Consider the following 57,671-nt stretch of genomic DNA (forward strand, 5'->3'; position numbering starts at 1 on the left):
TGCAGAAACGCAAAAACCCCACCTGTTTGGGGGTGGGGTTTTTGTTGCTGCATGAGGAGCCTGACGATTACCTACTTTCACACGGGAGATCCGCACTATCATCGGCGTGGAGTCGTTTCACGGTCCTGTTCGGGATGGGAAGGGGTGGTACCAACTCGCTGTGGTCATCAGGCATGACTTGTTGTCGTGCGCCGGGTGGGCACACAACCAATCCGGGAAGAAGCAGTAAATGTTGGGTGGCGATTGTCGCACACGCATAACTCGCCAGTGGTTCAAACACACTGGTTATAGGATCAAGCCTTACGGGCAATTAGTATCAGTTAGCTCAATGCATTACTGCACTTACACACCTGACCTATCAACGTCCTGGTCTAGAACGACCCTTCAAGGGGCTCGAAGCCCCGGGGATATCTCATCTTAAGGCGAGTTTCCCGCTTAGATGCTTTCAGCGGTTATCTCTTCCGAACATAGCTACCCGGCGATGCCACTGGCGTGACAACCGGTACACCAGAGGTTCGTCCACTCCGGTCCTCTCGTACTAGGAGCAGCCCCCTTCAAATATCCAACGCCCACGGCAGATAGGGACCAAACTGTCTCACGACGTTTTAAACCCAGCTCACGTACCTCTTTAAATGGCGAACAGCCATACCCTTGGGACCGGCTACAGCCCCAGGATGAGATGAGCCGACATCGAGGTGCCAAACACCGCCGTCGATATGAACTCTTGGGCGGTATCAGCCTGTTATCCCCAGAGTACCTTTTATCCGTTGAGCGATGGCCCTTCCATACAGAACCACCGGATCACTATGACCTGCTTTCGCACCTGCTCGACTTGTCGGTCTCGCAGTTAAGCACGCTTATGCCATTGCACTATCAGCACGATTTCCGACCGTACCTAGCGTACCTTCGTACTCCTCCGTTACACTTTGGGAGGAGACCGCCCCAGTCAAACTGCCTACCATGCACTGTCCCCGATCCAGATCATGGACCAAGGTTAGAACCTCAAACAAACCAGGGTGGTATTTCAAGGACGGCTCCACCGAAACTAGCGTTCCGGTTTCATAGCCTCCCACCTATCCTACACAGATCGGTTCAAAGTCCAATGCAAAGCTACAGTAAAGGTTCATGGGGTCTTTCCGTCTAGCCGCGGGGAGATTGCATCATCACAAACACTTCAACTTCGCTGAGTCTCGGGAGGAGACAGTGTGGCCATCGTTACGCCATTCGTGCAGGTCGGAACTTACCCGACAAGGAATTTCGCTACCTTAGGACCGTTATAGTTACGGCCGCCGTTTACCGGGACTTCAATCAAGAGCTTGCACCCCATCATTTAATCTTCCGGCACCGGGCAGGCGTCACACCCTATACGTCCACTTTCGTGTTTGCAGAGTGCTGTGTTTTTATTAAACAGTCGCAGCCACCAGTTTATTGCAACCTCTTCACCCTTCCAGCGCAGGCTGGTTAAGCTACAGAGGCGTACCTTATCCCGAAGTTACGGTACCAATTTGCCGAGTTCCTTCTCCCGAGTTCTCTCAAGCGCCTTAGAATACTCATCTCGCCCACCTGTGTCGGTTTGCGGTACGGTCACTATTAGACTGAAGCTTAGAGGCTTTTCTTGGAACCACTTCCAATTGCTTCGCTTCCGAGGAAGCTCGCGCCACACCCTTGAATTATGTGCCCGGATTTGCCTGAGCACCTTCTCCAATGCAGCGACCGGGACGTCCAACACCCGGACAACCTTCCGCGATCCGTCCCCCCATCGCATCTAACAATGGTGCAGGAATATTGACCTGCTTCCCATCAGCTACGCATTTCTGCCTCGCCTTAGGGGCCGACTCACCCTACGCCGATGAACGTTGCGTAGGAAACCTTGGGCTTACGGCGAGGGGGCTTTTCACCCCCTTTATCGCTACTCATGTCAGCATTCGCACTTCCGATACCTCCAGCACGCTTTTCAACGCACCTTCGCAGGCTTACGGAACGCTCTCCTACCATGCATATAAATATGCATCCGCAGCTTCGGTGACTGGCTTGAGCCCCGTTACATCTTCCGCGCAGGACGACTCGATCAGTGAGCTATTACGCTTTCTTTAAAGGGTGGCTGCTTCTAAGCCAACCTCCTGACTGTTTTTGCCTTCCCACTTCGTTTCCCACTTAGCCAATCTTTGGGACCTTAGCTGGCGGTCTGGGTTGTTTCCCTCTTGACACCGGACGTTAGCACCCGATGTCTGTCTCCCGTGATTGCACTCTTCGGTATTCGGAGTTTGCTATGGCGTAGTAATCCGCAATGGACCCCACAACCATGACAGTGCTCTACCCCCGAAGGTGATACACGAGGCACTACCTAAATAGTTTTCGGAGAGAACCAGCTATTTCCAAGTTTGTTTAGCCTTTCACCCCTATCCACAGCTCATCCCCTAACTTTTCAACGTTAGTGGGTTCGGTCCTCCAGTACGTGTTACCGCACCTTCAACCTGGCCATGGATAGATCACTTGGTTTCGGGTCTACGCCCAGCAACTGATCGCCCTATTCGGACTCGCTTTCGCTACGCCTGCCTTAATCAGTTAAGCTCGCTACTGAACGTAAGTCGCTGACCCATTATACAAAAGGTACGCCGTCACCCCTTGCGAGGCTCCGACTGTTTGTATGCATGCGGTTTCAGGATCTATTTCACTCCCCTCCCGGGGTTCTTTTCGCCTTTCCCTCACGGTACTGGTTCACTATCGGTCGATCACGAGTATTTAGCCTTGGAGGATGGTCCCCCCATCTTCAGACAGGATTTCACGTGTCCCGCCCTACTTGTCGTACCCCTAGTTCTTCCACGCTGTTTTCGCTTACAGGGCTATCACCTGCTATGGCCGCACTTTCCAGAGCGTTCAGCTAACAACACAGATAAAGAGTACAGGCTGATCCCATTTCGCTCGCCACTACTCTGGGAATCTCGGTTGATTTCTTTTCCTGCGGTTACTTAGATGTTTCAGTTCACCGCGTTCGCTTCACTAAGCCTATGGATTCAGCTTAGGATGACCCATTCGGGCCGGGTTTCCCCATTCGGATATCGGTGGATCAAAGCTCGTTTGCCAGCTCCCCACCGCTTTTCGCAGGCTACCGCGTCCTTCATCGCCTGTGATCGCCAAGGCATCCACCACATGCACTTGTTCGCTTGACCCTATAACGAGTGTGTCTGCCAGCATTGCTGCCTTTAAGCCCACCGTCATAGGTTGAGTATTCGCGTTGTGCCGTATTCCAAAGCAATCTTTCGATCACCTTTTCATACTTGATACAATCACAACCCTGATTACCCTACTCACACCCATCTCTAAGTGCTTTCGAATAATCTCTTTACTACTTCTTCCAGATTGTTAAAGAACGACAGCCGATAGCATGATCAAATTCGATCACCTACCCGCGCTGACTGGCTCAATCGCCAATGCGCAACGTTGAACCCCGCGTTCAGCGCTGTGCATTGAGGATTGGTGGAGGATGACGGGATCGAACCGACGACCCCCTGCTTGCAAAGCAGGTGCTCTCCCAGCTGAGCTAATCCCCCCGTGTGTGCCTGACTCAGTCTGCTCGCTTGGTCGTTTTAAGCACCGCTTGCCCGGGTGGTGGGTCTGGTTGGATTCGAACCAACGACCCCCGCCTTATCAAGACGGTGCTCTAACCGACTGAGCTACAGACCCTTAGCCTGTCTTTCTGACAGCCGATAAGCGTGAACACTTGAGTGGGCGAGCGTTTAAGCTCGAGAAAGGAGGTGATCCAGCCGCACCTTCCGATACGGCTACCTTGTTACGACTTCACCCCAGTCATGAATCCTACCGTGGTGACCGTCCTCCTTGCGGTTAGACTAGCCACTTCTGGTAAAACCCACTCCCATGGTGTGACGGGCGGTGTGTACAAGACCCGGGAACGTATTCACCGCGGCATGCTGATCCGCGATTACTAGCGATTCCAGCTTCACGCAGTCGAGTTGCAGACTGCGATCCGGACTACGATCGGTTTTCTGGGATTGGCTCCACCTCGCGGCTTGGCAACCCTCTGTTCCGACCATTGTATGACGTGTGAAGCCCTACCCATAAGGGCCATGAGGACTTGACGTCATCCCCACCTTCCTCCGGTTTGTCACCGGCAGTCTCCCTAGAGTGCTCTTGCGTAGCAACTAAGGACAAGGGTTGCGCTCGTTGCGGGACTTAACCCAACATCTCACGACACGAGCTGACGACAGCCATGCAGCACCTGTGCGACGATTCTCTTTCGAGCACCCCAGGCTCTCACCCGGGTTTCGTCCATGTCAAGGGTAGGTAAGGTTTTTCGCGTTGCATCGAATTAATCCACATCATCCACCGCTTGTGCGGGTCCCCGTCAATTCCTTTGAGTTTTAATCTTGCGACCGTACTCCCCAGGCGGTCAACTTCACGCGTTAGCTACGTTACTAAGGAAATGAATCCCCAACAACTAGTTGACATCGTTTAGGGCGTGGACTACCAGGGTATCTAATCCTGTTTGCTCCCCACGCTTTCGTGCATGAGCGTCAGTATTGGCCCAGGGGGCTGCCTTCGCCATCGGTATTCCTCCACATCTCTACGCATTTCACTGCTACACGTGGAATTCTACCCCCCTCTGCCATACTCTAGCCTGCCAGTCACCAATGCAGTTCCCAGGTTAAGCCCGGGGATTTCACATCGGTCTTAACAGACCGCCTGCGCACGCTTTACGCCCAGTAATTCCGATTAACGCTCGCACCCTACGTATTACCGCGGCTGCTGGCACGTAGTTAGCCGGTGCTTATTCTTCCGGTACCGTCATCCCCACCCGGTATTAACAGGTAGGTTTTCTTTCCGGACAAAAGTGCTTTACAACCCGAAGGCCTTCTTCACACACGCGGCATTGCTGGATCAGGGTTGCCCCCATTGTCCAAAATTCCCCACTGCTGCCTCCCGTAGGAGTCTGGGCCGTGTCTCAGTCCCAGTGTGGCTGGTCGTCCTCTCAGACCAGCTACAGATCGTCGCCTTGGTAGGCCTTTACCCCACCAACTAGCTAATCTGCCATCGGCCGCCCCTATAGCGCGAGGTCCCGAAGGATCCCCCGCTTTCTTCCGTAGATCGTATGCGGTATTAATCCGGCTTTCGCCGGGCTATCCCCCACTACAGGACACGTTCCGATGTATTACTCACCCGTTCGCCACTCGCCACCAGGGTTGCCCCCGTGCTGCCGTTCGACTTGCATGTGTAAGGCATGCCGCCAGCGTTCAATCTGAGCCAGGATCAAACTCTTCAGTTCAATGCCTGTTACTGTTTTCGGTTGTTTTACCAACCGGTCGCTCACTCAACGTACTGACGATGATCAATCCGTCTTTCGACAGATAAACCTTCCTCTAATACTGTGTGAGACTTGATAACTTTCGCTAAACGTCCCAACCCCAAAAGGTCAGAACCGCTCGCGCCATCAAGTGCCCACACTTATCGGCTGTTAGTTTTTAAAGAGCACATTCGCTAAGACTGCCTGCCAAGCGCACCAAGCATTTTACTCAGCACCGCCTCGTCTTGCGTCGCTGCATCTGCAGCAGAGAAACGAGATTATGTACGTCGTTTCAGTTACTGTCAACAAGAATTTGAAGCTTTCTTTTCTTGCCCACCGCGCTTCGGAGCGAATACCACCTTTGCCCGCCTCGCCTACTGAAACCACCTCCCGCTTCCTTCGCGTTCATCGAATCGCGAAGGAACGGAATTTTAGTGGGCGCCGGCGAGAACCGCAAGCCCTTTGCGTCGAAGAAACTTAACGGTGTTTGAAGACGGGCTTGCGCTTCTCGACGAACGCGGCCATGCCTTCCTTTTGATCTTCCGTCGCGAAGAGCGAATGGAACAGGCGACGTTCGAAATGAACGCCTTCCGCCAATGTTGTTTCGTAGGCGCGATTGACCGCCTCTTTCGCCATCATGACCGCTGGCAGCGAGAAAGAAGCGATGATCGTCGCGGCCTCGACGGCCTCATCGATCAGACGCTCCGCACCGACGACGCGCGACACCAAACCCGCCCGCTCCGCCTCGCTCGCGTCCATCATGCGCGCGGTCAGGCACATGTCCATCGCTTTTGACTTCGATACCGCGCGCGTCAGCCGCTGCGTGCCGCCCGCACCCGGGATGACGCCGAGCTTGATTTCGGGCTGGCCGAACTTCGCGGTATCCGCGGCGATGATGATGTCGCACATCATGGCGAGTTCGCAGCCGCCGCCCAGCGCGAAGCCGCCGACCGCCGCGATGATCGGCTTGCGAATCGAGCGGATGGTTTCCCAGTTGCGCGTGATGTAGTCGCCCTTGTAGGCGTCCATATAGGAATAGCCGGCCATCATTCCGATGTCCGCGCCCGCTGCGAACGCCTTCTCGCTGCCGGTCACGACGATCGCGCCGATATCCTCGTCGGCGTCGAATGCCTTCAACGCCGCGCCCAACTCATCCATCAGCGCGTCGTTCAGCGCGTTGAGCGCCTTCGGCCGATTGAGCGTGATCAGTCCAACCCGCCCGCGCGTCTCCACCAACAGATTCTCGTAAGCCATGCACTCCTCCTTTCGATCCTCAGGTAAGCCCTAATGAAATCACTTGCTTCGCGCTATCTCGATAATGCTAACATTACCAACCAACCGGTCGGTTAATTATTCGATCCGCCGCCATCCGCCGTTCTTACTGCTCGCGACCATGACACATCCGCTCTTTACGAAACATGAGGCGACGCTCGACCAAGCGCTTGCCGCCATCGAGACACGCGGCTATTGGAGCCCGTTCGCCGAAATGCCGAGCCCCAAAGTGTACGGGGAAACGGCAGCCGCAGATGGGGAAGCCGCGTTCAAGGCGCATCTCGGTAAGACGTTCGAACTCGACCAGCCCTCGACGGGAGAGACGGTCGGTGACGAACGATCGCCGTTCGGCATTGGGCTTGGCATCAAGTATCCCAAGTCTGATCCCGACGCGCTCATTCGGGCCGCTTCCGAAGCGCAATCTGCGTGGCGCGCCGCTGGACCGAAAGCGTGGGTCGGCGTGAGTCTCGAGATTCTTTCGCGACTGAACCGCGCGAGCTTCGAAATTGCGCAAAGCGTGATGCATACGACCGGTCAGGCATCCATGATGGCCTTTCAGGCAGGTGGCCCGCACGCGCAGGATCGCGGGCTCGAAGCCGTGGTCTATGCGTGGGACCAAATGCGCCGAATCCCTTCCGAAGCGCATTGGGAAAAGCCACAAGGCAAGAATCCGCCGCTCGCGATGCAAAAGCGCTTCACCATCGTTCCGCGCGGCACCGGCCTCGTGCTTGGCTGCTGCACGTTCCCGACGTGGAACGGTTACCCCGGCCTGTTCGCCGATCTCGCGACCGGCAACGCGGTCATCGTCAAACCGCATCCGGGTGCGATCTTGCCGCTCGCGATCACTGTTCGCACCGCGCGCGAAGTACTGCGGGATGCGGGCTTCGATCCGAATGTCGCCACGCTGCTCGCCACCGCTCCGAATGACGGCCCGCTCGTACAAGAACTCGCCGTGCGGCCCGAAATCAAGCTGATCGACTTCACGGGCAGCACGCAGAACGGCACCTGGCTCGAACGCAACGCGCATCAGGCGCAGGTCTATACGGAAAAAGCGGGCGTCAATCAGATCGTCATCGATTCCGTGGACGATCTGAAGGCAGCGGCACGGAACATTGCGTTTTCGCTCGCGCTCTATTCCGGCCAGATGTGCACGGCGCCTCAAAACATCTACGTGCCGCGTGAGGGTATCCGCACGGCCGACGGACACGTGAGCTTCGACGATGTCGCAAAGGCGCTCGCCGTTTCCGTCGAAAAACTGACCTCCGATCCGGCGCGCGCGGTCGAACTGACCGGCGCGATTCAAAACGATGGCGTCGTCAATCGTGTAGCCCAAGCACGCGAACTCGGCGCGGTTCTCCTTGATAGCCAGATGCTCGCGCACCCGGCATTTCCCGAAGCGCGAGTGCATACGCCGCTCGTGCTCAAACTCGACGCGCGCGCCGATGAAGCCAGCTTCACCAAGGAATGGTTCGGCCCGATCTCCTTCGTCGTCGCGACGGACTCGACCGCGCAGTCGCTGGAACTTGCCGGCTCGATCGCGCAAGAACACGGCGCGCTGACCTTCGCCGTGTACAGCACGGACGACGCAGTGATCGAAGCGGCCTATGACGCAGCCATTCGCGGCGGCGTCGCCCTGTCCATCAATCTGACGGGCGGCGTTTTCGTCAATCAGACCGCGGCGTACTCGGACTTCCATGGCACGGGCGCGAATCCCGCGGCCAACGCTGCGCTGTCCGACGCGGCTTACGTCGCCAATCGCTTTCGTGTCGTGCAAAGCAGAGTCCATGTTGCGCCGAAGGCCGCGACTGCGGAAGCTAGCCAAACGGCATAGGCAAAAGCGACGGTGCAAAAGGCCTATGCCATTCGGCCGAATGGCAAGGGCTCGGGCGCACGGCTAGTATCGATTCGAACGATTGGTGATTGAGGAGACGCCATGTCCGGGAAGTCCGTCCTGTTTCATATCGATGCAACGACGCGCGTCGCAACGGTGACGCTCAATCGTCCCGACAAGCTGAACAGCTTTACCCGCGAGATGCATATCGAGCTGAACGACGCGTTGAACGAAGTCGAAGCGAGCAACGCGCGCGCGGTCATCATCACCGGCGCGGGACGCGGCTTTTGCGCGGGTCAGGATCTGGCCGATCTCGACTTCACGCAAGGCGCCACGCCCGATCTCGGCGAGCTGATCAAAGCGCACTTCAACCCGCTCGTGCGACGTCTCCAGGCAATGCCATTGCCGATCATCGCCGCTGTCAACGGCACGGCCGCCGGCGCCGGCGCGAATCTGGCAATGGCGTGCGATCTGGTCATTGCCGCGCGCTCGGCCAGCTTTATTCAGGCGTTCGTGAAGATCGGTCTCGTGCCCGACTCAGGTGGAACGTGGCTTCTGCCACGACGTGTCGGCGAAGCGCGCGCGCTCGGGCTCGCGCTGACGGGTGAGAAGCTCGGCGCGGAAAAAGCGCAAGCGTGGGGCATCGTTTGGCGCGTGGTGGAAGACCCCGACTTGACCGACGCCGCGACGCAACTGGCCGCACAACTCGCGCAGCAGCCCACGAAGGCGATAGCGGCGATCAAGCAGGCGCTTCGCGCGAGCGCCAACAACACGTTCGATCAGCAACTCGACCTCGAACGCGATGTTCAACGCGAGTTGGGCGCGTCCCACGATTTCATGGAAGGCGTCGCCGCGTTCAAGGAAAAGCGCGCACCGCGCTTTGAAGGTCTGTGAGAGCCGCAAGGAGAAACCCGTGACGCCTCAACAACTGGCGGAAGCGACCGCCAAGGCAATGTATGAAGCAGACGCCTGCACGCGCTCGCTCGGCATTGAACTCGTCGAAATCAGGCCTGGCTATGCGCGGCTGCAGATGAACGTGCGCCCCGACTTCCTGAACGGCCACGCGATCTGTCATGGCGGCTTGATGTTCACGCTTGCCGATTCCGCATTCGCCTTTGCATGCAATTCGTACAACCTCAGCACGGTCGCGGCGGGCTGTTCGATCGAATTTCTGCGTCCGGTTCAAGGCGGCGATCGACTGACCGCCGAAGCGATCGAGCAGACTTTGAGCGGCCGCGCCGGCATCTACGATATTCGCCTGACCAACCGCGAAGGCGAAACGGTCGCGATGTTTCGCGGCAAGTCCGCGCAGATCCGCGGCACCGTCATACCAGTCTGACTGGACCGACCCGAGCAGGCGGACGCGCCAGACATGGCCCCGCTGCATGGCGAGCATGAAGGAGACAACGATGACCACGACGCTGCCGCTCGAGCCCATAGAAAAGGCGAGCCGCGACGAACTTCTGGCGCTGCAACTCGACCGTCTGAAATGGACGCTCAAGCACGCCTATGAGAACTCGCCGGTGTATCGGCGCAAGTTCGATGCAGCCCACGTGCATCCGGAGGACGTGCAGTCGCTCGCCGATCTCGCCCGCTTCCCGTTCACGACGAAAAAAGATCTACGTGACAGTTATCCGTTCGGCATGTTCGCCGTGCCGCAAGAGCGAATCTCGCGAATCCACGCTTCGTCCGGCACGACCGGGAAGCCGACTGTTGTGGGTTACACGGCGTCCGATATCGACATCTGGGCGAATCTCGTGGCGCGCTCGATCCGCGCAGCCGGCGCGCGACGCGGCGATAAGGTCCACGTGAGCTACGGTTACGGTCTCTTCACGGGCGGCCTCGGCGCGCATTACGGCGCCGAACGCGCGGGACTCACGGTAATTCCCTTCGGCGGCGGTCAGACCGAAAAGCAAGTGCAACTGATCCAGGACTTTCGTCCGGACATCATCATGGTGACGCCGAGCTACATGCTCTCCATCGCGGATGAACTCGAGCGGCAAGGCGTCGATCCGGCGAGTTGCTCGCTGCGTCTCGGCATCTTCGGGGCGGAACCGTGGACGAACGACATGCGTCACGCGATCGAGGCGCGCATGGGTATCGACGCGGTCGACATCTACGGGCTTTCGGAAGTGATGGGGCCAGGCGTGGCTTCGGAGTGCGCGGAAAGCAAGGACGGCCCGACGATCTGGGAAGACCATTTTTATCCCGAGATCATCGACCCGGAAACGGGCGAAGTGTTACCGGATGGCGAATTCGGCGAACTCGTCTTCACCTCGTTGACGAAAGAAGCGCTGCCGATCATCCGCTATCGCACGCGCGATCTCACACGGCTTTTGCCGGGCACCGCGCGCACGATGCGCCGCATGGAAAAGATCACCGGCCGCTCGGATGACATGATGATCGTGCGCGGCGTCAACGTGTTCCCCACGCAGATAGAAGAGTTGCTGCTCAAGCGCCCCGTGCTCGCGCCGCACTACCAGATCGTACTGACGAAGGAAGGTCCGCTCGACGTCCTGACGCTGAACGTCGAGCCTTGCCCCGAATCCGCGCCCGATACCGTCGCGCTCGACGGCGCCAGGGACGCGCTTACCTACGACATCAAGGCGCTGATCGGCGTCAGCGCTATCGTGAATGTGCTCGCGGTGAACGGCATCGAGCGTTCGGTGGGCAAGGCGCGACGCGTCGTCGACAAACGCGCCCGCTAGGAATTCGGCAGCAAGAGCCACATCCGGCCGCCCTGCTTCATGCGGCCGGCAAGATCGCCGGCGTCGTCGCCCAGGCCCCAGAAGTAGTCGGCGCGCACGCCGCCCTTGATTGCGCTGCCGGTGTCTTGAGCGAAGACGAGGCGGTTCATCGGCTGATTGCTGAGCGGGCGCGTGGTCTGGAGGAACACGGGCGTGCCGAGCGGGATCGCGGACGGATCGACGGCGATCGAACGTTCGGGCGTCAGCGGCACCCCCAAGGCGCCAACCGGGCCGTCGCCGAGACTCGCGGACACCACGTCGGCCGACGGCATCTCACGGAAAAACACGAAGCGCGGATTCACGTCGAGGAGCGCATCGACGCGCGCGGGGTTCGCCTTCGCCCACGCCTTGATGCCCTGCATGGTCGCCTGCACCGGCGTGATTTCGCCGCGATCGAGCAACTCCTTGCCGATCGACCGATACGGCTGGTTGTTCGTGCCGCCGAAGCCAACGCGCATCACGCTTCCGTCTTCCATGACGACGCGTCCCGAACCCTGAACCTGCAGGAAAAACGCTTCGATCGGGTCGTCGACCCAGACGAGTTCGTTGCCGGTCAACGCGCCCGAACGTTCGAGCTGCGCGCGCGCAGGCAACGCGGAGCCTTGCTTATAGCGATACGGCCATCGATAAAGCGCGTTCTGATAGATGCCATGCCGCGTACGCGCGCCGCGCAACAACGGCTCGTAGTAGCCGGTTACGAGACCGTCGAGCGTGCCGTCGGTATTCGCGAGCTGATAAGGCGTGAAGTAGCTCTCGAAGAAGCTGCGCGCCGCCGACATGTCCAGATCGTCGAGCTGCTGTGCCGCCGCGCATGCTCGCTGCCACGGCGCCTGACGCGCGAGACGGCTGCAATTCTGACGCAGCGCGGCCGTCGCGCCGATGAGTGAATCGTCCTGCCAGCCCGGCACTTGCTGCCAGCTCACCGGCGAAAGACGCGAAGCCGCGCGCTGTCCCGTGATGATCGGCGCGCCAGTCGGTGCATTCGCGCCTGACTTCGTATAAGAGCCGCCTCCGCACGAGGCGACGAGGACCGCGGTTGCAATCGATGCGGCCAGCGCCGCCACGCGCGCGGCTGACCGCGTGAAACGCATACAATGCTCGTTCTTGATGGGAACCGCCATGTCTGATCTGTTCGACGAATATCCAATGCTGGTTTTCGGGCTCGAGGCGCTGGTTGCGCTCGGCTTGCTGATTTTTATCGTCGTGTGGACGAATTCGGGCAAGAAGAAACACCAGAACCGCCAAAACGACGCTGCGAAGCGCCGCTGATTGCCACTAAAACTCCGCGTTCAATGCAGTGTGCGCGGCATGTGCAGCGCGAACTCCGCGACCGGCGCTTCGAAGCGCTCGCCATCTTCCGCCACGCAGAAATACGAACCGCGCATCGTGCCCACGGGCGTCGCGATGACGGCCCAGCTCGTATATTCGAAGCGCTCGCCCGGCGGCAAAAGCGGCTGATGCCCGACCACGCCGAGCCCTTTTACTTCCTGCACGTGATCGTCGCTATCGGTGATGATCCAGTGACGGGAGATCAGTTGAGCGGTGACCTGACCCGTGTTACGGATCGTCAACGTGTAGGCGAACGCGTATTGACGGTTGTCGGGATCTGACTGGTCCGGCAGGTAGCGCGTCTCGACCGCGACGCTGAATTCGTACTGGCTCATCGTTGTTCCAATTCTATTCGTCGCTGCGCCGCCATTTAGCGCGCAGGTGCCTCATTGTTTCATCGCTTTGCTTCCACTGGTCAAGCATTCTGCTTTATGCAATTCACACTCGCAATACGAATTGCGTGCTCGAGTCAAATCCAAAACTCGCGCCATTTCATTCCGAGTAGCACGTATTAGGCCGTTCAGCCGGGTAACGTGCTGAAAAAACGCGGGTTAGAATCGGTGTTCCAGACATCGAGCCTTAATCCGGCAATGCTTTCGCCGGACGCAGGCCAACTCACTCCACACGTCCATGAAGCAATTCCATATCGCTCCTAGCATCCTGTCCGCCGACTTCTCGCGCCTTGGCGAAGAAGTCCGTAACGTCGTCGCGGCCGGCGCCGACTGGGTTCACTTCGACGTGATGGACAACCATTATGTGCCGAACCTGACGATCGGCCCGGTGGTGTGCGAGGCGCTTCGCCCGCATGTGGACGTGCCCATCGACGTGCATTTGATGGTGCGCCCGGTCGACCGCATCGTGCCGGACTTTGCAAAAGCCGGAGCTAATCAGATCAGTTTCCATCCGGAAGGTTCGGATCATATCGACCGGACCTTGTCGCTCATTCGCGATCACGGCTGCAAGGCGGGCCTCGTGTTCAATCCGGCCACGCCGCTCATTTATCTGGATCACGTGATGGACAAGGTCGATCTCGTGCTCATCATGTCGGTGAACCCCGGCTTTGGCGGACAGTCGTTCATTCCTGAAGCGTTGAACAAGATTCGCGAAGCGCGCACGCGTATCGACGCTTACCGCGAGCGAACGGGCCGCGATATTCATCTCGAAGTGGATGGCGGCGTGAAGGTGGAGAACATCGGCGAGATCGCGGCTGCGGGCGCGGACAGCTTCGTCGCGGGCTCGGCCATCTTCGGCAAGCACGACTACAAGCAAGTAATCGACGCCATGCGCGCCGAACTTGCCAAAGTGGGGAACGCGCAGTGAGCGAACTCACCACCTTTTCGATACGACCCGCGCGACCGATCCGCGCGGCCATCATCGATCTCGACGGCACCATGGTCGATACCGCCGACGACTTCGTCGCCGCGATCAACGGCATGCTCGTGCGCATCGGTCTGGAACAGCAGCCGGTCGCGCGCGATGAAGTCGTGGGTTACGTCGGCAAGGGCTCGGAGAATCTGATCCGCAGCGTGCTCGCCGTGCGCCTGCCGCGCACCGAGGCCGCCGCGCAATTCGACGACGCCCTCGCTATCTATCAAAGCGAATACGCGAAGATCAACGGCCAGTACTCGGCGCTCTTTCCCGAAGTGAAGGAAGGCCTGGAAGCCATGCGCGAACTCGGCATCGCGCTCGCGTGCGTGACCAACAAGCCGCATCGGTTCGCCGTGGAGTTGCTGGCGCACTTCGGCATTGCCGAGTATTTCAAGGTCATTCTCGGCGGCGATTCGGTCGCGCAGAAGAAGCCCGATCCGCTTCCCATGCTCACCGCGTGCGAGCGGCTCGACGTGCTGCCGCGCGAAACCGTGGCGGTCGGCGACTCCGAAAACGACGCTCTCGCGGGCCGCGCCGCGGGCATGGCGACGCTCACCGTCCCCTACGGCTACAACCACGGGAAAGATGTGCAATCGGTGAAATCCGATGGTATAGTTTCCACGCTGCGCGCCGCCGCAATGGCCATTTCCACTACGCTGGCGCCGCCCAATACCACACTGACTGAATAGTCCATCTCATGTTTCTCAACAGAAAACGGAGTCTGAGCAGCATCGACCGGGGAGCCTGGCCCTGGCGTCGCTGGTCGCGCTAACCTCGCCTGAGGTACGCTGAAGCCATCATGTTCGAGCACGCTTCAGCATCCGTTTTTTGTTTCGCTGCGCATTCCCGCGCCGTTTCCTCTGACTTGTCGCACCGCTTGCTTCGGAACCATTCCGGCGCAACGCACGATAACCGCGTCGTTCTTCAAGACGTCTCTCCTTGCGAGAAACGCCCGCGAAAACGCGTGTCGTCGCGCACCGTTCGACAGCATGGAAAACTGGCCGATCGCAGTGCCCCGCTTGTCCCGATGCCGCGCTCAATCAAAAGAATGCGCGGCACGCAAAGGATCGCAACATGACCGAATTCGAATTTCAATCGCTGGCGAACGAAGGCTATAACCGCATTCCGCTCATCGCAGAAGCGCTCGCCGATCTCGAAACGCCCCTGTCGCTTTATCTCAAGCTCGCGCAGTCCGAGCGCAATGGCGCCAACTCGTTCCTGCTGGAATCCGTCGTGGGCGGCGAGCGCTTCGGGCGCTATTCGTTCATCGGCCTGCCGGCGCGCACGGTGGTGCGCGTACAGAACGGCGTGTCGCAAGTCGTGACCGACGGCAACGTCACCGAGACCGATGAAGGCGATCCGCTCGCGTTCATCGAACGCTTCCAGAAGCGTTTCAAGGTTGCCATGCGTCCTGGTTTGCCGCGCTTCTGTGGCGGCCTGGCAGGCTACTTCGGTTACGACGCGGTGCGCTATATCGAGAAAAAGCTCGCGCATACGGCGCCGCACGACGATCTCGGCCTGCCGGACATTCAGCTGCTGCTGACCGAGGAAGTCGCGGTCATCGACAACCTCGCGGGCAAGCTCTACCTGATCGTCTATGCCGATCCCACCAAGGCCGAGGCGTATGCCAAGGCGAAGCATCGGCTGCGCGAACTGCGGGCGCGTCTGCGTGCTACCGTCCAGCCGCCCGTGACGTCGGCGAGTGTGCGCACCGAAACGTTCCGCGAGTTCGCTAAAGAGGATTATCTGAACGCCGTGCGACGCGCGAAGGAATACATCGCGGCGGGCGAACTAATGCAGGTGCAAGTCGGCCAGCGGCTCGTCAAGCCGTTCCGCGACAACCCGCTCTCGCTGTATCGCGCGCTGCGTTCGCTCAATCCGTCGCCGTACATGTACTACTACAACTTTGGCGGCGACGTTCACGTGGTCGGCGCATCGCCGGAAATTCTCGTGCGTCAGGAACAGCGCGCGGGCGAGCGCATCGTGACCATACGTCCGCTTGCCGGCACGCGACCGCGCGGCAACACGCCCGAGCGCGACGCCGAACTCGCCACCGAACTGCTGAACGATCCGAAGGAAGTCGCCGAGCACGTGATGCTGATCGACCTCGCGCGCAACGACGTGGGCCGTATTGCGCAGACCGGCTCGGTTTCGGTGACGGACAAGATGATCATCGAAAAGTATTCGCACGTTCAGCACATCGTGAGTTCGGTCGAAGGCACGTTGAAGCCCGGCATGAGCAACTTCGACGTATTGCGCGCGACCTTTCCCGCCGGCACGCTTTCCGGCGCGCCGAAAGTGCGCGCGATGGAATTGATCGACGAACTCGAACCCGTGAAGCGCGGCTTGTATGGCGGCGCGGTCGGTTATTTGTCGTTCAGCGGCGAAATGGATCTGGCGATTGCCATTCGCACCGGCCTCATTCACAAGGGCAATCTCTATGTGCAGGCAGCGGCGGGTGTCGTTGCCGACTCGGTGCCCGAGTCCGAATGGCAAGAGACGGAGAACAAGGCGCGCGCCGTGTTGCGTGCCGCCGAGCAAGTGCAAGATGGCCTCGACAGCGACTTCTGAGGAGAAAAGACCATGCTGCTGATGATCGACAACTACGACTCGTTCACCTATAACCTGGTCCAGTACTTCGGCGAACTCGGCGAGGACGTGCAGACGTTTCGCAACGACGAAATCTCGCTCGATGAAATCGCCAAGCTCAATCCCGCACGCATCTGCCTGTCGCCGGGACCGAGCAATCCGCAGCACGCGGGCATCACGCTCGACGTACTGCGCGAGTTCTCCGGCAAGCTGCCCATTCTCGGCGTGTGCCTCGGCCATCAGGCCATTGGCGAAGCGTTCGGCGGACGCGTGGTGCGCGCGCAGACCATCATGCACGGCAAGGTGAGCGCGATCGAAACCGACTGTAAAGGCGTGTTCTCCGACCTGCCAAAACACTTCAACGTCACGCGCTATCACTCGCTGGCGATTGAACGCGAGTCTTTGCCCGACTGTCTCGAAGTGTCCGCATGGACGCCTGATGGTGAAATCATGGGCGTGCGCCACCGGAAACTCGAAGTGGAAGGTGTGCAGTTCCATCCGGAATCCATTCTTTCCGAGCATGGTCACGCGTTGCTCGAAAACTTCGTGAAAAACACGGCATCGGGAAAGCGAGCGTGACTGCCATGACGATCACCGCACAAGAAGCGCTGCAACGCACGATCGAGCATCGCGAAATCTTCCACGACGAAATGCTGCATCTCATGCGCACCATCATGCGCGGCGAGATGTCGCCTGTGATGGCCGCTGCGATCATCACCGGCTTGCGCGTGAAGAAGGAAACCATCGGCGAGATCGCGGCCGCCGCGACTGTCATGCGCGAGTTCGCCAATCACGTCGAGGTGGCGGACAACTCGCATTTTGTCGACATCGTCGGCACGGGCGGCGACGGCTCGCACACTTTCAACATTTCCACGGCATCGATGTTCGTTTCCGCCGCCGCCGGCGCGAAGGTCGCGAAGCACGGCAATCGCGGCGTGTCGAGCAAGTCGGGCAGCGCGGACGTGCTCGAAGCGCTCGGCGTGAATATCGATCTGACGCCGGAACAAGTCGCCGCCTCGATTGCCGAAACCGGCATGGGCTTCATGTTCGCGCCGAACCATCATCCGGCAATGAAGAACATCGCGCCCGTGCGCCGCGAACTCGGCGTGCGGACCATCTTCAATATTCTCGGGCCGCTGACCAACCCGGCGGGCGCGCCGAATCAGCTGCAGGGCGTGTTCCATGAAGACCTCGTCGGCATCCAGGTTCGTGTGATGCAGCGGCTCGGCGCAAACCACGTGCTTGTCGTGTACGGCAAGGACGGGATGGACGAAGTGTCGCTTGGCGCCGCGACCAAGGTCGGCGAATTGAAGAACGGCGAAGTGAACGAGTACGAGATTCATCCGGAAGACTTCGGTCTTCAAATGGTCTCGAACCGCTCGCTGAAAGTGCAGGACGCGCAGGAATCGAAAACCATGCTGCTCGGCACGCTGAACAACAAGGCGGGTGTAGCGCGCGAGATCGTCACGCTGAACGCGGGCGCGGCGCTCTACGCGGCCGACATCGTCGATTCGATCGCCGAGGGCATGGCCGCCGCGCGCGAAGCCATCGCCAGCGGCGCGGCGCGCGAAAAGGTCGAAGCTCTCGTGCGCTTCACGCAGCAATTCACCAAATAACGGACATCACCATGAGCGACATTCTGGATCGCATCATCGCGGTGAAGCGCGAGGAAATCCGCGCCGCCGAACAAAGCGCGCCGCTCGAAGAACTCAGGCTCGAAGCGAGCGCGCGCGACTTGCGCGATTTCGTCGGCGCGCTGCGTGCGAAGCATGCTGAAGGCCGGGCCGCGGTCATTGCGGAAGTAAAGAAGGCGAGCCCTTCCAAAGGCGTGCTGCGCGAGCACTTCGTGCCGGGCGAAATCGCACGCTCCTACGAGCAAGGCGGCGCCGCGTGCCTTTCCGTGCTCACCGACGTGCAGTTCTTCAAAGGCAGCGTCGCGTATCTCGAAGAAGCGCGCGCCGCGTGCAGCCTGCCGGTGCTGCGCAAAGACTTTATCGTCGACCCTTATCAGATCATGGAAGCGCGCGCGATGGGCGCCGACTGCATTCTGCTGATAGCCGCCGCGCTCGAACTTTCGCAGATGCAAGATCTCGAAGCCTATGCACATTCGCTCGGACTCGCGGTGCTGGTCGAAGTGCACGACGCCGACGAACTACGAGACGCGCTCACACTGAGAACGCCGCTCATCGGCATCAACAATCGCAATCTGCGCACGTTCCAGACGACTATCGATACGACCATCGGCATGCTGGAAGCGGTGCCGGACGACCGCATCGTGGTGACGGAATCGGGCATTCTCTCGCGCCACGACGTGGACCGGCTGCGAGCGATGCACGTGCACACGTTCCTCGTCGGCGAAGCGTTCATGCGCGCCGACGATCCGGGCACGGAACTCGCGCGAATGTTCTTCTGACTCTAAAGACGGGACCGAATTTTGGGCATCGAACAGGAAATCAAGCTCGCGCTGCCGCCTTCGCAGCACGACGACGTGGCGCGCTTTTTCGACGAGCGCACCGGTGCGGGCAAGCCGATGGAACTGGCGAACGTCTATTTCGACACGCCGGATTGCGCGCTTGCCAAGGCGAAGTCCGCATTGCGCCTGCGCCGCACGCCCGACCAGTGGCTGCAGACGTACAAGGTGCTGGGCGAATCGAAAGCCGGCTTGAGCCGTCGTCACGAATGGGAGATGCCGGTGGCGGGCGAATCGCTTGAAATCGATGCGCTCCTCGTTTCCTGCGAAGACGAAGCGGCCCGCAAGGCTTTGCAGGACGCCGCGCCGAATCTGATCGCCCTGTTTCGCACGGACTTCCGGCGCATCGTGTGGGACATCGAGCGTGAAGGCTCGCAGATCGAAGTCGCGCTCGACGCCGGCAAGATCACGGCGGACGTGGATGGCGAAAACCATCACGCGGAAATCAGCGAGCTGGAACTCGAAATCAAGTCCGGCGACACCAAAGCGCTCTCCACGCTCGCCGCCGAATTGCGCGGCGCGTTTCCCGAACTCGACCCGGAAGATTTGAGCAAGGCGGAGCGAGGTTATCGGCTGCGCGAGCGTCCGGAAAGCGCGGTAGACGACGCCGAAGCATGAGCCAGCAGCCTTCTCTTTTCGACGAGCCTCGCACGCACGCTGGCGGCTTCATCACGCTCGAAAGCCAGTTCGAAGCGCTGCCCGCTGAATGGCGGCGGCATCTGACAGCATTTATCGACAGTCCGCGCTATGCGTCGTTGTGCGCTTTCGTGGATGCCGAGCGCGCCGCCGGCAAGACCGTTTATCCCGCCGATGTTTTCCGCGCATTGCGCCTCACCAGTCCTGGCGAGGTCAAAGTGGTGATTCTCGGTCAGGACCCGTATCACGGTGAAGACAAAGGCGCGCCGCAAGCGCATGGGCTTGCGTTCTCCGTGCCCGCGCCCGTGCGCCCGCCGCCTTCGTTGCGCAACATCTTCAAGGAAATCGCCGCGAGTCTGGATATCGTCGCGCCTGCTCACGGCTGCCTCGATTCGTGGGCGAAACAAGGCGTGCTCTTGCTCAACACGTCGCTGACCGTCGAGCGCGATAAAGCGGGAAGCCATGCCAAGCGGGGCTGGGAACAGTGCACGGACACGCTGATCCACGAAATTGCCGAGCGCCACGATGGCGTCGTGTTCATGTTGTGGGGCGCGCACGCTCAGGCAAAACGCGCGCTGATCGACGGCACGGGAAAGGCGCATTGCGTGCTGGAAGCGCCGCATCCGTCGCCGTTGTCGGCGCATCGCGGGTTTCTGGGGTGCGGGCATTTCGTCGCCGCGAACGAATATCTGAAGCGGCATGGGCGCGAGCCGATCGACTGGCGCTTGCCCGCCGAGGCACAGTTGCTCGCCTGAGCATCCTCATCAATGCAACGCAATGCAATGCAATGCAAAGAGCCCGCCGCGGTCCGAAGACCGGGCGGGCTCTTTTACTTCGGCGTCGAGCTTAAGCCTTACAGCGCCGCGATCGAATCGCGTGCCGAAGCGAGCGCTGCGCTCGCGGCCTCCGGCCCCATCGCCAGGCCTTCGGCGTAGATGAAGTTCACGTCAGTCATGCCGAGGAAGCCGAGGAACGTCTTGAGATACGGCGTTTGCGAGTCGTTCGGCGTGCCTGCGTACTTGCCGCCACGCGCCGACACCACGAACACCTTCTTGCCCTTCACCAGGCCTTCGGGGCCGGTCGCGGTGTAGCGGAACGTGATTCCGGCCCGCGCGATCCAGTCGAAATAAGCCTTCAGTTGCGACGACACGCCGAAGTTATACAGCGGCGCCGCGATCACCACGATGTCGGCCGCTTGCAGTTCGTCGATCAGCGCTTCGCTCTTCGCGTTGATGGCGACTTGTTCCGGCGTGCGTTGTTCGGCGGGCGTGAAGAACGCGCCGAGCGTGGCATCGTCGAGGTGCGTGAGCTGGTCGGCGAGCAGATTGCGGACGACCACGTTCGCGCCCGGATTGCTTTGTTGCAGCTTCGCGGTGAGTTCGTCGGCGAGCAGCGTCGATTGAGCGCCTTGCGAGCGGGCTGCGGAGTTGATCTGGAGAATCGTCGTCATGATGGCTTCCTTGATGGAGGAGCGGGAGCCGTCGGCGCCCGCGTTGGAAGCATTCTTCGTTGTTCGGCGTTCCGGAAAAAGCCGTCCGGCCGTGAAGGATCGTTGCACCAGTAGGACAATCCCCGGTGGGCGCGGCCTTTCAGCCCTTCAGCCAGCGCTCGCGCCATTGTTTCGACGGTCCGCGCCCGTCGATAGCCGTCAGCACGTAACGCGACACTTCGGGGCCGTCGAGCTTCACTTCGGTACGACGCAGTTCGTCGCGGCGAAACGCGTGTACTTCGACCTTCGCACCCGGCAGATAACGCGACAACAGCGCCTCCAGATTCGATCCCGTCACACGCAGACCATCGATGGCCACGAGAACATCGCCCGCCGAAAGCCCCGCCTTCTGCGCGGCGCTGCCGTCGTGCACGACCGCCAGCGTGCACTCCGCGCTGCCCCGCACACGCACGCCGAGCGACGGTTTGCCGGCCGTGCCGCTCGTCGGCAGATCGGGCGCGAGTGCTATGCCGAACGGCTCGAGGAGCGCGTCGAGCGGCAAGTCGCGCGTGCCGCGCACGCCGTCGCGGAACAGCGAGCGCAGATCCGCGCCGGTGGCCTCGGCGAAGAGCGCTTCCACTTCGTCCTCGCGGATGCCCCGTGCCTTGCCGAGATAGAAGTCGCGTCCGTAGCGCTGCCACAAGAGACGCATGACATCGTCGAGCGACTTACGGTTGTCCGTCTGCGCGCGGATCGACAAATCGAACGCGAGCGCGACGAGCGAACCCTTCTGGTAGTAACTGACGATGGCGTTCGATGCGTTCTCGTCGGCGCGGTAGTACTTCACCCATGCGTCGAACGAACTCTGCGCCACCGATTGCTTGAGCCGCCCGCTTCCGCGCAACACGCCGCCGATGGTCTTGCCGAGCATCAAGAAGTAATCGCTCGCGGAAATAAGGCCGGTGCGCACGAGGATCAGGTCGTCGTAATACGACGTGAAACCTTCGAAGAGCCACAAAAGCGACGTGTAATTTTCCTGCGACAGATCGTACGGCGCGAACGCCGCCGGCTTGATGCGCTTTACGTTCCACGTATGGAAGTATTCGTGGCTGCAAAGGCCAAGATACGTGCGATAACCTTCGCTGACTTCGGGTCGGCCAAGCACCGGCAAGTCGCCGCGATTGCAGATCAGCGCCGTGGATGCGCGATGTTCCAGCCCGCCGTAACCATCGCTGACGGCGACCGTCATGAACACGTAGCGATCCACCGGCGCTTTCTTCGTGCGCGGTTCGAAGAGCGCGATCTGCGCTTCGCACACGCGTTTGAGGTCGGCCGCGAGCCGGTTCATGTCGAGCCCGATCACGCGTCCCGAGATCACGATGTCGTGCTTCACGCCATGCGCGGTGAAGCCGCCGAGCGCGAATTCGCCGATCGTCACCGGATGATCGACGAGTTCGTCGTAATTCGCGGCCTCGTACGCGCCGAAACCATGGCGCTTCGTGCCACGCGCTTCGGCAAGCGCCGTGGCGACGCGCCAGTTGCGCAGCGCTCCGCCCTGCGGCGCTTGAATATCGACGATACACGGCGCAGCCGACTGCCCCTCCACCGCGAGAAACACGCTCGTGCCGTTGAAGAAGCCGACGCTGTCATCCAGATGCGCGGCGCGTACCGACATGTCCCACGCGTACACCTCGTAACGCAGCGTGATGGGGCCATCCACCGGCGCGGCTTGCCACGCGTGCTTGTCAATTTTTTCGATACCGATCTTGCGCCCCGCCGCGTTGAACGCCTGCAAGGTGACGATATTGCGCGCGAATTCGCGAATCATGTAGCTGCCCGGAATCCACACCGGCAGCATGAAGCGTTGTCCCGCCGGGTCCGGCGCGGCGACCGTGAGCGTGACTTCGAAGATATGCGCAGCCGGATTCTTTGGAACGATGCTGTAGCGCACCGGTCGATCGAGCGTAGTCGTTGCCATGTCGTGTCCTTTGTTCTTGTTGTGGGCGCGCGGTCGGTGCGCCTTTGAAACCAAAAGAGGCGCCTCTCATGCGCCTCTCGTCGGGGGTTCGGGCCGCCTCAATGCGCGGTCGAAAGTTCCTTCTCCAGCCGGTCGGCGGGAACGGCGCCCGGCAGACGGCGGCCGTCCGCGAGGAACACGGTCGGCGTGCCGCTCACGTTCATCGTGTGACCGAGCTTCAGGTTCTTGTCGATGGCGGTGGTGTCGCACGAGGCGGCTGTGGTCGGCGCCTTGCGGTCCAGCATCCAGCCTTCCCAGCTCATCGCGCGATCTTTCGAGCACCAGATCGACTTCGATTTCGCGGTCGAATCCGGCGAAAGCACGGGATACAGGAACGTGTACACGGTGACGTTATCGATGGACTTCAAGGTCGATTCGAGTTGCTTGCAATACGGGCAATTCGGGTCCGAGAACACCGCGATCTTGCGGCTGCCGTTGCCCTTCACCACTTTCACCGCGTTCTCGAAAGGCAGCTTCGCGAAGTCGATCTTGTTGGTCTCGGAGAGCCGCGCTTCCGTGAGATTCTTGCTGCTGCGCGTATCGACGAGATCGCCGATCAGCACGTAGTTGCCGGTGGCGTCGGTATAGACGATCTGCGAGCCGAGGTTCACTTCATAGAGCCCTGGAATGGGCGTCTTGTCGACACTCTTGATGTTCGCGTCGCCCATGCGCGATTCGAGCGTGGACTTGATCTTGTCGGTGGTCTGGTCGGCCTGCGCCGTACAGCCGAGACCAAGTGTCACGGCGAGTGCCGCGGCCGCTGCGAGTGCCGTTCGAAGTGTGCGTTTCATGTTCTTTTCCTGTATGTGCCTGGCGTGTCTTTAACCGAGCGCGGCCGAAACCAGCCAGCGCTTGACGATTGGCTGCGCGCCCACGAGCGCCATGCCGGTATTGCGAACCGCGCGCGCAAGCGTGCCCGGCACCGAGAAAAGCCGTTGCAAGCCGTCTGTCGCCAACATGAGTTTTTGTATGTCTTCGCGGCGCGCGCGTTCGTAGCGGCGCAGCAAAATGGGATCGCCAAGATTGCGAAAACCTTCTTTATTGGCGATGACATCCGCGAGCGCGGCGACATCGCGCAAACCGAGGTTCATGCCTTGCCCGGCTAGCGGATGAATTAAATGCGCGGCGTCGCCGATAAGCGCGACACGTGGCGAGATCAGCTTGTCGACCGTTTGCAACGCGAGCGGGAAGCCTTGCGCGGGCGTCACGCATTCGAGCGTGCCGAGCATGTTTTGCGTGGCCTGTTCGACTTGTGCCGCGAGTTGCGCGGGATCGAGCGCGAGGAGTTCGTCGGCGTGTTCGGTGCGCGCGGACCAGACGAGTGAGACGTGATCGCCCGGCAGCGGCAGCAGCGCGATGATTTCCGAGTCGCGGAACCATTGGTAGGCGGTTTCGCCGTGTGGCCGCTCCGCCTTGAAATTCGCGACCACGCCCGTTTGCCGATAATCGCGCCGGTCGACCTTTGCGCCCATTTGCGCGCGCACCCAAGAATGCGCGCCATCCGCGCCGACGATCAGATCCGCTTCGAGCGTCTCGCCGCTTGCAAGCGTGACGTGCGCGGCATCGTCCTCGACCGTCATGCCCTGCGCGCGCGATTCGAACCACGACAGACTCGGCTGGAAGCGCAGCGCGGCGTCGAGCGACTGTTCGATCAGATTCGACTCGACGATCCACGCGAGCTGCGGCACCGAGGCCTGGAACGCGGAGAAATGCAGTTCCGCGTGTGTGTCGCCGAACACGCGCATGTCGAAGACGGGTCCGAGCCGCGTGCGATCGAGCGCTTGCCAGACGCGCAGCCGTTCGAGCAGCGTCTGCGAACTCGACGAGAGCGCGTAAATGCGAGAATCGAACGCGGCGCCCGCGGGCAAGGCGGCAGCTTGCGGCGCGAGCAACGCGGTGCGCAAGCCGGATTGCGCGAGCGCGAGCGCAGCGGTCTTGCCGACGAGCCCGCCGCCGACGACAACTGCATGAAAGGTCAGGGGATGCGAAGTCATCCGGCCATTATAGCCGTGAGGATTGCAGCGTATTTGGCGCCTGCGCGGCGCTGCGGCGGGCCGTCGCGGAAGGCGGCGCGAAACGCCGCTGCCCGGCGCGGCGGTACAATGGCGGTTTGCCTGGCCGCTCGACGCGGCCGTTGCGCTGGCGGGCGTTTTTGCCAATTCAGCCTTTGCCCGGCGCGCGACTTTTGACGAAACCCGCGCGGCCTGCGCCGTCTCACCAGTTCGAAGGATTCCATGAGCCTCCAATGCGGCATCGTCGGCTTGCCTAACGTCGGCAAGTCCACTCTATTCAATGCTTTGACCAAGGCGGGTATTGCCGCCGAGAACTATCCGTTCTGCACCATCGAGCCGAATGTCGGCGTGGTCGAAGTGCCGGACGCGCGCCTCACCGCGCTCGCCGAAATCGTGAAGCCCGAGCGTATCCTGCCGGCCGTCGTCGAGTTCGTGGATATCGCGGGTCTCGTCGCGGGCGCGTCGAAGGGCGAAGGTCTCGGCAATCAGTTCCTCGCGAACATCCGCGAGACGGATGCGATCACGCACGTCGTGCGCTGCTTCGACGACGAGAACGTGATCCACGTCGCGGGCAAGATCGATCCGCTGGACGATATCGGCGTCATTAACACGGAACTCGCGCTTGCGGATCTGTCGACGGTCGAAAAAGCGCTCACGCGTTATTCGAAGGCGGCGAAGTCGGGCAACGACAAGGAAGCGGGCAAGCTCGTCGCCGTGCTCGAAAAGGTGCGCGCGCAGCTCGACGAGGCCAAGCCGGTGCGTGCGCTTTCGTTGAACGAAGACGAGCAGGCGCTCATCAAGCCGTTTTGCCTCATCACGGCGAAGCCGACCATGTATGTGGCGAACGTGAAGGACGACGGCTTCGAGAACAACCCATATCTCGACGCCGTTCGCAAGCATGCGGACGCGGAGAACGCGCCGGTCGTCGCGGTGTGCGCGGCAATCGAAGCGGAAATCGCCGATCTGGACGACGCGGACAAGCAGGACTTCCTCGCCGACATGGGCATGGACGAGCCGGGTTTGAACCGCGTGATCCGGGCGGGTTTCAAGTTGCTTGGCTTGCAGACGTACTTCACGGCTGGCGTGAAGGAAGTGCGCGCGTGGACCATTCATATCGGCGATACGGCGCCTCAGGCCGCTGGCGCCATCCATACCGATTTCGAGCGCGGCTTCATTCGCGCGCAGACCATCGCGTTCGATGACTACGTCGCGTTCAAGGGCGAGCAAGGCGCGAAGGAAGCCGGGAAGATGCGGGCCGAAGGCAAGGAATACGTCGTGCACGACGGGGACGTGATGAACTTCTTGTTCAACGTTTGAGCGCCGTCAAGCGTCAAGAATCGTCAAATCGTCTTGCATGAAAAAGCGGAGTGCCCGATAAACGGGGCTCCGCTTTTTTCATGAGCGGTACCCGATAAAAATAAAGAGAGACAAAAAGAAGATGAAAGGACCCGCGTTTCTGCGTTCGCTCGCTCTCACGTGTTGCATTGCGTTGTCCGCGAGCGTCATCCCTTGCACACCGGCGTACGCGTACGCGAACAGCGCGAACGCGAACAGCTTCAACCCGCAACCTGACGAAAACGACCTCGACAGACATGGCCATTACGTCAACCGCGACGGCAACGTAATCCATGCGCCCTCTCGCTCGCGTTCGAGTGCGGTACCCGAAGGCGCGACCGCGCAGTGCCGCGACGGCTCGTACAGCTTCAGCCGCCACCACAGCGGAACGTGTTCGCGGCATGGCGGCGTGGCGCGCTGGCAATAGCCTGAGCACGCCCGAAGTACAATGACATTCGATCCCGCGTGGCACACGCGCCGGGAAGCGCGTCATATCGCGCCGACGATTCGCGTCGAATGCCGATAACGCGGCGTGCGCGTCCCGCACGCAGCCGCCCGCGCCCGGCGTTCGCACTCTTCACCACACCATTACAGACAACATCGACATGGCCCAATACGTCTTCACCATGAACCGCGTCGGCAAGATCGTCCCGCCGAAGCGTCAGATCCTGAAAGACATCTCACTCTCGTTCTTCCCCGGCGCGAAGATCGGTCTGCTCGGTCTCAACGGTTCAGGCAAGTCCACGCTCATCCGGATCATGGCGGGCGTCGATAAGGAAATCGAAGGCGACGCCACGCCGATGCCCAATCTGAACATCGGCTATTTGCCGCAGGAACCGCAACTCGATCCGCAACAAACCGTGCGTCAGGCAGTCGAAGAAGGTCTCGGCGATGTCTTCCAGGCAACCAAGAAGCTCGACGAAATCTACGCCGCTTACGCCGAGCCCGACGCCGACTTCGACAAGCTCGCCGCCGAGCAAGCGAAGTACGAAGCCATCCTCGCGACGAGCGACGGCGGCAGCCCCGAGCAGCAACTCGAAGTCGCCGCCGATGCGCTGCGCCTGCCCGCGTGGGACGCGACCATCGAACATCTTTCGGGCGGCGAAAAGCGCCGCGTCGCGCTGTGCAAGCTCCTGCTGCAAAAGCCCGACATGCTCCTGCTCGACGAACCGACCAACCACCTCGACGCCGAATCCGTCGAATGGCTCGAACAGTTCTTGACGCGCTATCCGGGCACCGTCGTCGCGGTCACGCACGATCGCTACTTCCTCGACAACGCCGCCGAATGGATTCTCGAACTCGACCGCGGTCACGGCATTCCATGGAAGGGCAACTACAGCAGCTGGCTCGACCAGAAGGAAGAGCGCCTGAAGCAGGAAGAATCGAGCGAATCCGCCCGCCAGAAAGCCATCAAGAAGGAACTGGAATGGGTGCGCCAAAATCCGAAGGGACGTCAGGCGAAGTCGAAGGCGCGCATCGCACGCTTCGAGGAACTCAACAGCCAGGAATATCAGAAGCGGAACGAAACGCAGGAAATCTTCATTCCCGTGGGCGATCGTCTCGGTAATGAAGTCATCGAGTTCAAAAACGTCAGCAAGGCGTATGGCGACCGGCTGCTGATCGACAACCTCAGCATGAAGATTCCGGCGGGCGCGATCGTCGGTATCATCGGGCCGAACGGCGCGGGCAAGTCCACGCTGTTCCGCATGCTGACCGGCAAGGAGCAGCCGGATTCCGGCGAGATCGTGCAAGGGCCGACGGTCAGGCTCGCCTATGTCGATCAAAGCCGCGACGCGCTTGGCGCCGACAAGACCGTGTTCGAGGAAATCTCCGGCGGCGCGGATGTGCTCACGGTTGGCAAGTACGAAACGCCGTCGCGCGCGTATATCGGCCGCTTCAACTTCAAGGGCAGCGATCAGCAGAAGCTCGTCGGCAATCTGTCGGGCGGCGAACGCGGACGTCTGCATCTGGCGAAAACGCTGATTGCGGGCGGCAACGTCTTGCTGCTCGACGAACCGTCCAACGACCTCGACGTCGAAACGCTCCGCGCGCTCGAAGACGCGTTACTCGAATTCGCCGGCTCGGTCATGGTGATCTCGCATGATCGCTGGTTCCTGGACCGTATCGCCACGCACATCATCGCGTTCGAAGGCGACTCGCACGTCGAGTTCTTCGACGGCAACTATCAGGAATACGAGGCCGACAAGCGCAAGCGGCTCGGCGAAGAAGCCGCGAGGCCGAAGCGTCTGCGCTACAAGCCGATCACGCGCTGATCCTTTGCGTGAACGGATGAGACGAGGAACGCGCGCGCCTATGCGCGCGCGCGCACCGACATCGGACACGAATGCGGCGACTGTCTGAGGCACGTCGCCGCCAGTCTTCACCGCATCTTTGCGACACGCTAGCGGCGCGACAGAGGCTGAAAAGTACGCGCTCACTTAAAAAAACGATGCACGCGAAACGGCTTACCACCGAGTGAGCCTCAGGCAGAACCAGTATTCGGGAGACATTGCAGATGGCGCGATCGAAAGCGCAACGGGGAGCGCTTTGGGCAGTCGGAATCGTCGTGGCGATCATCATCGTGGCGGTTGGCGGGTGGCTCTTCGTCGCGCATCAGATGAAGGAGCGCATTCTCGAAACGCTCGGGCCGAACGGCTCGGCCGAAGAGATCGATGTCGGCTTCGGCCACGTCACACTGTCGCGCGTGCGTCTGCGCGGCCCGCAGGACTGGCCCGCGAGCGACGCCATGCGCGCCGAGCGCATCGTGCTCGACATCGACATGCACGAAGCGCTGCGAAACCGCGTGCATCTGCATGGCGTGAGCGTGGACAACTACTATTTGTCGATCGTGCGTTCCGCCGATGGCCGCGTGCAGATTCTGCCCGGTCTCAAGGAAACCGCGCGCGTCGCCGACGCCAAGCCCGACGCGAAGGAAGACGCGCGCTCGCGGGAAGAGAAGCTCATCGATCGCGTGTCGTTCGAACGCGGCTCGATGGAGTTCTTCGATTCATCGGTGCAAAAGCCGCCGTATCGCGTGTTGATCAGCGATTCGCGTGCGACCATCGACCATCTGCATCTCCCCGCGCTCACCGACCGCACCAATCTGTCGATGTCCGGTTCGATCAAGGGTCCGTCGCACACGGGAACGGTTTCGTGGGGCGGCTGGATGGTCATCGCCAACAAGGATTCGCAGACGCGCGCCGTGCTGAGCGGCGTGGATATCGCGTCGCTCGACCCGTATCTGCTGAAAAAGGCCGGCGCGCGTGCGGCGGTGACGGGCGGGACCATCGACCTCACCGTGGACGCGAACATCCACGATTACCGCATTCACGCGCCCGGCACGCTTACGCTGAATCACTTGCAGATCAGCGACACCGGCAACGGACTCGACACCTTCCTCTCCATTCCGACGAAAGCCGCAGTCGCCGCGCTGAAAGACCGCAAGGATCAGATCAAGCTCGACTTCGTGCTCGACGGCGATCTGCGCGATCCGAAGTTTTCGCTGCAGGAAAGTCTGTCGAAGAAACTCGCCGCCGGTTTTGCGAAGGCGCTCGGTGTGAGCGTCGAAGGCGTGGCCAAAGGCACGGGCGATACCGTGCGCGGTATTGGCAACGCGCTCAAGAGTTTGCTCGGTCAGTAAGCGTCAGATAGGCACGGCGAGCGCGCGCAGCTTCGTTTCGGTTTCCATCGCGCCCGTGTAGTGGATGCCGTGCCAGCCGAGATCCGTCGCGGCCTGCGCGTTCTTCGCGTTGTCGTCGATGAAGACGAGTTCGTGCGGCTGAATGCCCGGCAGATGCTTTTCGATCTCCGCGCGCATCAGCGCGAAAATCTGCGGGTCGGGCTTGACGATTCCCACGCGCCCCGAAACGATGATCTCGCGAAACCGCCGCAACACGTCGAAGCGTTCCCACGCATACGGGAACGTCTCCGCCGACCAGTTCGTCAGGCCAAATAGCGGCACGCCTTCCGCGTCCAGCCGGTCGACGAGCGCCACGCCCTCTTCCAGCACGCCCGACACCATCTCGTGCCAGCGCGCATAGAACGCGCGAATCAGCGCTTCGTGATCGGGATAGCGCGCGATCAGTTCGGCGGTGCCTTCTTCTATGGTCTGCCCGCCGTCCTGCTGCACGACCCAATCCATCTTGCAGACGTTGTCGAGAAACCAGCGGCGCTCGGTTTCGTCCGGAATCAGTTGCCGGTACAAATACTCGCGGTCCCAGTCGATCAACACGCCGCCGAAGTCGAATACGACTGCCTTGATGGTCATGGTTTTGCTGCTCCTTCTTATTTTCGGATCAGATAGCCTGCGTGCGTTTTTCGAGCCACGCCAACGCCGTGCCCGACACGTGCGGCGACACGCGCCGGCGCACTTCCTCGTGATACGCGTTGAGCCACGCGCGCTCGTCCTCGCGCAGCAAGGCCAAGTCGATGCAGCGGGTATCGATCGGGCAGAGCGTGAGTGTTTCGAAGTCGAGGAAATCGCCGAATTCGGTCTTGCCCGCGCTTCGGTTCAGCACCAGATTCTCGATGCGAATGCCCCACTTGCCCGGCCGATAGATGCCCGGCTCGATGGACGTGATCATGCCCTCTTCCATCGCCGTCCAGCTTTCGGCGGGCGCGTAGTGCGAGATGACCTGCGGGCCTTCATGCACGTTCAGAAAGTAGCCGACGCCGTGCCCGGTCCCGTGCCCGTAGTCCGCGCCGGCTTCCCAGATCGGCGCGCGCGCGATGGAATCGAGCATTGGCGAACGGATGCCACGCGGAAAGCGTGCGCGCGACAGCGCCATCGTTCCTTTCAGCACGATGGTGAAATCGCGCTTGTGTTCAGCCGTGATCTCGCCGACGGGAACCACGCGTGTGATGTCCGTCGTGCCGCTCACATACTGTCCGCCCGAATCGATCAAGAGCAAGCCATTGCCTTCTATCACCGAATGCGACGCTTCGGTTGCGCGGTAGTGCGGCATCGCGCCGTTGGCATTGAAGCCCGCGATAGTGCCGAAGCTCAGCGTCACGAAGCCCGGACGCCGCGCGCGCGCCGCCGTGAGCTTTTCGTCGATGGTGAGTTCCGTAATGCGCTCGCGGCCCAGCGCATTTTCGAACCAGGCGAAGAATTCGGCGAGCGCCGCGCCGTCCTGTTCCATCGTCGCGCGGATATGCTCGGCTTCCGCCGCCGTCTTTTGCGACTTCGCGAAGGTGGACGGATTCACGCCTTCCACGATCGTCACCGCCGAGGGCACTTGCTCCAGCAAACCATGCGTGATGCGGCGCGGGTCGATCAGGAGCGTGGCGCCGGCGGGCAGCGCGGCGAGTGCGCGGGGCGCATCGGCGTAAGGCGCGACGCGCACGTTGTCGCGCGCGAGCGATTCCTCGAGCTCGGCCGACACCTTGCCATCAGCGATGAAGATCGTCGCGTCGTCACTGCCGATCAACGCATGCGCGACGAACACGGGGTTGTAGCTGACATCGCCGCCGCGCAGATTGAAGATCCACGCGAGATCGTCGAGCGTGGACACGAAGTGCCACTGCGCGTTTTTTGCGCGCAAGGCTTCGCGCACCTGCGCGAGTTTGTCCGCGCGGCTCACGCTGGCGTGCGGCGCGGCATGTTCGTAGATGGGCGCGTCAGGCAAACCAGGACGCGTCGGCCAGATGGAATCGAGCAGATCGACATCCGTGCGCAGTACGATGCCGCGTGCCTTCAGCGCATCCGCAAGCGAGCGCGCCGCCGCCACGCCGAGCACGGCGCCATCGACACCGACGACATCGCCCGAATCGACATGCGCCGCCAGCCATTCGACGTGCGGCGCGGTTTGCTGGCCGCCCATCATCTTCATGAGCACGATGCCGGTGCCCGCCAGTTGCGCCTCGGCTTGCGTCCAATAGCGGCTGTCCACCCAGACGCCCGCGAAATCCGCCGTCACCACGAGCGTGCCGACCGAACCGGTGAAGCCGGACAGCCATTGCCGCCCTTGCCAGCGCTCCGGCAGATATTCGGAAAGATGCGGGTCTGCCGACGGAATCAGCACGGCGGCAAGATTGTCGAGCGCCATCTGGCCGCGCAGCGATTCAATGCGCCGGGCGAACTCGGCTGCGTCGGGAATGGCGGAATGTGCGATGCGGTCGTTCATGAAGTCACCTGCATGGAATGCGTGAGGAAGCGCCGGCGAGCGCGGGTTTAGCGACGCGCGGCAAGGCCGACTGTCACCGTCACGACGACGAGCGCGAACACCGTGCACGCGAACCATTCGAGCGTATCGCCGTCGTGATACAGGTTGATGATATTGCCGAACATGCGCGCGACGATTATCGCCAATATGCCCGCGACGATGGCCGTCCAGATGCGCCCCGCCGCGCCTGTGCCCACGCGCCCCGCGCGCCGCAGCGGATGCAGCCACCAACCCGTCGCGCCGATTACCGCGCCCAAAAAGATCAAGCCCGTCCAGCCCATCAGCTACCGCGCCCCTTTGATTGCGTCTGAACCGGCGCCGCGCGCCGTTAGCGGTCGAGTTTAGGGGGCCAGGTTGGCGATGGCAAGTGCGTTTCCTTGAACGATTTATGCGACTAAGCTTAAAAATGAAAATATGCCGGGCCGGTAAAATGACCGCTTTAGCCACGCTGATTTAAGGGCGATACTCTAAGGAGTCATTGCCCAAGTTCGCGGCATCGATTTAATGGGTTTACAGCGGAAATAAAGCACCATGTTTGAGAAAAGCCTCATATCGCTAAACGGTCTGGAATTCATCATGACCTACCGCGGTTCCACGCTGGAGCGGCGTGAAAATCTGCGCGGCATATTGCGCCATCTCGATTCGACTTATTCCGACTACATGATTTATCTCATCGAAGCCGATGCCACGCCCACCTTCCACTGGTCGGGCCTCGGCGACGAAAAGATCAGGCATGTCTTCGTATGCGACAACGGCCCCTTTCCGAAGGCGCGCCTATGCAATCTGGGCGCGCGCATGTGCACCGGCGACATCATTTGTTTCCATGACGCGGACATGATTTCCAACCCGGATTATCTGCCGCTTTGCATCAACGCAATTCGTCATGGAACGGCAAGCGACGCACTTTGCCCATTCACGAACGTGATTAACGTTACGGGTGTTTATCGCGATGCATTCATTGCTTCCGGAGATTACGCAATACTAAAACCGTTTCTCGAAAGCGACCGGCCCGAAGAAATGGAAATTCTCTATGCGAATACGCCGGGCGCCATCGTGCTCATAAAACGCTCGGATTACATGCGCGTCGGCGGCTACGATCCGCGCTTCATTGGCTGGGGCGGCGAAGATGACGACCTGCTCACGCGCGCGGTGCGGCTCGGCGTTCGCTGGCATTCCGTGCCCGATGCAAACGCGTCGCTGTTCCATCTGCATCACGACAATACTTCGCGGCACGCGGCCATTGCCGCCGCCGAACGAAATCGCGAAGCGGCTGCCGAGACGCATGCATTGTCGCAAGAGGAACTCGAAGCGCGCGCCGCCGAGCTGGCAAAGTACTTCGATTGAGCGCGGCGCTGCGTCCTGGCGTCGCACGAGCGTGCGGCTTCGCGCCAGCTGCAAGCGGCGCGAGCGAACACCAGCCATCCCCTATGCCGCCTATAAATGAAGAGATTGGTAAAACGCTATAATATTGCGCTATCTGAAAGGCCATCGGCTTAGGCCCATTACATGCAGCTCCTCACGATCGGAATCAATCACCACACTGCGCCTGTCGCCTTGCGCGAACGCGTGGCGTTTCCGCTCGAACAGCTGAAGCCCGCTCTGGGCGCGCTGAAGGACATCTGGCTTGGGCCGCTCGCCAAGGTTTCGCCCGAAGCGGCGATCCTCTCGACCTGCAATCGCACCGAACTTTACTGCGCCACCGACGACGCCGCCGCGCGCGACGCCGCCATTCAGTGGATGTCGAAGTACCACAATCTCCCCGTCTCGGAACTCGCGCCGCACGTCTACGCGCTGCCGCAGTCCGAGGCCGTGCGCCACGCCTTCCGCGTCGCCTCGGGGCTGGATTCAATGGTGCTCGGCGAAACGCAGATCGTCGGACAAATGAAGGATGCCGTGCGCACCGCATCGGAAGCGGGCGCGCTCGGTACTTATCTCAACCAGTTGTTTCAGCGCACCTTCGCGGTCGCCAAAGAAGTGCGCTCCACGACCGAGATCGGCGCGCAGTCCGTTTCCATGGCCGCCGCCGCCGTGCGACTCGCCCAGCGCATCTTCGAAAACATTTCGAGTCAGCGCGTGCTTTTCATCGGCGCGGGCGAAATGATCGAACTCTGTGCCACGCACTTCGCCGCGCAGAATCCGCGCGAACTGGTGGTCGCAAACCGCACGGCCGAACGCGGCGAAAAGCTCGCCGAACGTTTCAACGGCCGCGCCATTCCGCTTTCCGAGCTGCCCACGCGCATGCACGAGTTCGACATCATCGTGTCGTGCACGGCGTCGACGCTGCCTATCATCGGGCTGGGCGCGGTCGAACGCGCGGTGCGCGCGCGCCGGCATCGGCCAATCTTCATGGTCGATCTCGCCGTGCCGCGCGATATCGAGCCGGAAGTCGGCAATCTGCAGGACGTGTTCCTCTATACCGTCGACGACCTCGGCGCGATCGTGCGCGAAGGCAATGCGTCGCGGCAAGCTGCCGTCGCGCAAGCCGAAGCGATCATCGAAACGCGTGTGCAGAATTTCATGCAGTGGCTGGATGCGCGCAGTATCGTGCCGGTCATCCGCCACATGCATACACAAGCCGACGCGCTGCGCCGCGCCGAAGTCGAACGCGCGCGCAAGCTGCTCGCGCGCGGCGACGATCCCGCCGCCGTGCTCGAAGCATTGTCGCAATCGCTCACCAACAAGCTCATTCATGGTCCGACGCACGCGCTCAATCGCGCGACCACGGAAGAGCGCGCCCAGCTCATCGACCTGATGAGCGGCTTCTACCGCCACGGTTCGTCCGACAAGCCGCAAGACGACACGCCTTCGGCGCCTGAATCGTCGCAGTCTCCGGACCGTTAGCGGCTTTCCTCGCTGTTCTCCAATGCCGCGCGGCGCTGACGCGCAGGCATTTCTGATTCCACAATTCTCCGGAGCATCGCTCCAACTCCGCCCGATGAAAACGAGCATGCAAAGCAAGCTCGACCAGCTTGCAAAACGGCAGGTCGAACTCAACGAATTGTTGAGCCGCGAAGACGTGACCGCCGATATGGATCAGTATCGGAAACTCACGCGCGAACATGCGGAAATCAGTCCGGTCGTCGAGCAGTACGCGCTCTGGCGTCAGGCGCTCAACGACGAAGCGACCGCGCAGGAATTGCTGTCCGATCCGTCGATGCGAGATTTCGCCGAAGAGGAAATCGGCGAAGCGCGCGAACGCATGGCGACGATCGAAAGCGATCTGCAGACCATGCTGCTGCCGACCGATCCCAACGACGAGCGCAATATCTTCATCGAAATTCGCGCGGGCACGGGCGGCGACGAATCCGCGCTGTTCGCGGGCGACCTGCTGCGCATGTATCTGCGCTATGCGGAGCGCAACCGCTGGACCGCCGAAACCATGTCCGAGAGCGTGTCCGACTTGGGCGGCTACAAGGAAGTGATCGTGCGGATTGCGGGCCACGGCGCCTTCTCGCGGCTCAAGTTCGAGTCGGGCGGGCATCGCGTTCAACGTGTGCCGGCGACGGAAACGCAGGGGCGCATCCATACGTCCGCGTGCACGGTCGCGGTCATGCCGGAAGCCGATGAAATCAGCGAAGTGGTGATTAATCCAGCGGATCTGCGTATCGATACCTTCCGCGCGTCGGGCGCGGGCGGGCAGCACATCAACAAGACCGATTCGGCCGTGCGCGTCACGCACTTGCCGACCGGAATCGTCGTCGAATGTCAGGACGACCGCTCGCAGCACAAGAACAAGGATCGCGCGCTGAAGGTGCTCGCCGCGCGCATCAAGGACAAGCAGTATCACGAGCAACACGCGAAGGAAGCGGCGACGCGCAAGAGTCTGATCGGTTCAGGCGACCGCTCCGAGCGCATTCGCACCTACAATTTTCCGCAAGGGCGCATGACGGATCACCGCATCAATCTGACGCTCTACAAGCTCGAATACATCATGGACGGCGATATCGACGAACTGATCGGCGCGCTCGTGAGCGAGCATCAGGCGGAATTGCTCGCGGCGCTCGGGGAAACCGAGTGACGACCGCAGTCGATCTGCTGCGTGCGTGTGCGCTGCCCGCGCTCGAAGCGCGCGTCTTGCTGATGCACGTGCTCGGCTGGCGACGCACGCAGTTGATCACGCGCGACCGCGAAGCGCTTGGCGCCATCGCGGTTAGCCGCTTCGAGGCGCTCGTCGCGCGCCGTGTCGCGGGAGAACCGATCGCGCAGCTGACTGGAACGCGTGAATTTTTCGGGCTCGAATTCGACGTGACGCCCGATGTGCTGATTCCGCGCCCGGAAACCGAATTGCTGGTGGAAACGGCGCTCGACGCCATCGCGAATACGCCGAACGCGCGCGTGCTCGATCTCGGCACGGGAACCGGCGCCATTGCGGTTTCGCTCGCGCATGCACGGCCCGACGCGCGCGTGTGGGCCGTGGACCGCTCAGGCGCCGCGCTGGATGTCGCGCGTCGCAATGCAGAACGGCTGCTCGATCCGGCGCGCGCGGGCGGGCCGCTCGCGTTCGTCGAAAGCGACTGGACCGCGAAGGTCGATCCTTCGCTGCTCTTCGAAGCCATTGTGAGCAATCCGCCGTATATCGCAAGCGACGATCCGCATTTGCAGCAAGGCGATCTGCGCTTCGAGCCGCGCGACGCGCTCACCGATGACGCCGACGGTTTGTCCTGCATCCGGACCATTATCGAGAGAGCGCCGTTTCTGCTTGCGCGCCGTGGCGTGCTGTGGCTCGAACACGGCTACGATCAGTCCGACGCCGTGCGCCGACTGCTCACGGCGCGCGGTTTCACCGATGTGCATTCGCTGCGCGATCTGGCGGGAATCGAGCGCATCAGCGGCGGCGTTTTCAATGCCTGAGCGCGGCGGGCGAGCCAGGCAGCGGTCAGCCCGGAATAGCGAAATCCGCTATCATTTCAACACTTAGTCCCCACCGACATCAAAGCGCAGGAACATCATGGAAACGCAAGAACGCATCAAGCAACTCGTCGATCAAAACGCGGTCGTCCTCTTCATGAAGGGCACGGCGCAGTTCCCGATGTGCGGTTTCTCCGGCCGCGCCATCCAGGTGCTGAAGGCGTGTGGCGTCGATCAGATCACGACCGTGAACGTGCTCGAAGACAACGAAATTCGTCAGGGCATCAAGCAATTCTCGAACTGGCCGACCATTCCGCAGCTTTACGTGAAGGGCGAGTTCATCGGCGGCTCGGACATCATGATGGAGATGTACGAATCCGGCGAACTGCAACAGCTCTTCGCCGCTGCCTGAAGTCATCTTCGAAGTGAACGCGCCTGCCGCCCGACGACGGCTCATCGTCGCCATCACGGGCGCCACGGGCGCAATTTACGGCGTGCGTCTGCTTGAAACGTTGCGCCGTGTTCCCGGCGTGGAAACGCATCTGCTCGTTTCCAGCGCCGGCTGGCTCAATATCCAGCACGAGCTGGAACTCGATAAATCCACGGTTCACGCGCTCGCGGACGTTGTTCATAACGTGCGCGATGTCGGCGCGAGCATCGCGTCCGGCTCGTTTTCCACAGAAGGCATGATTGTCGCGCCGTGCTCCATGCGAACGCTGGCAAGCATCGCGCACGGACTCTCCGACAATCTCATCACGCGCGCGGCGGATGTCGTGCTCAAGGAGCGTCGCCGTCTGGTGCTGCTGGTGCGCGAAACGCCGCTCAACCTCGCGCATCTGCGCAATATGACCGCCGTGACGGAAATGGGCGGCGTAATTTTTCCGCCGCTGCCGGCGTTTTATCAGAAGCCGGCAAGCATCGACGAGATGGTGGATCACACCGTCGCGCGCGTGATCGATCTGTTCCAGATCGCATCGCCGGCCGCCGCTGCATGGGAAGGAATGCGCGGCGAAGCGGACTGAGCGTCGATTCGATTGCAAACGCCGACGACACAATTCATTGCTTCACCGGCCGTTTATTTCCGCTAATACCGGCCGTACATTGGTGGCATCCAACTCAATGCGCGACGCCATGACTTCCCTTCCCTCCGTTTTCATTTCCCACGGCGCGCCGACGCTGCCTATCGACCCGTCGATGCCTTCCGGCGAATTCGCCTCGCTCGCTGAAACGCTGCCGCGCCCGCGCGCCATCCTCATGCTTTCGGCTCACTGGGGCACGACGCAACCCGTTGCGAGCATCGCCGAGCGGCCGGAAACCATCCACGATTTCTACGGTTTTCCGCGCGCGCTCTATGAACTGCGCTATCCCGCGCCCGGCGCGCCCGATCTCGCCCGCAACGCCGCCGCGCTGCTCGGCGAGCACGGCATTGCTGCGAGCACGACGGAGCACGGCCTCGATCACGGCGCGTGGGTGCCGCTTCTGCTCATGTTTCCCAACGCCGACATCCCAGTCGCGCAACTTTCCATTCAACCGCGCCTCGATGCCGCGCATCACTTTGGTATCGGCCGGGCGCTGCGCGATTTGCGGCGTGACGGCGTGATGATCGTCGGTTCCGGGCAAATCACGCATAATCTGCGCATGGCGGATTTCGGCGCGCGTCCCGAAGATGCCGATCCGCGCGTCGATGAGTTCACGCATTGGTTCGAGGCGCGTCTTGCCGATCGCGACATCGACGCGCTGCTCGACTATCGCGCCCGCGCGCCGCACGCCGCGCTGATGCATCCGACCGACGAGCATCTGCTGCCGGTATTCGGCGCACTAGGCGCTGCGGCGGATGACTATCAGTTGCGCATACAGTCGCTCGGCACTTTCCAGCGCGCGCTCGCCATGACGAACTACGTGTTCGCGGACGCCTGAGGCCTGAACGTACGAGTCGAGCAGGAAAGAACGAAGCCCGCCTGATTGCTCAGGCGGGCTTCGTTTTACCGCTTCTCGTCGACGATCTGTTTACGCGCCGACTTCGTGCTGAATGTCTTCGTGCGCTTCGCGTTCATCCAGATAGTCCGTCCTATAACCGGTGTGCACGCCCCAGAAGTAAAACACGAGCGCGAGCACGGCGACGAGCGCCATGTCCCAGCCATACGGCAACACGCCACTTCCGCCGAATTCCTTGCTGCCGATGAGCGACATGACGGCCATCGTCGGCAGATACGCCACCAGCCACCACGCGGCTTTCAGATCGCGGCCCCATCCCGCGAAGCCGGTCTTGCCCTGGAAGTAGAAGTACACGGGCAGCGCGACGACCATCAACAGGATGATTTCGCCGGTCAGCGGCCACTTTGCCCAGTACAGGACAAGCGACGCGCAGACGAACGCGAACGGCGCGACCAAGCCCATTAGCGGCAAGCGGACCGGCCGTTCCAGATCCGGCGCGGCGCGGCGCAGCGCCATCAGGCTCACAGGCCCGGTGAGATAGGAAATGACCGTAGCCACCGAAATCACCGCCGCCAGCGTGCCCCAACCACGGAAGAAGAACAGGAACACGAACGCGACGAACAGGTTGAACCACATCGCGGGACGCGGCACGCCGTAGAACGGATGCACGTTGCCGAATATCTTCGGCATCGTGTTGTTGCGCTCCATCGCGTAAATCATGCGCGTGGTCGTCGCCATGTAGGTGGTGCCGGTGCCGCTCGGGCTCACGAAAGCATCGACATAAAGAAGCACGGCGAGCCAGTTCAAATTCAGCGCCAGCGCTAGTTCTGCGAACGGCGACGCGAAGTTGAAATGCGACCAGCCCTTCGCGACATCGGCGGGATTGACCGCGCCGATGTAGGCCACTTGCAACAACACGTAGATCACGAGCGCGATCAGAATCGAGCCGATCACGGCGAACGGGATGCTCCGCGACGGATTGCGCGCCTCGCCCGCGAGATTGACCGGGCTCTGAAAGCCGTTGAAGCTGAACACAATGCCGCTCGTCGCCACCGCCGTCAGCACGGCCGGCCAGCCATAGGGCGCGAAGCTCGACACCGTGCCGAAGTTCTCGGAATGGAACCCTGTATAGATGAGGCCGGCGATGGTCAGGCCGGGAATCAGGAACTTGAAAACAGTGATTGTCGAGTTGGCGCGCGCGAACACCTTCACGCCCCAGTAGTTGAGCATGAAGTACACGACCACGAGCAGCGCCGAGAGGATCAGCCCTGAAGTCGTGAGCGTTTCGTTCACGAAGAGCGCATGCGCCCATTCATAAGGCCACGTGCTCATATATTGAATGGATGCCTCGGCCTCGATCGGAATGACCGAGACGATGGCAATCCAGTTCGCCCAAGCGCTGATGAAACCGACGAGCGCGCCATGCGAATAGCGCGCGTAACGCACCATGCCGCCGGATTCGGGAAACGTCGCGCCCAACTCCGCGTAAGTAAGAGCGATCGCCATGATGACGACCGCGCCGATCACCCACGCGACCATGGCTGCGGGACCGGCGATCTTGGCCGCTTTCCACGCGCCGAACAACCAGCCTGAACCGATGATGGAACCGAGGCCGGTAAGCATGAGTGCTATCGGCCCGATATTTCGTTGTATCGAACTCTTCACATTGTTCTCCAGTGTCTCTCGCCTTGCGCTTGGAGGTCAGGCGCACGAATGCACATCCGCCGCGCGCGATGCCGGCCCACGGTCCGGTGATAGGGCGATTTTGGTGCAACCTTGGCAGGTTGGCGCGTAGTGTAACGGTTGCACCTTTCGAATGCAGCGAAGGATTGTCAGCTTTCATCAGTTTTTGCGCGATGAAAGCTACCACACGGCGGTGATAGACAGTTGGCAGTGAAATTATGAAAGATTCGTAAGTTACGTTGCGATATCTCAAAAAGTCCCTGCGCGGCAGTCGGATATTATTTGACCGCGAAAACGATTAGCCGTATAAACCTTCTTGCAGGATTTCAAGTGGCGAGTGACTTGTGGTTCTTTCGTAGTTCGCCATCGCGGTACTCCGGTTGGTCCCATTGCCCCTTCCTTGATCTTCATGCACCCTTGGCTTCGGCCTCATTCATCAATTTTTTGGAATAAGTAACATGGAAACCGGTACCGTCAAGTGGTTTAATGACGCAAAGGGCTTTGGCTTCATCACCCCGGATGGCGGCGGCGAAGATCTGTTCGCACACTTCTCGGAAATCCGCATTGAGGGTTTCAAGACACTTCAAGAAAACCAAAAGGTTACCTACGAAGTGAAGACTGGCCCCAAGGGCAAGCAAGCAGCGAACATCAAGCCGGCGTAAGTTTTTATCCGGCTTAAAGAAAACCCCGCCTCGGCGGGGTTTTTTGCATCTGGAACGAGCGCGATCAGGTAAAGACGCGTTGCGCGTAAATACCGAGGCCCGTCGCCACGCTGGCAAGTCGATCGCCGAATACGGCTCGTGCGCCGGGAAAAGCCGCCGCGAGCGCATCGGACAGAAAGCGCAAACCGGTGGTGCCGCCCGTGAAGTACACGGCGCCGACATCCGCGTTCGCCACGCCCGCGCGTTTCACCGTTTCCAGCGCCGCTTCGACGATACGCCGCGTCTCGTCCGCGCCCGCTTCGATCAGCTGCGCTTCGTCGAATGCGACGCGCAGCGCTTCCTCCACCTCTTCCATGTCGATCTCGGTTACGCCGCCCGCCGCCACGTCGATCTTCGCTTCCTCAGCGTGCGCGGTTAGCGCATGACCAAGCCTGCGATCGACGACGCGCATCAGCCGGTCATGCAGACGCGGTTCGGTGTAAAGGTGGCGCATCAGTTGCAATTCGCTCACGCGCTTGGGCGTGTAGACGGTATTGATCAGATGCCACGTCGCCAGATCGAAATACACGCGGTTCGGCACTTCGCGCCCTTGCGGATCGAGCGTCTGATAACCGAGTTCGCGCAAAACGGTCGTCAGCTCGACGCGCCGGTCGAAATCCGTGCCGGCCACGTGCACACCGTGATGCGCGAGGACATCGCTTTTTCGGTCTAGCTGGCGAGCGCGCTCGGGCCCCACGCGAACGAGTGAGAAGTCGGACGTACCGCCGCCGATATCCGCGACCAGCACGAGCCCTTCCTGTGTCAGGCGCGCTTCGTAATCGAATGCGGCGGCGATCGGTTCGTATTGAAAGTGAATCTCGCGCAAGCCGATGGCGTGCGCGCACGCTTCGAGTTGCGACTGCGCGAGGCGGTCGGCGCGCGGATCGTCATCGACGAAAAAGACCGGACGGCCGAGAACCGCGCGATCGAGCGGACTTGGCGAGACCGCCTGTGCTTTCTGCTTCAGATGCTGCAGAAAAAGCGTGATGACGTCTGTGTACTTGATGGCGGAGCCGTCGCCGAGATCGGTGCTAGTGTCGGCGAGCGGCGAGCCGAGAATGCTTTTCATCGAACGCATGAGGCGGCCGTCGAAGCCGTCTATATACGATTCGAGCGCGGCGCGGCCATAGGACTGGCTGTTTTCGTCCGTGTTGAAGAAGACGGCCGTCGGAAGCGTGGTTGCCTCGCCCTCGACGGGAGCCAGCCGGATCGAATGGCCACCCTGCGTCTGCGCCTGAATCGCGGCAGGCACGGCGACGGCGGAATTCGACGTGCCAAAATCGATCGCACAGTAGGTCATGGACATCGAGGCAGCGTTACGAGGCAACGCCGCATTCAAAAGTGGACAGGGTTTGTAGCATGTTCGGCGGCATGCATCAACCGCATTCGAACCCGTCTGGAACCGCCACGACGCTTCAACCGGCGCGGAATGCAACTTGCTCGCCAAAGCGGCAATTTATTCACTGTTGCGCGCGCGGATGCGGCGGGCACGAGCTAATGAACGACACTACCTTACCGCAGGAAAATCGTTCGACTGCGAGCGCCAGCGATCGATCCGACATCATAGAAACCGATTTACCGGGACGGCTCGATCGTCTGCCCTGGGGACGATTTCATACGTTGATCGTATTCGCGCTCGGCATCACGTGGCTGCTCGACGGGCTCGAAGTCACGCTCGCGGGCGCGGTGGCGAGCGCATTGAAGTCGAGCCCGGCGCTGCACTTCAACAACACGGATGTCGGCATTGCCGGCAGCGCGTACATTGCAGGCGCGGTGGTCGGCGCGCTTGGCTTCGGCTGGCTCACCGACCGGCTCGGACGACGCAAGCTCTTCTTCATCACGCTCTTTCTCTACGTGGCCGCGACCGCCGCAACCGCGTTCTCATGGGATCTCGCAAGTTTCGTGCTGTTCCGCTTTCTGACGGGCGCGGGCATCGGCGGTGAATACACGGCCATCAATTCCACGATCCAGGAATTCACGCCCGCGCGTTTGCGCGGCTGGACCGATCTCGCCATTAACGGCACGTTCTGGATTGGCGCGGGCATTGGCGCGGCCGGTTCGCTCGTTTTGCTCGATCCGGGCCTGATGCCGCCCGATTGGGGCTGGCGCGGGTGCTTTCTGATCGGCGCAGCGCTCGGTCTCACCATTCTCTTCATGCGGATGTGGGTGCCGGAAAGTCCGCGCTGGCTCATCACGCATAACCGCGTCGATGAAGCGAAGCAGATTGTCGAGGACATCGAAGCGCATTTTCGCAAGCACGGCGTCGAAATACCGAACACGCCGATCAAGCCGCTGCGCCTAAAGATGCGCGAGCACACGCCACTTTCGGAAGTCGCGCACACGCTGTTTCATGTGCATCGGAGCCGCTCGCTGGTCGGCCTCATGTTGATGACCGCGCAGGCGTTCTTCTACAACGCAATCTTTTTCACTTACGCGCTTGTGCTGACGGACTTCTATCACGTGCCGGGCGATCACATCGGCTGGTACGTGCTGCCGTTCGCAGCGGGCAATTTTCTCGGCCCCGTTCTGCTCGGCAAGCTATTCGACGTGCTTGGCCGACGCCGGATGATCGCCTTCACTTACGCGATCTCGGGCGTGCTGCTCACGATCAGCGGATGGATGTTCATGCACGGAATGCTTTCCGTGACCACGCAGACCATAGCCTGGATGGTAATTTTCTTCTTCGCGTCGGCGGCGGCGAGTTCGGCCTATCTGACGGTCAGCGAGACGTTTCCGCTGGAGATTCGCGCGCTTGCCATCGCCGTGTTTTATGCGTTCGGTACGGCGCTCGGCGGGATCATCGGGCCGGCGCTGTTCGGGCAACTCATCGATACGCATCAGCGTGGCGCGGTGTTCGTCGGCTATCTGATCGGCTCGGCGCTGATGATCGCGGCCGCCGTCGTGGCCGGCATCTGGGGCGTGGCGGCGGAGCGCAAGTCTCTGGAAGATGTTGCGCGGCCGCTGTCATCGGCGGATGAGGGGTGATGTCGTACACATCCGCAGTCAAGCGCACCCGCGCCGCGTAAGCCTGGCTTCACTCGAAACCCTTTCCCCACGCGCCTTCGAACGAGGTCTCGCCCAGCGCCTTGCGTGCTCGCGGCGCGGCCTCGCGTTCGCGAAGCGCGTCGTCGAGAAGATTCGCGTCGCCGTGATGACCGACTGCGACCATCGCGATGATCTCCACCTCCGGCGGAATCTCGAACGCCGCGCGGAACGCGTCGCGATCGAAGCCGCCCATCTGATGCGTCGCGAGTCCGAGCGCGTGCGCCTGGAGCACGAGCGCCATCGCGGCCGCGCCGGTGTCGTAGAGCGCGGTGCGGCTGACATCGCCCTTCGGCGTGAGCGTCGACGCAGTCACGCAGACCAGCACGGGCACGCGAACATTCCATGTCCGATTGGACGGCGCGAGGGTTTCGAACGCGCGCTGGAACGCGGCTTCGTCGCGATGCCGATCGAACGCGATGAAACGCCAAGGCTGCAAATTGCTCGATGAAGGCGCCCAGCGCGCCGCTTCGAGCAGGCTATGCAGATGCTCGCGGCTCAGCGGCGCGGCGGAGAACGCGCGCGGGCTCCAGCGGCCCGCGAGTAGTTCGTGGATATCGACTTCGGTTGCGGCGGGTTTGGCGGTCATCATTGGAATCCTTCAGCGATTGGAAGAAGCGAGGCCTGCCCATCACGATAACGGCTTGCAGCAGTCAACCGCACAACGCTACCACTTCAATTCAGCACCGTTGCCTCGCGCCGCCCTCAAAAGCGCAAACGGCGCGCATCGGCCCAATGCGCGCCGTTCAAGTATCGAACGACAAGGATAAGTCACGGACTCACACGTCCGCAAAAGTGCTCAAGTGGCGGCGACGCCCATCGACCGCCCCGCGCGATTGATCCGCAGCACCGTAACGGCTGCGACGAGGCAAAGACCGCCGGAGATCATCGTCGCCACGGTGTAGCTGCCGAGGCTCGACCGCAGCATGCCGCCGCCCAGCGCCGCGAACGCCGCGCCGAGCTGGTGCCCCGCCACGATCCAGCCGAAGACGATCGGCGCCGACTCCTTGCCGTAGACATCGGTGGCGAGGCGCACCGTCGGCGGCACGGTTGCGATCCAGTCGAGCCCGTAAAACACCGCGAAAAGCGGCAACCCAAAGAAGTCGATGCCAAACGCATACGGCAGATAGATCAACGACAACCCGCGCAGGCCGTAGTACCAAAACAGCAGCAGGCGCGCGTTGAAGCGATCCGAAAGCCATCCGGAAAGCGTCGTGCCGAACAAATCGAAAATGCCCATCGCCGCGAGCAAGGTCGCGCCTTGCACCTGCGTCATGCCGTAGTCGGAGCACATCGCGATCAGATGCGTGCCGACATAACCGTTCGTGCTCGCGCCGCAGACGAAAAAGCTGAAGAACAACAGCCAAAAATCGCGCGTCTTGCTCGCCATGCCGAGCGTGCCGAATGCGACCTTGATCGGATTTTTCGGCGGCGGAATGACGGCGGGCGGCGCGTCCGGGCTTTCGCCGACGGGTCGCAGCGCGACATCCGACGGACGCTCCGGCAGCAGCCATGCGACGAGCGGCACGACGACTGCGGTTGCTATAGCCACGACGAAAACCACCGGCCGCCAGCCGTGATGCTCCGACAACGCCGCGAGAAACGGCAGAAACACGAGCTGCCCGGTCGCCGAACTGGCGGTGAGAATGCCCATTGCAAGCCCGCGATGCGTCGTGAACCAGCGATTCACCACCGTCGCCGAAAGCGTGAGCGCCGCCACGCCCGTCGAGCCGCCGACCATCACGCCCCAGATCACGATCATCTGCCAGGGCGCGGTCATCATCGAGGAGAGGCCGACGCCCGCGGCCAAGGTCGCAAGCGCGGCGAGCAAGGTCGGACGCACGCCGAAGCGCTGCATGGCGGCAGCGGCGAATGGTCCGGTCAGTCCGTAAAGCGCAAGGTTGATCGAGATGGCGAGCGAAATGGTTCCGCGCGACCAGCCGAACTGTTTTTCGAGCGGCAACATCATCACGCTCGGCGTCGCGCGCGTGCCGGCCGCCGCCAGCAACACCAGGAAAACGACGCCCACTGCGATCCAGCCATAATGCACGCGGCCGCCAAGCCGTCCCGCTACCCAATTCATCGCTGCTCCGTTCCGTGAATTTCGTGTTTTACGCGCCGTGACGTTACCGACCTGTCACATCAGAGTTGCGAGCTTAGTTACCGATCGGTAACATGTCAAGACCCAAGCAATCTTCAAGGATGCGACTGTGACACGAACTCCCGCCGGCCAGCCGAAAACCCCTGCTCGCCGCAGTGTGCGAACCGACGGCGTGCAGGCTCGGGAACAATTGCTCGATGCCGCGCAGGAACTGTTTTATCGCGAAGGCATCCGCGCGATTGGCGTCGATGCCGTCGTCGAACGCGCGGGCGTCAACAAGATGAGCCTGTACCGGCGCTTCGCTTCGAAAGACGAACTCGTCACCGCGTATCTGCAGCGCATGGACGAAAGATTCCGCAAGCGCTTCGAGGCAAGCGTCGAGAAGCATCCGGGCGCGCCGGCCGAGCAACTCGTTCAATCGCTCGAGGATCTCGTCGGGCGCGCGTCGGCGCCGGATTATCGCGGCTGTCCGTTTCTCAACATCGCGTGCGAATTCGGCGATCCGGCGCATCCCGCGCGGCAATCCGTCGAGCGCAACAAGCACTATCTGATCACGCGGCTCACCGAGATTTCGGCTGCTGCGGGCGCCGCCGATCCCGTCGAACTGGCAGAATCGCTGGCGTTGCTCGTCGATGGCGTCTACGCGACGAGCCAGACTTACGGTCCCGGTTCGGGGCCGATGCGCGCGGCGCCTCGCATTGCGCGCACTTTGATCGACGCGGCCTGCAAGCCGCTTATTCAGGATGCACCATGAACGACCGTAGCACCCGCGAAGAAGAAGTGATCGCGGCCACGCGCCACTGGCTCACCCGCGCTGTCATCGGCTTGAACCTGTGTCCTTTTGCCAAGAGCGTGCATGTGAAGGGACAGATTCGCTATGTCGTGAGCGACGCGCGCGGCGTGGAAGATGTCGTCGCGGAACTCGCGGACGAACTGCGCCTTTTGCGCGAAAGCGATGCAAAAGACATCGACACGACGCTTTTCATCACGCCGCACGCCTTTGCGCACTTCACCGATTACAACGACGCGCTGTTCTTCGCCGACCGCTTGTTGAACGACATGGGCCTTGCCGGAGAACTGCAGATTGCGAGCTTTCATCCGCAATATCGATTCGAAGGCAGCGAGCCCGACGACATCGAGAACTATACGAATCGGGCGCCGTATCCCATCTTTCATTTGCTGCGCGAAGCGAGCATCGACCGCGCAGTGGATGCCTTTCCCGACGCCGCCGATATCTACGAACGCAACATGGAAACGCTGCGTCGCCTCGGTCACGAAGGTTTCGCGGCGTGGATGAAAAGCGACTGATCAGTGCGCGAAGAAGCGCTCGCGCAACTCGTCCAGCCCGAGCGTTTCAAGCACATCCGACAGCCGTTGCGCGGGCCGGGCGCGCGGCAAGTCCTTGAACTGAGCGATGATGAGCTCGTTTTTCATCGAATGTTCCCAGCCTACGAGTTCCGTCACGCTGACCTGATATCCGTGCGATTCAAGCTGCAGGCAGCGCAGTACATTCGTAATCTGGCTGCCGAATTCGCGCGTATGCAGCGGATGCCGCCACATCTCCGTCAGCACGTTCTTCGACAGCGCATGCCCCTTGTTCTTGCGCAGCACTGACGCGACTTCCGCCTGACAACACGGCACCACGACAATGTACTTCGCGTTCTTCTGCAGAGCGAACTGGATGGCGTCGTCCGTCGCGGTATTGCAGGCGTGCAGCGCGGTCACGACATCGATGGAATCCGGCAGCAGTTTCGATTCAATCGATTCGGCCACCGACAGATTCAGAAACGACATTCCCTCGAAATCCAGCCGCTTCGCCAATTCCTCCGATTTTTGAACAAGATTCTCACGCGTCTCAATACCGTAGATGTGTGACCGATCGCGCAGAGTCTTGAAGAACAGATCGTAGAGAATAAACCCAAGGTAAGACTTCCCCGCGCCATGGTCGACAAGCGACACCGAACCCTGGCGTTCGTGAACGTCGGCAAGCAGCGGTTCGATGAACTGATAGAGGTGATAGACCTGTTTCAGTTTGCGGCGGCTGTCCTGATTCATCTTGCCGTCGCGCGTGAGGATATGAAGTTCCTTCAGCAGTTCGATCGACTGACCTGGACGGATTTCGTGCTTTGTAGTGGGGTCGGGGGTGCCCGGAGCCGACGCGGAGGACTTCTTGGCCATCGTGAAAGTGACGTGGAAATTAAAAAACGAGGCTAGTTTGCGCCGAATGTGCGCTAACCGCTGGTTCTGCCGACTCGAAAGGAGAAGTTTACCCAAAAGCGCGAAGACGCTCTTGTTCCGCCCAAGTCGACCGGCGATGCAAGACGGCTAGAAAACGCTTGGAACACTTCGTGCATTGTCCGGTATGCGGATCTGGCCGGGACGATGCGCAGCGTGGGGAAGAAGCCCGGCGCGCCAATGCAGCAAGGAAGAGCAACAAGCAGGTAGCAAAGTCACGCCTCGACAACGCAGTACGCGTCGTCACCCGCGAGCGGCTTTCGTTACGTAACACCTAACACTCAGCGCGGCGATTGCGACTCGCCAGCGCCATGAACATGGAGAGGACGGCGATGGACGCGATCCCCGACAAGAAAGCAGAAAAGCAGTTTCAGGAGATGCTCGCGGCGCTGACCACGATGCCCGCCTGGAGCGAGAAGCAACAACTCGAACTTGAAATGGCTCGAGAGATTTCGGTGGAGATGCTGCGTCTCGCCGAATCGATGCGCGACGGCTCCACGGATATCGAATCGTGTCTGACCATGCTGAAGTACGCCAAGGTGATGGACTTCGTCCTGACCACTCTCGCCTCGCGCCGCGAGATCGCGCCGCAGACACTGCGCGTGATCTTCAAGCTGGCTGGCCTGAAGGTCGATGAAGCGTATCCCGGCTAACGCGGGCTAACTTTCGAGAGAACCGGTTCGTCTTTTAAGGCGCGCCGGTTTCAGCCTTTGCGACGTGTCATCAGACGCTCGGCCGACTTGCGCATGTGCCGCTGCATCGCGGCTTGAGCCTGCACCGCGTCCCGCGCTTCGAGCGCCTCGAGAATCTCGAGATGTTCGCCGAGCGCGGCCGCCCAGGTTTCCTCCCCCTCGAAATGTCCGCGTAACGTGGATGACAGCGGACTATGCCGTTCGTCATAGAGACTGCCCACTGTCCTGACCAGCACGTCGTTGCCCGACATCTGCGCGATCGCAACGTGAAACGCGCGGTCGGCGCTCATTGGCACTTGTCCCGCTTCGACTTCGCGCGCCATGGTCTCGTAGACGGCGCGTAGCGTCTTCAATGCCTTTGGCTTGGCAAACGGCGCGACATTCGCGGCAATCGCGCCTTCGATCACGCTGCGCGCATTCATGATCTCGATCGGGCTCTCGCCCAGTTCCGCCTCGGTGGCGGGCGGCTTCGCCACGGGCGTCGCGCAGATATAGACGCCCGAGCCCATGCGAATCTCGACTCGCCCTTCCAGTTCCAGCGCAACCAGCGCCTCGCGCACCGAAGGCCGCGACACGCCCAACGTCTGCGCGAGTTCGCGTTCGGAGGGCAACCGGCCGTTCGGCGCAAAGTCCTGCTGTTCGATCAGAGCGCGCAGCTTATCGGCGATCTGAAGGTAGAGGCGACGCGTTTCGACTGGTTTGACACTCACGTGCACACTCCTGCATGTCTCGGGGAAAACGTGGATTGTAATCAGCGGAAGGGTTGACGCACCGTACGAAGCGCGTTCGACCATTTTCAAACGCTTACAAGTGGCTTGACCAATTCCAATTCGAGCCACTAGTATGCATTTCGGTAAGGCCAGATGGGCCATATTTTTTACGGCTGTCTGGAACCGTTCCCAACGACAAAACCCCCTATGTACTTCGCCGTCGCATCGAGCGATGGCGCGATAGCCGCCCGACATGACCAATCCGATTCTCCAGTTCGGCACGAGCCGTTTTCTGCAAGCGCACGTTGACTTCTTCGTGGCCGACGCCGCGCGGCGCGATCCTGCGAAAGCGCTCGGCAAGATCACCGTCGTGCAGACCACGTCGAGTCCTGACAGCCGCGCGCGCGTCGATGCGCTGCGCGCCACGGGCCGCTATCCGGTACGCATTCGCGGACGCGAGCGCGACGCGACCGTCGACACCACCATCGAATGCGATTCGATCACCGAAGCGCTGCACGCCAACGACGACTGGCTACTGTTGCTAGAACGCATGGAACGCGACGTGAAGGTGATCGTCTCGAACACGGCCGACACGGGTTACGCCCTTTTCGACGAAGACACGGCCGACCTGCTCGATGGCGCGCGTACGCCGCGCGGATTCGCGGCCAAGCTCGCCGTGCTGCTGCACGCACGCTTCAAGGCGAGCGCGGCGCCGATCACGCTGTTGCCGTGCGAACTCGTCTCGCGTAACGGCGACACCTTGCGCGACCTCGTGCTCGACTTGGCGCGCAAATGGAATGCGGACGACGCGTTCATCGCTTACTTGTCGAACGATTGCGTCTGGGTGAATTCGCTCGTGGACCGCATCGTGTCGGAGCCTATCCTGCCGGTCGGCGCGATTGCCGAGCCTTACGCGTTGTGGGCAATCGAGCGGCAAGCGGGCATGACCTTGCCGTGCGAACACGAAGACATCGTCGTCACCGACGACCTCGCGCACTACGAGCGCCTGAAACTGCTGCTGCTCAACCTCGGCCACACGATGCTCGCGGAAATCTGGCGCACGCGCGGCGGCGCGCCCGACATGACCGTGCTCGACGCGATGCGCGATTCCGCGTACCGCGCGCCGCTCGAAGCCACCTGGCGCGACGAAGTGCTGCCGGTGTTTGTCGCGCTCGGCAAGGGCGACGTGGCAAGCGACTATCTCGCGAGCGTGCGCGACCGCTTCGAGAACCCGTTTCTCGTGCACAAGCTCGCGGATATCGCGCGCAATCACGACGAGAAGAAAGTGCGGCGTTTTCAACCTGTGATCGATTTCGCCGCCGAACTCGAACTCGATATCGTACAAAAGCGCCTGCGCGATGCATTGAACGCGCATTGAGATCCGCCAAAGAACGCGGACTCCCGTCACACCGTTTTTGAATCACGGCTCACCGCGTCGGCATGGCGGTTCGGGCCGGCAGAAATGAAATGCCATCATCCCGAGGAGACAAACGATGCGCAAAATGCGTTGGGTAGTGATATTTCTGGCCTTTCTGGCCATCGCGATCAATTACATCGATCGCGCGAATCTGGCCGTGGCTGCACCGCAGATTGAGAAGGCGCTCGGCATTGGGCCGGCGGAAATGGGCTTCATCCTGAGCGGCTTCTTCTGGACCTACGCGCTCATGCAGATGCCTTTCGGTTGGTTCGTTGACCGCGTGGGCGCGCGAATCGCACTGCCGCTTGCGGTGGGCTGGTGGTCGGTGTTCACGGCGCTCACCGCCACCGCGACGAGCGTCGCGGGCATGTTCGGCTGCCGGCTGATGCTGGGCGTCGGCGAAGCGGGCGCGTATCCGTCGTGCGCGAAGCTCGTCGCGCAGTGGTTCAAGCCGCAGCAGCGCGCGTTTGCCACCAGCATCTTCGATAGCGGCTCGCGTGTCGGTTCCGCGCTGTCGATTCCTGTTGTTGCGCTCATCATCAGCTCGGTGGGCTGGGAAGCGTCGTTCGTCATCACTGGCGCACTCGGCGCGGTGTGGATCTTGGGCTGGTTCCTCATTTACCGTAATAAGTCGCTCGGCGACCTCACCGGTCCCGTGGATGTCCCGCCGCAACCGGTCGCGCCGAAGAACAAGGTCTCGTGGGGCTCGCTCTTCAAGTACCGCACGCTGTGGGGCATGATGCTCGGCTTCTTCTGCCTGAACTTCGTGATCTATTTCTTCATCACCTGGTTCCCGAGCTATCTCGTGCAGACGCATGGCTTCTCGCTCAAGTCGCTCGGCACGCTCGGCATGATTCCGGCGCTGATGTCGATCCCGGGCGGCTGGCTCGGCGGCGTCGTGTCCGACTCGCTCTTCAAGCGCGGCTGGAGCCTCACGGCGGCGCGCAAGACCTGCATGGTCGGCGGCATGCTGCTGTCGTCGGTCATCACGCTCTCGGCGTTCACCACGAACATCTATCTGATGCTCGGCTTTTTCGGCGTTGCGTACGGCAGCCTCGCGTTCGCCGCGGCCAGCATCTGGTCGCTGCCGGGCGATGTTGCACCGACGCCGGGACACGTCGCGTCCATCGGTGGCATTCAGAATTTCGCGTCGAATCTGGCGGGTATCGTCATCACGACGTTCACGGGCGTCATGGTCGAAATGACGAAAGGCTCGTTCACCATTCCGCTGTGTGTTGCAGGCGGCTTCTGCTTTCTCGGCGCGTTCAGCTATCTTGTGATTGTCGGCAAGATCGAGCCGCTCAACCGCGCCGAAACGGAAGCCCTCGCCGACAAGCGCGCTCCCTCCACGATCTAAGAAAACATCATGTCCACCACATCCACCGACCATGCGGTCATCCGGCTGCATCCCAAAGACGATGTCGTCATCGCGACACGTCAGCTGCTCTCCGGCGCGCGCATCGCGTCGGAGGATCTCGTCGTCATGGGCCTGATTCCGCCGGGCCACAAGATCGCGACGCGCGCCATCGCCGCGGGCGAGCCCGTCAAGCGCTACAACCAGATCATCGGCGTGGCGAAGGACGCCATCGCGCGCGGCCAGCATGTCCATACGCAAAATCTGTCGATGGCCGAGTTCGCGCGCGAGCACGAGTTCGGCATCGACAAGCATCCGACGCCTTTCGTCGATGAACCCGCGACGTTCATGGGCATTCGCCGCGACGACGGCCGCGTGGCGACGCGCAATTTCGTCGGCGTGCTGACGAGCGTCAATTGCTCGGCGACCGTCGCGCGCGCGATTGCTGATCACTTTCGGCGCGACGTTCATCCGGAAGCGCTGGCGGACTACCCGAACGTCGACGGCGTGATTGCGCTCACACATGGCTTGGGATGCGGCATCGACATGCAGGGCGATGGCCTCGCCATCTTGCGTCGCACGCTGGCGGGATACGCGGTGCATCCGAATTTCTATTCGGTGCTCTTCGTCGGCCTGGGATGCGAGACCAATCAGATTTCCGGCGTGCTCGAAGCAAGCGGACTGAAAGACGGCGAGCGTCTGCGCAGCTTTACGATTCAGGACAGCGGCGGGACGAGAAAGACGATCGAGCACGGCATCGCATTGGTCAAGGAGATGCTCACGGAAGCAAATCGCGTCAAGCGCGAGCCGGTGCCGGCGTCGCATCTGATCGTCGGTTTGCAATGCGGCGGGTCGGATGGCTACTCGGGCATTTCGGCGAATCCGGCGCTCGGCGCGGCCGTCGACAAACTCGTCGCGCATGGCGGCACGGCGATTCTCTCCGAGACGCCGGAAGTGTATGGCGCGGAACATTTGCTGACGCGGCGCGCGGTCAGCCGTGAAGTCGGCGAGAAACTGCTGACGCGTATCAAGTGGTGGGAGGACTATTGCGCGCGCAACGGTGCGGCGATGGACAACAATCCGTCGGCGGGCAACAAGGTCGGCGGGCTGACCACGATTCTCGAAAAGTCGCTTGGCGCGGTGGCCAAGGGCGGCACGACCAATCTCGTCGAGGTTTATGAGTACGCGCAGCGCGTCGACGCCAAGGGCTTCGTGTTCATGGATTCACCCGGCTACGATCCGATGTCTGCAACGGGTCAGGTTGCTTCGGGCGCGAATCTCATCTGCTTCACGACCGGACGTGGTTCGGCTTACGGCTGCGCGCCTTCGCCATCGCTCAAGCTCGCGACGAACACCGCGCTCTGGGAGCGGCAAGAAGAGGATATGGATATCGACTGCGGCGGCGTGATCGATGGAACGGCGAGCATTGGGCAACTCGGCGACCAGATTTTTCAGATGATGCTGGATTGCGCGTCGGGCGTGGCATCGAAGAGCGAACTGCACGGGTATGGGCAGAGTGAGTTCGTGCCCTGGCAGGTGGGCGTGGTTACTTGAGTTTCTTTGGATGCGGATGAAAGGGCGCAACGGTGACGATGCGCCCTTTTTCGTTTTGGAGGCAATGGGCGTTGGTTATGTCTCTTCGACGTTTGCATGGACAGCGAATGAGTCGCGACGTTACCGGACGGCCGCCTCATGTTCCGCCATCATCCTCAACGCGACGGCCTCCGCGACTTCGATTCCGTCGATCGCCGCTGAATAGATCCCGCCCGCATAACCCGCGCCCTCGCCCGCCGGATACAAGCCTTCGACATTGACGCTTTGGTAATCGTCATTATTGCGGCGCACCCGCAGTGGCGACGACGTGCGCGTCTCGACGCCAGTGAGAACGGCGTCGTGCATCGCGAAGCCGGGGATCTTCTTATCGAGCTCAGGCAGTGCTTCTCGGATGGCTTCGATCACATAATCGGGCAACGCGGTGCTGAGATCGGTCGGCTTGACGCCTGGCTTGTACGAAGGCACGACCGATCCAAGCGATGTCGAAGCGCGCCTCGCGATGAAGTCGCCCACAAGCTGTGCAGGCGCGCTGTAATCGCCGCCGCCCAGTTCGAACGCACGCTCTTCCCACATGCGCTGGAAGGCGATGCCCGCGAGTGGCCCGCCCGGATAATCTTCCGGCGTGATGCCGACGACGATGCCCGCGTTCGCATTACGTTCCGCGCGCGAGTACTGGCTCATGCCATTGGTCACGACTCGGCCGGGCTCCGACGTCGCCGCGACAACCGTTCCGCCAGGACACATGCAAAAGCTGTAGACAGCGCGGCCGTTGCTGCAATGGTGGACGACTTTATAGTCCGCGGCGCCAAGCCGTTCGTGACCGGCGAATTTGCCGAAACGGCTCCGATCGATAATGCCCTGCGGATGCTCGATACGAAACCCGAGCGAAAACGGCTTCGCTTCCATGAAAACGCCGCGATCGTGCAACATCTGGAAGGTATCGCGCGCGCTATGTCCGACGGCCAGCACAACGTGATCGCAGCGCAGCGTTTCGCCGCTCGACAGGCGTAGACCGCGCACTTTGCCATCGTCGATCTCGATATCCTCGACGCGCTGCTCGAATCGTACTTCGCCGCCGAGTTGATGAATATTCGCGCGCATCTTTTCGACCATGCTGACCAGTCGAAACGTGCCGATATGCGGCCGGCTCAAATACAGGATGTCTTCAGGCGCGCCCGCTTTGACGAACTCGTCGAGGACTTTACGGCCGTAGTGCTTCGGATCCTTGATTTGACTGTAGAGCTTGCCGTCGGAGAAGGTGCCGGCGCCGCCTTCGCCGAACTGCACATTGGATTCCGGGTTAAGCTCGTTTCGGCGCCACAGACCCCAAGTGTCTTTCGTCCGCTCGCGCACGGCTTTTCCACGCTCGAGGATAATTGGGCGAAAACCCATTTGCGCGAGAATTAGCCCGGCAAACAGCCCACACGGCCCCATGCCGATGACGACGGGGCGAAGCTGGCTCGATGCTTCAGGCGCCTTGGCCACGAAGTGGTAAGCCATATCCGGCGTAATGCCGACATGCGGATGCGGCCGAGCCTTTAGTCGCGCGAGCACCGACGCTTCATCTGCCAACTCCACATCGATGATGTACGTAAGCTTGATGTCGGCGCGCTTGCGTGCATCGTGCGCGCGGCGAAAGACATGGAAGCGCACGAGTTCGCTTGACGTCACGCCGATTTCTTTAAGGCGTGCGATGACCGCAGGCTCGATGACCGAATCGGGATGATCGAGCGGAAGCTTGATTTCGCTTAAACGTAGCATGGAAACTCGAATGGCAATCGGCTGCGCAATGTTTTGCTGATTTTATCGCGCGATCAAGGCGTGCACGGCTGATTGAATCTGGCAGATCAGCTAAACGCTGCAGAAACGCAAAAACCCCACCTGTTTGGGGGTGGGGTTTTTGTTGCTGCATGAGGAGCCTGACGATTACCTACTTTCACACGGGAGATCCGCACTATCATCGGCGTGGAGTCGTTTCACGGTCCTGTTCGGGATGGGAAGGGGTGGTACCAACTCGCTGTGGTCATCAGGCATGACTTGTTGTCGTGCGCCGGGTGGGCACACAACCAATCCGGGAAGAAGCAGTAAATGTTGGGTGGCGATTGTCGCACACGCATAACTCGCCAGTGGTTCAAACACACTGGTTATAGGATCAAGCCTTACGGGCAATTAGTATCAGTTAGCTCAATGCATTACTGCACTTACACACCTGACCTATCAACGTCCTGGTCTAGAACGACCCTTCAAGGGGCTCGAAGCCCCGGGGATATCTCATCTTAAGGCGAGTTTCCCGCTTAGATGCTTTCAGCGGTTATCTCTTCCGAACATAGCTACCCGGCGATGCCACTGGCGTGACAACCGGTACACCAGAGGTTCGTCCACTCCGGTCCTCTCGTACTAGGAGCAGCCCCCTTCAAATATCCAACGCCCACGGCAGATAGGGACCAAACTGTCTCACGACGTTTTAAACCCAGCTCACGTACCTCTTTAAATGGCGAACAGCCATACCCTTGGGACCGGCTACAGCCCCAGGATGAGATGAGCCGACATCGAGGTGCCAAACACCGCCGTCGATATGAACTCTTGGGCGGTATCAGCCTGTTATCCCCAGAGTACCTTTTATCCGTTGAGCGATGGCCCTTCCATACAGAACCACCGGATCACTATGACCTGCTTTCGCACCTGCTCGACTTGTCGGTCTCGCAGTTAAGCACGCTTATGCCATTGCACTATCAGCACGATTTCCGACCGTACCTAGCGTACCTTCGTACTCCTCCGTTACACTTTGGGAGGAGACCGCCCCAGTCAAACTGCCTACCATGCACTGTCCCCGATCCAGATCATGGACCAAGGTTAGAACCTCAAACAAACCAGGGTGGTATTTCAAGGACGGCTCCACCG

At 61.0% G+C, this 57,671-nt stretch carries 48 protein-coding genes, 2 tRNA genes and 5 rRNA genes (1 of these 55 running past the window's edge); 31 read left to right on the forward strand and 24 right to left on the reverse strand.

Annotation, left to right across the window (positions count from 1 at the left end):
• Nucleotides 1–58: 58 nt before the first annotated feature.
• From rrf (P9250_RS16550) to P9250_RS16575, 6 genes are all read right to left on the reverse strand, one after another.
• Nucleotides 59–172: ribosomal RNA gene (rrf, locus tag P9250_RS16550) — 5S ribosomal RNA — on the reverse strand.
• 117 nt (nt 173–289) lie between these two features.
• A 23S ribosomal RNA gene (locus P9250_RS16555) occupies nt 290–3,170 on the reverse strand.
• A 305-nt stretch (nt 3,171–3,475) separates the two neighbouring features.
• Nucleotides 3,476–3,551 (reverse strand) — tRNA-Ala (locus P9250_RS16560).
• 56 nt (nt 3,552–3,607) lie between these two features.
• Nucleotides 3,608–3,684: transfer RNA gene (locus tag P9250_RS16565), tRNA-Ile, on the reverse strand.
• A gap of 64 nt (nt 3,685–3,748) precedes the next feature.
• Nucleotides 3,749–5,281 (reverse strand): 16S ribosomal RNA (locus P9250_RS16570).
• The 16S, 23S and 5S rRNA genes sit together here with 2 tRNA genes alongside, the layout of an rRNA operon.
• A 495-nt stretch (nt 5,282–5,776) precedes the next feature.
• Nucleotides 5,777–6,553 carry an enoyl-CoA hydratase gene (locus tag P9250_RS16575; RefSeq protein ID WP_250465743.1) on the reverse strand — a complete coding sequence of 259 codons (777 nt, stop codon included), beginning with the start codon at nt 6,551–6,553 and terminating at the stop codon, nt 5,777–5,779.
• A 139-nt stretch (nt 6,554–6,692) separates the two neighbouring features.
• On the opposite strand from P9250_RS16575, the gene paaN reads away from it, so the two are divergent.
• From paaN to paaK, 4 genes are all read left to right on the forward strand, one after another.
• Nucleotides 6,693–8,402 carry a phenylacetic acid degradation protein PaaN gene (gene paaN, locus P9250_RS16580; RefSeq protein ID WP_310394198.1) on the forward strand — a complete coding sequence of 570 codons (1,710 nt, stop codon included), beginning with the start codon at nt 6,693–6,695 and terminating at the stop codon, nt 8,400–8,402.
• 102 nt (nt 8,403–8,504) lie between these two features.
• Complete coding sequence (paaG, locus tag P9250_RS16585; RefSeq protein WP_310394201.1) at nt 8,505–9,296, forward strand: 2-(1,2-epoxy-1,2-dihydrophenyl)acetyl-CoA isomerase PaaG; 792 nt, start codon at nt 8,505–8,507, stop codon at nt 9,294–9,296.
• 58 nt (nt 9,297–9,354) lie between these two features.
• Nucleotides 9,355–9,741 (forward strand): hydroxyphenylacetyl-CoA thioesterase PaaI, encoded by a 387-nt coding sequence (paaI, locus tag P9250_RS16590; RefSeq protein ID WP_250509548.1) that lies wholly within the window; start codon nt 9,355–9,357, stop codon nt 9,739–9,741.
• Between the two features lie 70 nt (nt 9,742–9,811).
• Nucleotides 9,812–11,110, forward strand: a complete 1,299-nt coding sequence (gene paaK, locus P9250_RS16595) for a phenylacetate--CoA ligase PaaK (RefSeq protein WP_310394203.1) — start codon at nt 9,812–9,814, stop codon at nt 11,108–11,110.
• On the opposite strand, the gene P9250_RS16600 is transcribed toward paaK, so the two are convergent.
• A complete protein-coding gene (locus tag P9250_RS16600; protein WP_310396777.1) occupies nt 11,107–12,348 on the reverse strand; it encodes an MltA domain-containing protein in 1,242 nt (413 codons plus the stop codon). The two genes, paaK and P9250_RS16600, sit on opposite strands and share 4 nt — an antisense overlap.
• A gap of 90 nt (nt 12,349–12,438) precedes the next feature.
• Complete coding sequence (gene apaG / locus P9250_RS16605; RefSeq protein ID WP_244826321.1) at nt 12,439–12,813, reverse strand: Co2+/Mg2+ efflux protein ApaG; 375 nt, start codon at nt 12,811–12,813, stop codon at nt 12,439–12,441.
• A 295-nt stretch (nt 12,814–13,108) separates the two neighbouring features.
• On the opposite strand from apaG, the gene rpe reads away from it, so the two are divergent.
• The 8 genes from rpe to P9250_RS16645 all read left to right on the forward strand — a co-directional run bounded on the left by rpe (nt 13,109) and on the right by P9250_RS16645 (nt 20,296).
• Entirely contained in the window at nt 13,109–13,798 is a 690-nt protein-coding gene (gene rpe / locus P9250_RS16610) for a ribulose-phosphate 3-epimerase (RefSeq protein WP_244826322.1), read from the forward strand.
• Nucleotides 13,795–14,535 (forward strand): phosphoglycolate phosphatase, encoded by a 741-nt coding sequence (locus P9250_RS16615; protein WP_244826323.1) that lies wholly within the window; start codon nt 13,795–13,797, stop codon nt 14,533–14,535. Before rpe ends, P9250_RS16615 begins: the two co-directional genes overlap by 4 nt.
• Before the next feature lie 385 nt (nt 14,536–14,920).
• Nucleotides 14,921–16,417 carry an anthranilate synthase component I gene (gene trpE, locus P9250_RS16620; protein WP_310394206.1) on the forward strand — a complete coding sequence of 499 codons (1,497 nt, stop codon included), beginning with the start codon at nt 14,921–14,923 and terminating at the stop codon, nt 16,415–16,417.
• A gap of 12 nt (nt 16,418–16,429) precedes the next feature.
• A complete protein-coding gene (locus P9250_RS16625; protein ID WP_309962345.1) occupies nt 16,430–17,014 on the forward strand; it encodes an aminodeoxychorismate/anthranilate synthase component II in 585 nt (194 codons plus the stop codon).
• A gap of 5 nt (nt 17,015–17,019) precedes the next feature.
• Complete coding sequence (gene trpD, locus P9250_RS16630) at nt 17,020–18,051, forward strand: anthranilate phosphoribosyltransferase (protein WP_310394209.1); 1,032 nt, start codon at nt 17,020–17,022, stop codon at nt 18,049–18,051.
• Nucleotides 18,052–18,062: 11 nt separating this feature from the next.
• Complete coding sequence (gene trpC / locus P9250_RS16635; RefSeq protein WP_250526290.1) at nt 18,063–18,848, forward strand: indole-3-glycerol phosphate synthase TrpC; 786 nt, start codon at nt 18,063–18,065, stop codon at nt 18,846–18,848.
• 21 nt (nt 18,849–18,869) lie between these two features.
• The gene (locus P9250_RS16640) at nt 18,870–19,523 is read left to right on the forward strand and encodes a CYTH domain-containing protein (RefSeq protein WP_310394211.1); all 654 of its coding nucleotides are present in this window, start codon (nt 18,870–18,872) and stop codon (nt 19,521–19,523) included.
• The gene (locus tag P9250_RS16645; protein WP_310394213.1) at nt 19,520–20,296 is read left to right on the forward strand and encodes a uracil-DNA glycosylase; all 777 of its coding nucleotides are present in this window, start codon (nt 19,520–19,522) and stop codon (nt 20,294–20,296) included. Before P9250_RS16640 ends, P9250_RS16645 begins: the two co-directional genes overlap by 4 nt.
• 98 nt (nt 20,297–20,394) lie before the next feature.
• On the opposite strand, the gene P9250_RS16650 is transcribed toward P9250_RS16645, so the two are convergent.
• The 4 genes from P9250_RS16650 to P9250_RS16665 form a co-directional block, all read right to left on the reverse strand.
• Entirely contained in the window at nt 20,395–20,991 is a 597-nt protein-coding gene (locus P9250_RS16650) for an FMN-dependent NADH-azoreductase (RefSeq protein ID WP_250465758.1), read from the reverse strand.
• 139 nt (nt 20,992–21,130) lie between these two features.
• Nucleotides 21,131–22,948, reverse strand: a complete 1,818-nt coding sequence (locus P9250_RS16655) for a PDZ domain-containing protein (protein ID WP_310394215.1) — start codon at nt 22,946–22,948, stop codon at nt 21,131–21,133.
• Between the two features lie 98 nt (nt 22,949–23,046).
• Nucleotides 23,047–23,778, reverse strand: coding sequence for a DsbC family protein (locus P9250_RS16660; RefSeq protein ID WP_244826332.1), 732 nt, complete (start codon nt 23,776–23,778; stop codon nt 23,047–23,049).
• A 30-nt stretch (nt 23,779–23,808) separates the two neighbouring features.
• Complete coding sequence (locus P9250_RS16665) at nt 23,809–24,981, reverse strand: UbiH/UbiF family hydroxylase (protein ID WP_310394217.1); 1,173 nt, start codon at nt 24,979–24,981, stop codon at nt 23,809–23,811.
• 240 nt (nt 24,982–25,221) lie between these two features.
• On the opposite strand from P9250_RS16665, the gene ychF reads away from it, so the two are divergent.
• The 4 genes from ychF (at nt 25,222) to P9250_RS16685 (ending at nt 29,974) form a co-directional block, all read left to right on the forward strand.
• A complete protein-coding gene (gene ychF / locus P9250_RS16670) occupies nt 25,222–26,316 on the forward strand; it encodes a redox-regulated ATPase YchF (protein WP_244826334.1) in 1,095 nt (364 codons plus the stop codon).
• Between the two features lie 121 nt (nt 26,317–26,437).
• Nucleotides 26,438–26,761 carry a DUF3761 domain-containing protein gene (locus P9250_RS16675; protein WP_310394220.1) on the forward strand — a complete coding sequence of 108 codons (324 nt, stop codon included), beginning with the start codon at nt 26,438–26,440 and terminating at the stop codon, nt 26,759–26,761.
• 178 nt (nt 26,762–26,939) lie between these two features.
• Complete coding sequence (ettA, locus tag P9250_RS16680; protein WP_310394222.1) at nt 26,940–28,607, forward strand: energy-dependent translational throttle protein EttA; 1,668 nt, start codon at nt 26,940–26,942, stop codon at nt 28,605–28,607.
• 242 nt (nt 28,608–28,849) lie between these two features.
• Nucleotides 28,850–29,974, forward strand: a complete 1,125-nt coding sequence (locus P9250_RS16685) for a DUF748 domain-containing protein (RefSeq protein ID WP_310394224.1) — start codon at nt 28,850–28,852, stop codon at nt 29,972–29,974.
• A 3-nt stretch (nt 29,975–29,977) separates the two neighbouring features.
• Here P9250_RS16685 and P9250_RS16690 read toward each other — a convergent pair whose 3' ends face one another.
• From P9250_RS16690 to P9250_RS16700, 3 genes are read right to left on the reverse strand one after another with little or no spacing between them, the layout of a single operon-like run.
• On the reverse strand, nt 29,978–30,601 hold the full coding sequence (locus P9250_RS16690) for an HAD family hydrolase (protein WP_244826338.1): 624 nt from the start codon (nt 30,599–30,601) through the stop codon (nt 29,978–29,980).
• 28 nt (nt 30,602–30,629) lie between these two features.
• Nucleotides 30,630–32,459, reverse strand: coding sequence for an aminopeptidase P family protein (locus P9250_RS16695; RefSeq protein ID WP_284507759.1), 1,830 nt, complete (start codon nt 32,457–32,459; stop codon nt 30,630–30,632).
• Nucleotides 32,460–32,506: 47 nt separating this feature from the next.
• Nucleotides 32,507–32,779 (reverse strand): hypothetical protein, encoded by a 273-nt coding sequence (locus tag P9250_RS16700; protein ID WP_244826339.1) that lies wholly within the window; start codon nt 32,777–32,779, stop codon nt 32,507–32,509.
• A 295-nt stretch (nt 32,780–33,074) separates the two neighbouring features.
• On the opposite strand from P9250_RS16700, the gene P9250_RS16705 reads away from it, so the two are divergent.
• From P9250_RS16705 to P9250_RS16735, 7 genes are all read left to right on the forward strand, one after another.
• Complete coding sequence (locus P9250_RS16705) at nt 33,075–33,842, forward strand: glycosyltransferase family 2 protein (protein ID WP_310394226.1); 768 nt, start codon at nt 33,075–33,077, stop codon at nt 33,840–33,842.
• A gap of 162 nt (nt 33,843–34,004) precedes the next feature.
• Nucleotides 34,005–35,339, forward strand: a complete 1,335-nt coding sequence (gene hemA / locus P9250_RS16710) for a glutamyl-tRNA reductase (RefSeq protein WP_244826341.1) — start codon at nt 34,005–34,007, stop codon at nt 35,337–35,339.
• Between the two features lie 94 nt (nt 35,340–35,433).
• Nucleotides 35,434–36,516: a peptide chain release factor 1 gene (prfA, locus tag P9250_RS16715; protein ID WP_244826342.1), complete on the forward strand. Its 1,083-nt coding sequence runs from the start codon at nt 35,434–35,436 to the stop codon at nt 36,514–36,516.
• Nucleotides 36,513–37,349 (forward strand): peptide chain release factor N(5)-glutamine methyltransferase, encoded by an 837-nt coding sequence (prmC, locus tag P9250_RS16720; protein WP_309962334.1) that lies wholly within the window; start codon nt 36,513–36,515, stop codon nt 37,347–37,349. Before prfA ends, prmC begins: the two co-directional genes overlap by 4 nt.
• A gap of 97 nt (nt 37,350–37,446) precedes the next feature.
• Nucleotides 37,447–37,758 carry a Grx4 family monothiol glutaredoxin gene (gene grxD / locus P9250_RS16725; protein ID WP_244826344.1) on the forward strand — a complete coding sequence of 104 codons (312 nt, stop codon included), beginning with the start codon at nt 37,447–37,449 and terminating at the stop codon, nt 37,756–37,758.
• Nucleotides 37,759–37,771: 13 nt separating this feature from the next.
• The gene (locus P9250_RS16730; protein WP_310394228.1) at nt 37,772–38,368 is read left to right on the forward strand and encodes a UbiX family flavin prenyltransferase; all 597 of its coding nucleotides are present in this window, start codon (nt 37,772–37,774) and stop codon (nt 38,366–38,368) included.
• Nucleotides 38,369–38,477: 109 nt separating this feature from the next.
• On the forward strand, nt 38,478–39,263 hold the full coding sequence (locus tag P9250_RS16735) for a class III extradiol ring-cleavage dioxygenase (RefSeq protein WP_310394231.1): 786 nt from the start codon (nt 38,478–38,480) through the stop codon (nt 39,261–39,263).
• A 90-nt stretch (nt 39,264–39,353) separates the two neighbouring features.
• Here P9250_RS16735 and P9250_RS16740 read toward each other — a convergent pair whose 3' ends face one another.
• Entirely contained in the window at nt 39,354–40,946 is a 1,593-nt protein-coding gene (locus P9250_RS16740) for an APC family permease (protein WP_250465772.1), read from the reverse strand.
• Nucleotides 40,947–41,422: 476 nt separating this feature from the next.
• Between P9250_RS16740 and P9250_RS16745 the strand changes: the two genes are divergently transcribed.
• Nucleotides 41,423–41,626 carry a cold-shock protein gene (locus P9250_RS16745; RefSeq protein ID WP_016346375.1) on the forward strand — a complete coding sequence of 68 codons (204 nt, stop codon included), beginning with the start codon at nt 41,423–41,425 and terminating at the stop codon, nt 41,624–41,626.
• 64 nt (nt 41,627–41,690) lie between these two features.
• On the opposite strand, the gene P9250_RS16750 is transcribed toward P9250_RS16745, so the two are convergent.
• Nucleotides 41,691–42,965 (reverse strand): Hsp70 family protein, encoded by a 1,275-nt coding sequence (locus P9250_RS16750; RefSeq protein ID WP_244828124.1) that lies wholly within the window; start codon nt 42,963–42,965, stop codon nt 41,691–41,693.
• Nucleotides 42,966–43,162: 197 nt separating this feature from the next.
• On the opposite strand from P9250_RS16750, the gene P9250_RS16755 reads away from it, so the two are divergent.
• The gene (locus P9250_RS16755) at nt 43,163–44,650 is read left to right on the forward strand and encodes an MFS transporter (protein WP_244826348.1); all 1,488 of its coding nucleotides are present in this window, start codon (nt 43,163–43,165) and stop codon (nt 44,648–44,650) included.
• Nucleotides 44,651–44,699: 49 nt separating this feature from the next.
• On the opposite strand, the gene P9250_RS16760 is transcribed toward P9250_RS16755, so the two are convergent.
• Entirely contained in the window at nt 44,700–45,296 is a 597-nt protein-coding gene (locus tag P9250_RS16760; protein WP_310396779.1) for a nitroreductase family protein, read from the reverse strand.
• 210 nt (nt 45,297–45,506) lie between these two features.
• Nucleotides 45,507–46,790, reverse strand: a complete 1,284-nt coding sequence (locus P9250_RS16765; RefSeq protein WP_310394235.1) for an MFS transporter — start codon at nt 46,788–46,790, stop codon at nt 45,507–45,509.
• A gap of 127 nt (nt 46,791–46,917) precedes the next feature.
• Between P9250_RS16765 and P9250_RS16770 the strand changes: the two genes are divergently transcribed.
• Nucleotides 46,918–47,562, forward strand: coding sequence for a TetR/AcrR family transcriptional regulator (locus tag P9250_RS16770; RefSeq protein ID WP_409014905.1), 645 nt, complete (start codon nt 46,918–46,920; stop codon nt 47,560–47,562).
• Complete coding sequence (locus P9250_RS16775; protein WP_310394237.1) at nt 47,559–48,116, forward strand: DUF1415 domain-containing protein; 558 nt, start codon at nt 47,559–47,561, stop codon at nt 48,114–48,116. The genes P9250_RS16770 and P9250_RS16775 overlap by 4 nt, the downstream gene beginning before the upstream one ends.
• Here the strand turns inward: P9250_RS16775 and P9250_RS16780 are convergent, their stop codons facing one another.
• Nucleotides 48,117–48,986 (reverse strand): SAM-dependent methyltransferase, encoded by an 870-nt coding sequence (locus P9250_RS16780; protein WP_310394239.1) that lies wholly within the window; start codon nt 48,984–48,986, stop codon nt 48,117–48,119.
• Nucleotides 48,987–49,375: 389 nt separating this feature from the next.
• Between P9250_RS16780 and P9250_RS16785 the strand changes: the two genes are divergently transcribed.
• Nucleotides 49,376–49,696, forward strand: coding sequence for a DNA-binding protein (locus P9250_RS16785; protein ID WP_244826352.1), 321 nt, complete (start codon nt 49,376–49,378; stop codon nt 49,694–49,696).
• Between the two features lie 50 nt (nt 49,697–49,746).
• Here the strand turns inward: P9250_RS16785 and P9250_RS16790 are convergent, their stop codons facing one another.
• A complete protein-coding gene (locus P9250_RS16790; protein ID WP_250465782.1) occupies nt 49,747–50,445 on the reverse strand; it encodes a FadR/GntR family transcriptional regulator in 699 nt (232 codons plus the stop codon).
• A gap of 253 nt (nt 50,446–50,698) precedes the next feature.
• Between P9250_RS16790 and P9250_RS16795 the strand changes: the two genes are divergently transcribed.
• The 3 genes from P9250_RS16795 to P9250_RS16805 all read left to right on the forward strand — a co-directional run bounded on the left by P9250_RS16795 (nt 50,699) and on the right by P9250_RS16805 (nt 54,770).
• Complete coding sequence (locus P9250_RS16795; RefSeq protein WP_310394241.1) at nt 50,699–51,823, forward strand: mannitol dehydrogenase family protein; 1,125 nt, start codon at nt 50,699–50,701, stop codon at nt 51,821–51,823.
• Nucleotides 51,824–51,938: 115 nt separating this feature from the next.
• Entirely contained in the window at nt 51,939–53,219 is a 1,281-nt protein-coding gene (locus tag P9250_RS16800) for an MFS transporter (protein WP_244826354.1), read from the forward strand.
• Nucleotides 53,220–53,228: 9 nt separating this feature from the next.
• Nucleotides 53,229–54,770, forward strand: a complete 1,542-nt coding sequence (locus tag P9250_RS16805; protein ID WP_310394243.1) for an altronate dehydratase family protein — start codon at nt 53,229–53,231, stop codon at nt 54,768–54,770.
• Between the two features lie 120 nt (nt 54,771–54,890).
• Here P9250_RS16805 and P9250_RS16810 read toward each other — a convergent pair whose 3' ends face one another.
• The 3 genes from P9250_RS16810 to P9250_RS16820 all read right to left on the reverse strand — a co-directional run.
• A complete protein-coding gene (locus tag P9250_RS16810; protein ID WP_310394244.1) occupies nt 54,891–56,531 on the reverse strand; it encodes an NAD(P)/FAD-dependent oxidoreductase in 1,641 nt (546 codons plus the stop codon).
• A gap of 156 nt (nt 56,532–56,687) precedes the next feature.
• Nucleotides 56,688–56,801, reverse strand: a 5S ribosomal RNA gene (gene rrf, locus P9250_RS16815).
• A 117-nt stretch (nt 56,802–56,918) separates the two neighbouring features.
• Nucleotides 56,919–57,671, reverse strand: a 23S ribosomal RNA gene (locus tag P9250_RS16820); it runs 2,128 nt beyond the window's last position.

The organism is Caballeronia sp. LP006 (assembly GCF_031450995.1).
Lineage (GTDB): Bacteria > Pseudomonadota > Gammaproteobacteria > Burkholderiales > Burkholderiaceae > Caballeronia.

Coding starts and splice junctions, on each gene's coding strand:
- P9250_RS16575 (WP_250465743.1), bottom strand. CDS start 6,553: ATGGCTTACGAGAATCTGTTGGTGGAGACGCGCGGGCGGGTTGGACTG.
- paaN (WP_310394198.1), top strand. CDS start 6,693: ATGACACATCCGCTCTTTACGAAACATGAGGCGACGCTCGACCAAGCG.
- paaG (WP_310394201.1), top strand. CDS start 8,505: ATGTCCGGGAAGTCCGTCCTGTTTCATATCGATGCAACGACGCGCGTC.
- paaI (WP_250509548.1), top strand. CDS start 9,355: ATGTATGAAGCAGACGCCTGCACGCGCTCGCTCGGCATTGAACTCGTC.
- paaK (WP_310394203.1), top strand. CDS start 9,812: ATGACCACGACGCTGCCGCTCGAGCCCATAGAAAAGGCGAGCCGCGAC.
- apaG (WP_244826321.1), bottom strand. CDS start 12,813: ATGAGCCAGTACGAATTCAGCGTCGCGGTCGAGACGCGCTACCTGCCG.
- rpe (WP_244826322.1), top strand. CDS start 13,109: ATGAAGCAATTCCATATCGCTCCTAGCATCCTGTCCGCCGACTTCTCG.
- trpE (WP_310394206.1), top strand. CDS start 14,921: ATGACCGAATTCGAATTTCAATCGCTGGCGAACGAAGGCTATAACCGC.
- P9250_RS16625 (WP_309962345.1), top strand. CDS start 16,430: ATGCTGCTGATGATCGACAACTACGACTCGTTCACCTATAACCTGGTC.
- trpD (WP_310394209.1), top strand. CDS start 17,020: ATGACGATCACCGCACAAGAAGCGCTGCAACGCACGATCGAGCATCGC.
- trpC (WP_250526290.1), top strand. CDS start 18,063: ATGAGCGACATTCTGGATCGCATCATCGCGGTGAAGCGCGAGGAAATC.
- P9250_RS16645 (WP_310394213.1), top strand. CDS start 19,520: ATGAGCCAGCAGCCTTCTCTTTTCGACGAGCCTCGCACGCACGCTGGC.
- P9250_RS16650 (WP_250465758.1), bottom strand. CDS start 20,991: ATGACGACGATTCTCCAGATCAACTCCGCAGCCCGCTCGCAAGGCGCT.
- P9250_RS16655 (WP_310394215.1), bottom strand. CDS start 22,948: ATGGCAACGACTACGCTCGATCGACCGGTGCGCTACAGCATCGTTCCA.
- P9250_RS16660 (WP_244826332.1), bottom strand. CDS start 23,778: ATGAAACGCACACTTCGAACGGCACTCGCAGCGGCCGCGGCACTCGCC.
- P9250_RS16665 (WP_310394217.1), bottom strand. CDS start 24,981: ATGACTTCGCATCCCCTGACCTTTCATGCAGTTGTCGTCGGCGGCGGG.
- ychF (WP_244826334.1), top strand. CDS start 25,222: ATGAGCCTCCAATGCGGCATCGTCGGCTTGCCTAACGTCGGCAAGTCC.
- P9250_RS16675 (WP_310394220.1), top strand. CDS start 26,438: ATGAAAGGACCCGCGTTTCTGCGTTCGCTCGCTCTCACGTGTTGCATT.
- ettA (WP_310394222.1), top strand. CDS start 26,940: ATGGCCCAATACGTCTTCACCATGAACCGCGTCGGCAAGATCGTCCCG.
- P9250_RS16685 (WP_310394224.1), top strand. CDS start 28,850: ATGGCGCGATCGAAAGCGCAACGGGGAGCGCTTTGGGCAGTCGGAATC.
- P9250_RS16690 (WP_244826338.1), bottom strand. CDS start 30,601: ATGACCATCAAGGCAGTCGTATTCGACTTCGGCGGCGTGTTGATCGAC.
- P9250_RS16695 (WP_284507759.1), bottom strand. CDS start 32,459: ATGAACGACCGCATCGCACATTCCGCCATTCCCGACGCAGCCGAGTTC.
- P9250_RS16700 (WP_244826339.1), bottom strand. CDS start 32,779: ATGGGCTGGACGGGCTTGATCTTTTTGGGCGCGGTAATCGGCGCGACG.
- P9250_RS16705 (WP_310394226.1), top strand. CDS start 33,075: ATGACCTACCGCGGTTCCACGCTGGAGCGGCGTGAAAATCTGCGCGGC.
- hemA (WP_244826341.1), top strand. CDS start 34,005: ATGCAGCTCCTCACGATCGGAATCAATCACCACACTGCGCCTGTCGCC.
- prfA (WP_244826342.1), top strand. CDS start 35,434: ATGAAAACGAGCATGCAAAGCAAGCTCGACCAGCTTGCAAAACGGCAG.
- grxD (WP_244826344.1), top strand. CDS start 37,447: ATGGAAACGCAAGAACGCATCAAGCAACTCGTCGATCAAAACGCGGTC.
- P9250_RS16735 (WP_310394231.1), top strand. CDS start 38,478: ATGACTTCCCTTCCCTCCGTTTTCATTTCCCACGGCGCGCCGACGCTG.
- P9250_RS16745 (WP_016346375.1), top strand. CDS start 41,423: ATGGAAACCGGTACCGTCAAGTGGTTTAATGACGCAAAGGGCTTTGGC.
- P9250_RS16750 (WP_244828124.1), bottom strand. CDS start 42,965: ATGACCTACTGTGCGATCGATTTTGGCACGTCGAATTCCGCCGTCGCC.
- P9250_RS16755 (WP_244826348.1), top strand. CDS start 43,163: ATGAACGACACTACCTTACCGCAGGAAAATCGTTCGACTGCGAGCGCC.
- P9250_RS16760 (WP_310396779.1), bottom strand. CDS start 45,296: ATGACCGCCAAACCCGCCGCAACCGAAGTCGATATCCACGAACTACTC.
- P9250_RS16765 (WP_310394235.1), bottom strand. CDS start 46,790: ATGAATTGGGTAGCGGGACGGCTTGGCGGCCGCGTGCATTATGGCTGG.
- P9250_RS16775 (WP_310394237.1), top strand. CDS start 47,559: ATGAACGACCGTAGCACCCGCGAAGAAGAAGTGATCGCGGCCACGCGC.
- P9250_RS16780 (WP_310394239.1), bottom strand. CDS start 48,986: ATGGCCAAGAAGTCCTCCGCGTCGGCTCCGGGCACCCCCGACCCCACT.
- P9250_RS16785 (WP_244826352.1), top strand. CDS start 49,376: ATGGACGCGATCCCCGACAAGAAAGCAGAAAAGCAGTTTCAGGAGATG.
- P9250_RS16795 (WP_310394241.1), top strand. CDS start 50,699: ATGACCAATCCGATTCTCCAGTTCGGCACGAGCCGTTTTCTGCAAGCG.
- P9250_RS16800 (WP_244826354.1), top strand. CDS start 51,939: ATGCGCAAAATGCGTTGGGTAGTGATATTTCTGGCCTTTCTGGCCATC.
- P9250_RS16805 (WP_310394243.1), top strand. CDS start 53,229: ATGTCCACCACATCCACCGACCATGCGGTCATCCGGCTGCATCCCAAA.
- P9250_RS16810 (WP_310394244.1), bottom strand. CDS start 56,531: ATGCTACGTTTAAGCGAAATCAAGCTTCCGCTCGATCATCCCGATTCG.